The following is a 57,531-nucleotide window of genomic DNA, read 5'->3' on the forward strand; positions in this document are numbered from 1 at the left end:
TCCCCTATTCCCGCCTCTTTCGAGCCTGATCGCGCCCATCAGATCAGAAACCAAAGCCATCACATCAATACCTGTTTCAAGTTTCACAATTCCGCACTCAGTATTGGGAAAGCTGGCCTGAGACGCCCCCAACTTTGGGAGGGGTGCTGACGCCAACCAGTAACCAATTAGAGCAGTTTTGCGATTTCATCTCGCATGACAGCGGATGCGCCGCCGCCGAGTGAATGAGGGCGGGTGTCTCGCCATAAGCGCTCGATTTCGGTGCCGACCATATAGCCCTGAGCACCGTGATGCTGCACGCACACATCAACCAGACGCTTGAGCAATTCCGGTAAGGTCTCCTTCACAAGCGTCGATTCCAGCCTCGCATTCTCACCGCGGCTCTTCTTGGCAGCGGCGTGATACAAAAGAAGTTTTGCCGAATACAGTTCGCTGAAAAGCCTCGCAATGTCATGGCGGATCACCTGAAGATCCCACAATGTTCGCCCGTAGGCTTCACGGGCCTTGAGGTGCTCAAGCGTCAATTCGAGGGCACGTTCCGCCATGCCTACACATTGGGCCCCGATCGAAAGCCGCTCTCGCTCCAGACCGCCCATCAGCAGATAAAATCCCTGGCCTTCATCGCCGAGCATGTTTTCGCAAGGCACGCGAAAGTCATCGAAAAAGATGTCGCTCATATCGGATGTTTTCCAGCCTGTTTTCCGGAAATTCTGCCCTGTCGTGAAGCCGTCATTACCTTTTTCGACAAAGAAAAGAGAATATCCTCTGGCTCCCTTCGCTTCGGGGTCTGTTTTTGCGACCGTAACGAAGATCTGGCCGGAAACCGCGTTGGTAATGAAGGTCTTTTGACCGTTCAATATCCAGTCATTTCCTTCGCGACGGGCCGTGGTCGCCATGCGCGTCAGATCGGAGCCCCCGCGCGGCTCCGTGACAGCCAATCCAGCTATTTTTTCACCGGAGAGAATGCACGGTAAAAAACGTTCGCGCTGTTCAGCGTTACTTGTTCGCGCAATCAAAGGCGCAGCGATGTCGGCGTGATCGGAAATTGCTGCTCCAAAACCGCCAATTCCCGAGCGACCGAGTTCTTCGCCCAAAACAACGGTAGCTAGGGTGTCGAACCCTGCGCCTCCGGCTTCTTCCGGGATAGAAATTCCGAGAACACCAAGCCGGCCCAGGCTCTCATAAATGTCAGACGGGAGTGATCCCAAAGCTTCCAGTTCGTCTGCACGCGGGCGGATTTCCTTGTTGATGAACCGCCGCAATTGCTCCCGAAGCATCCGGTGCTGTTCATTTAAATACTGGGAATCTAGATCGATCATTCGTGCGTCTCTTTGTTATGCAGTTCAACAAAGATGTGCTTCAGTGACATTGCCCCCTCCCAAAGTATGGGAGTTCGCATCAAGTTTGGGTCTAGTTCAGGATTTCCTCGAAATCAGGAATAGGCGTTCGGATTTCAATGAATTTTCAGATCGCTCCATCAGCCTCACATTTGGAAACCATTCGATCCTTTGCCTTTGGGCCTTTGCTCGTGTTTGTGTCAGCGCCCGAGGGTTCAGGAAAAGCCGAATGGATTGAGGGTGTCAGGCAACAATTCGGACAGTCAAAAGGTGCGGCCGAACAGGACTCTTTTCAGCCGATCGAATTCATTCCTGATTTTGACAATCGCCCTGCATCCGTTCGAGATGAAATCTGTAGGTCGATCGAGTGCGCGCAGTGTCGCTATGTACTGGCGACGTCACAGCCGCAGCCTTTTGACTTTTCTCGCCTCGATAAAATGGGGCGAGTGATAGAAATTGACGTCACGCAGCTCGCATTGCGGTTCGAAGATTTGGTGCTCGGTATTGAACCCCGACCCACAACTGTCACCAAACGCCACATTTCGTCCTTGTTGGACCGCACGGCTGGCTGGAGATATGCTTGGGAGATTATTGCCAGGGAAATTGAGGGCGGCAGGTCTTTCGCGGAATTAGCTGATCGATTCCACAGAACTCACCCGAAATTATTGCGCTTCATAGAAGCTACAGCAGTTAACACGCTACAGGAGGATTTGCGAAACTTTCTGATGAAAGTCGCGCAGTTCGGGCCAATAGACGTCGATTTTGCAAACCAGATTACGCGAAGAAGCGACGCGTTCTTGTGTCTCGATCAGGCCAGCAAAGCGACTGGATTTGTTCGTCGAGATGGCGGTTCCCGAACATTCTGGATACATCCAGTATTCAGAGAAGTGCTGACGGATCTCGCCGAACGTGAAATGCCAGTGGAACTGCAAGAGGTTCGACTACAAGCGGCGCATGTCTACGAAATACGGTCAGACTGGCTGGCGGCCGCACGTGTCTGGCAACTTGCGGGAGACACAGATCGAGCGCTGCGCTTGCTTACGGAACACGCTGACGAGCTGGTTGCTGGCAAAGGGGAGATTGCTTCCTTTCGGGCGATGACCCGGAGCCTTCCTTCCTCATCGGCCGCCGCCCTCGCCTCTGAAATCGCGCTCGGTGCTGTGTTCGCGGGTGATTTTGCCGGAGCGGCAGCGATGTTGGAAGAAACAGGGCAAAGGGTGGACACCTATTCGCAACAGGAAGAGATCAGACGGGAAGCGCTCAATTTTGTAATCGATTTTGGCTTTGAGCAATTCGAAAACATCGAGCCCCTTGCGAACGATTGGTTGATGAAGCATCCGACAGCTGAGCCTCGTTTCCGTGCCATAGTAGCGGCCAGTCTTTTTTTCTCCTGTTTTGCCGACAACAAGTTAAACTCAGCGAAGCGAGCGCTTGAAGCTTTCAGATTGTGTCTGAAGCAGATGAAATCTCCATTCCTCAACGGTTGGCTGGCAATCATGAGCGCGCTTGAGCGCAAGGAGGTTGGGGACATATCAGCAGCGGAACGCGCATTGGAAGAGTCTTCCTCGATCGGTGCCATCCTCCCTGCGGTTGAGGTAGCTCGCGCACACTTGGCCTGGCTTGTTGGAGACGTAGCCCGATCGAAGCATCTTATTTCACGATACATGCAGTCGAGTCTTCAGCATGGAACCGTTGAATTGGCGCTTCTTGCCTGGGAAACGGCCATCAATCTCGAAGCCATCGAAAACGGAGCTGCTGCAGCGTTGGCTATGGCGGAGGAGGCCGAGTCCTGGATCGAAGTTGTGCATGGAGATCGTGGTCGCAAATCACTCCGCGTATTTAGTCTCTCTTTGATGCTGAGATCGGGCATGCGTCAAACCACTAGGGGTATAGGCGCGGAAATTGATTTGTTGAGTTCAAGTATCGAGCTTTTTGGTCCAAGTCGCCGCTTGCTAGAAAGTTCGAAATTATTACGTGCACGGTACGCGGCGTTGGGCCTGTACCCGCGACAGGCCATTTCGGATGTGCAACCAATCATTCGAGAGTCATTGCAGCAATCAAGATTGTTGGTCTGGTGTGAAGCGTCGCTGATATACGCCGGAGCTCTCGTGCGTATGGGGCAACAGGAAAGGGCGCTCAGAATCGCATGGAACGCGATTGCAAAGGGCGCCGCGAGCGGTTTGCAAGGAACAATATGCTCAGAAGGTATCCTGTTGGCACCGCTTCTGGACGACCTGATGGACCGCGCAGAGCTCGAGAATGGCGACGATTCAGATGAAGCAATAGTGCGCGAAACTGTGTTCGAGCTGGCGAGGCGATCGGGCCGGAAAAAATCGTTCCTGAGGGCGTCTGAGCCATCTGCCTCAGATGAGATCGAGGCTGATGTCAGACTTACAGCAGCAGAGCAACACGTGCTTGAGCTGGTTGCTGCGGGTGCATCAAATAGCGAGATCGGAGAGCGACTCCTTATCAAATTGTCCACGGTGAAGTGGCACATGCAGAACATTCTGCGAAAATTTGACGTAACCTCGCGTACGGCTGCAGTTGCGCAGGCCAGACGCATTGGTTTGCTGGCCGGATAGCCGCTAACTTTAGCGCCCTGTGAACTGGGGGGGACGTCGTGATAAAGCGGCAGAGATGCCTTCGATAACATCTTCGCTGGCGCATTGTTCGCTCAGCAGGCGAGATTCCCACTCGAGCTGTGTTTCAAATGAATTTGAGTAGGTTTCGAACAGAAGGCGCTTCGTCGCGGCAAATGCTCCTGTCGGACCGTCTGCAAACTGACGCGCCAGTTTTTCTGCTTGCTCGGTCAACTGCTCCGAAGGGACAAGCTGGGTGACGAGGCCAATTTGCAAGGCCTCGGAGGCCGAGATACGCCGGTTTGTGTAGACCAGTTCCTGAAATTTCCGAGTGCCAATAAGCCGAGGAAGCACATAGGTCGAGGCGCCATCCGGCGAAAAGCCGATCGATGTGTAAGCGAGACAAAAGCTGGAGTTCTCAGTTGCCACAACAAAATCAGCAAAGCAGGCAAGCGTCACACCGGCACCAGCACATGCGCCCTGCACAGCAGATATGATGGGGGCACGCAGGCGCATCAGCTTCGAAAGTGCGACATGGTAGTCTGCAGTTGATTCTCGGACATAAGCAGGAAGATCGGCAACGCCTGAGAATGCCCCAAGGTCGCCTCCCACGCTGAAGTTTTTTCCCTCGCCGGTGAGAAGGACGGCTCGTAACCCGTGTGTACCTTCGAGCCTTATTGCGGCTGCACGTATTTCGGCGCCAAACTCATGATCCAGTGGATTGCCTTTGTTGCCATTGACAAGCGTGAGCCGAGCAAGCCCGTTCTCAATGGATAAATCTACGCAACGAGCCATGTTTGATCCTATTCAAGACGATTGCAGGTTCAGCGGAGTAATGGGCGGAACTGTAACGAGCACGCCGTTCCCAAAGAGCGTTTGAAGCGTTGCCCATTATCAAGCTTCTTCAGACGGTTTGATTTACCGGAACGTAGCGACGATCAGAAAAGAGATGCATCTAGCCATCTGCCATGAAATTTTGGAGGCACTCGTTGAGGCAGCTTGATCCGCGCAACTGGTCCATCTTCGAGAGTTTTTGCGGGCGTTATCCAAAATTCACTTTCAAGCGAATTCTTGTCAGTGACATAACCGACTAAATATCCATCATCCTCTTCCGTCGCGCCGGACCGCGGTGCAAAGCTCTGCTCGTATCCGATGTGGTGATCAGGAAAACTAAGGTCCACACGGCGACCTGAATCGAGGTCGTACTTGTAGATACCATTCGCCTGTAAGGTCTGCTGTGAAGTATCGATGCGAGGCATGTAACTGTAGCGAGCGCCGCTGCAGATGTAATTGTCATTCACCCTCGGAAATTCCACGAATGCGTCATCCAGCTGCCGTTCGCTAACCTGTCCGGTCTTTACATTGAGGCGCCACATATATGGATGGGAATCAAATCTGTGTTCTCCGTCGACCAGGGGAAGGTCATCGCGGATTTCACCGGATTTTGTGTATCTCGTTGCGCCGTCTATACGGGCGCCGACAAGTACGAACTCGTCGCCCTCATCCCAAGCTGACGACAAATGCCACATGAAGCATGGGCTTACATTGAACCATTTAATCGGCGCAGATGTATCCTTGCGATCAACAAGCGCAATGCGTGCAGGCATGGTGTCATCAAGTACGAAACCCAGCGATTTCTGGTTTGGACGTTTGAAATCCATCATCATTGGAAAATCAAACACACAGATGAAACGATCTGAGATCGCCATATCATGCTGGACGCGCGGGCCAGGTAAAGGCACTTCGGTGAAGCGGGTCAATCGTCCGTTGTCGGCGGCAACGCCCACGTTCAGAAACGGTGGCTTTGCTCCCCAGGAAATGAAGAATAATTCGCCTGTTTTTGGGTCGATTTTCGCGTGAGACGTTAAACCACCTTCCAGCGTGCTATTATAGTCAAAAGTTCCTTTGGTCTCGAGTTCTGGCAGGCTCAATTCATGCGGCTGACCACCTTCCCACCAGAGCGCGAGAAATTTGCCGGAATGGAAGACCAGATCAGTATTGGCGACATTTTTGTGCCGCTTGCCGGCTCCTGGCATTGAGAGAGATCCGACATAGGTGGCTTCACCTGCGGCGATGTCTTCAGCCAAACCTTGCGTTTTTACAAACCTGCTTCGGAATACAGGTTTTCCGTCGCTAATTTCGACCCCATGAACCATGCCGTCGCCATCAAACCATGAGTGACCCGGGCCTGGTGAGAAACGAGGATTAGCGCCGTTCTGCACAAACATGCCGTTCAGATCGCGAGGGATCTCTCCACTGATCTGAAGATCTGCCGCTGTTACTTCTTCTGAAACGGGGGCGTACACACCCTGCAGATACGGGGCCGCTGGTTGAGCTTCATCGTAGGCCAATGGACGTCTCCTCAATTTCATCCACCGAGAGGATATGCAGTCGAATAGCTTTCGCCCCATCCCAAAGGAGGGCATGGCATTGTGAAAGACGCCTAACTTGATGCTCTCTGACAGTCCCCTTCGGGACGTTAGCTATGCGCTTCGACGCCAAGTTCTTCGGACAAACCCGCTCCAAGCCTGAGTGAAGACGCGACGGTAATCGCTGGCAGTCACGCTGCTTGAATTGACCGCAATAGGCTTGCCAACGATCGCAAGGCAGCAAGACAAATTATAAAAAAAACACTGGTAATAATATTTTTCCATGATTAGGAATGTCGATGCGGCGGTCGTGTACGGCTGCCTTTAAAATCACCGCTTCAATGGATCATTGTTGATGACAGTCTCGACTACTTCACCTGTGGGAATTCTGGCCTTTGGCGCATATGTGCCGCGCAGGCGCCTGCAGCGAAGCGCCATTCATGCCGTCAATAAGTGGTATGCGCCGGGGCTCGGCGGATCGGCCAAAGGTGAGAAAGCCATCGGGAACTGGGATGAAGACCCGATCACAATGGCTGTTGAGGCAGGGCGTGATTGCCTGACCGGTTTAGACCGCGCTTCGGTTGATGCGCTTCGACTTGCGTCGACGACCTTGCCCAATGCGGACCGGTCGAATTCTGGCGTTGTCAAAGAAGCGCTTACCCTCAGCGATCAGCTGGAAGCGACGGATGCAGGCGGGTCGCAGAAGGCGGGCACATCGGCGCTGTTGCAAGCTTTGTCGAGCGATCAGACGAGCCTGGTCATTGCCAGCGAGCAAAGACTGGCGCGAGCTGCCTCGCCCGCCGAAATGAGTTATGGGGAGGCAGCTGCAAGCCTTCTTGTGGGCACCGGCGACGTCATTGCAAACTGCATTGGCCGGTACAGCGTTACTGTCGATTTTGTCGATCACTTCCGGGAAAGCGGCGCGCGGTTCGACTATGACTGGGAATCCCGGTGGGTTCGGGACGAAGGTATCGTCAAGATTGCGGGCCAGGCGATCATCGACGCGCTCGACGCTGCTGGAGTTGAGCCAAGCAGTGTTACACATTCAGCCATTGCCATCAGCGCTCCTGGCGCCGCAGCAAAACTGATCAAATCGGCAGGCATTGATCCGAAAACGCTCGTCGACAATCAAATTGCAACGATTGGCCATACGGGTACGGCCTATCCACTGATGTTGCTGGTCGCCGCGCTGCAGAAAGCCCAGCCCGGTGATCGGATCCTGGTGACGAGCTTCGGCCAGGGCACTGATGTGCTTGTATTTGAAGTGACAGACGCGATCACAAAGTTGCCCGCCCGTCTCGGCGTTGAAGGGTGGCTTGCAGAGAAGGTCGAAGACACCAATTACCAGCGCTACCTTTTTCACCGCGGTCTTGTTGAAACAGAGACGGGCATGCGTGCGGAGGGCGACCAGAAGCAGCCGGGGACCACGTTGTATCGACAGCGCAAAACCGTGCTCGGTCTGGTTGGGGGGAAGTGCACGGAAACGGGTGCTGTACAGTTTCCCAAGTCCGATATCAGCGTGTCTCCAAATAATCGTACACAGTTTACACAGGAAGATTATCCGATGGCCGAGCTGCCTGTGCGGGTCGTCACCTATACAGCCGACAGCCTGACCTTTTCGCCGGACCCGCCAACATTCTACGGCAATATCGACTTTGAGGGCGGGGGACGTCTGACCGCCGAGTTCACCGATGTCACTGCAAATGACGTGGAAGTTGGCCAGGAGATGCGCATGGTTTTCCGCATCAAGTCCAAGGACACGTTGCGCGGTTTCACCAAGTATTTCTGGAAGGCGGCACCCCGCCCGACATCCCAACGAAAAGGAGGCTGATCATGCCGTCTGGAATCAAGGATAAAGTCGCAATTCTGGGTATGGGCTGCGCCAAATTCGGCGAAAGATGGGACAAGGATGCCGACGGCCTGATGGTCGAGGCGTTCGACGAGGCAATCGCGGACGCCGGTATCGATGTGACGCAAATTGATGCGGCTTGGCTTTCGGTCGCTTTTGATGCCCAGAATGTTGGCCCGAGCGGGATTCCCCTCGCTGTGGGGCTGCGCTTGCCTGGAATCGGGGTCACCAAGGTCGAGAATTATTGCGCGAGCGGGACAGATGGCTTCCGCGGCGCAGTTTATGCGGTTGCCTCAGGCGCTTGCGATATTGCGCTCGCGCTAGGCGTCGAAAAGCTCAAGGACACCGGTTATGGGGGGCTTCCGGTTCGCACGCGCGGGACGACATCCGACATGATCGGTGTTGTCGGGTCTGCACCTGGAAATTTTGCGCAAATCGCCTCGGCATATCGCGCAAAGTATGGAGTGGCGCCAGACGATCTGAAGCGGGCGATCGGACATGTTTCGGTTAAGAGCCATGACAATGGCGCGCTAAATCCGAAGGCGCATCTACGCAAGAAAATTGATATCGACACGGTCATCAATGCGCCCATGATCGCTGAGCCACTTGGCCTTTTCGATTGCTGCGGTGTGTCGGACGGCGCGGCATGCGCGATCGTGACCACGCCCGAAATCGCACGATCTCTCGGAAAGACAGGCCTTGTCCTGGTAAAGGCAATTCAGCTTGCCACCTCGAACGGCTGGGAGTCGCAAAGCACCGGCTGGGACGGCACGTATTTTCATACCACCCGGATCGCGGCCAAGAAGGCCTATGCTGAAGCGGGTATCGAGAACCCTGAAGATGATATCAGCCTGACCGAAGTGCATGACTGCTTCTCGATCACCGAACTAGTGACCATGGAGGATCTCTTTCTCTCCGCCGATGGCAAGGGCTGGAAAGACGTCCTGGATGGCAAGTTCGATTCAGATGGAAAGATACCCTGCCAGATTGATGGCGGGCTGAAATGTTTTGGCCACCCAATCGGGGCTTCTGGCCTGCGGATGATCTATGAAAACTACCTGCAACTTCTTGGCCGGGCAGGCGACCGCCAGCGTCAGGATTCACCCAAGCTTGCTCTGTCCCATAATCTGGGCGGTATGCCGAACCAGAATGTCAGTTCTATCGCGATCGTCGGACTTGAGGGCGCCTGAGCCCGCGGGCTGGCGATTGAATTTGCGATGTACAAATTGCTTGAAGGACTATCGATTGTTGAGTGCGCGTCCTTTGTTGCCGCGCCGTCGGCTGGACTTTACCTGTCTCAGCTTGGCGCGTCAGTCACGCGCATCGACCATGCCGAGGGTGGTCCCGATTACCGGCGGTGGCCGGTGGCTGACTCCGGAGAAAGTTTCTACTGGGAAGGTTTGAACCGGGGAAAGAAGTCTGTCGCAGTCAATGTCCGCGACAAGGCCGGACGCACCCTCATTCAGGATCTAATCACGGCCCCTGGCGAAGGCGCAGGGATACTTGTGACGAATTACCCGTGCGACGGGTTTTTAAGCCACGAGGTCTTGGCAAAGAAGCGGCCTGATCTGATCACGGTACGTATCATGGGCACGGCTGATGGGCAGTCCGCTGTGGATTATACCGTCAACAGCGCTATCGGTCTTCCATTCATGACTGGCCCGGAAGCGCTCGGCGATGAGCCGGTCAATCATGTGCTGCCGGCCTGGGATCTGCTTGCGGGCAGCTATGCCGCTTTTGTGTTGATGGCAGCTATCAATCATCGTGAGCGAACCGGCCAAGGTCAGGAAATCAGGGTGCCGCTGGCAGACATCGCAATCGCAGCGCTAGGCAATCTCGGTCAGATCGCCGAAGTGCTCCAGTCTGGACATGACCGGCCGCGGATCGGCAATGACCTGTTTGGCGCGTTCGGGCGGGATTTCGCGACGGCAGACGGCAGGCGCATGATGATTGTTGCCCTCACGCAACGACAATGGACAGCGCTCGTTGAAACGCTGGGGCTAACGGAAAAAGTCGCTGAGCTGGAGGCGCGTCTCGGCGTCGATCTCGCAACGTCCGAAAGTGTCAGATACCAGTACCGCAAAGAGATCTATCCGCTGATTGCCGGCCGCGTATGCAGGTTCACCCTGGAGGAGCTGGGTGCAACCCTCAGCCGTGCGGGAGGGTGCTGGGGCGCCTACAACAGCTTACATGAGGCTGTTACACAGACGCAGACTGTCCGGGGCAATCCCATATTTGAAGAAATCGACAATGTCAGCGGATTGCGGTACCCGGTTGCGGGCGCGCCTGCGACGTTACCAGCGTTTCAGCGCGGAAAGCCGCAAAGTGCCCGTTCCCTTGGAGCTGATACGTTTTCCGTTCTGCAAGACAGGTTGGGCCTGTCGGCCTCAGAGTGCGACGCGCTGAAAGCAAAAGGTATTGCCGGGAGAGCGCAGGTTTGAACAGGTTCGAGGACATTCGCCGCGAAGTCGCAAAACTTTGCGCTGCATTTCCAGGAGCCTATTGGCGTGAATGTGACCGCGCCAGGGCCTATCCGACAGACTTTGTTAATGCTCTCGCTAGCGGCGGATATCTCGCGGCGCTAATTCCTGAGGCCTATGGCGGGGCAGGTCTGCCCCTCATGGCAGCCACAGCCATACTTGAAGAAATCCATCTGCAGGGCTGCAACGCGGCCGCCTGCCATGCGCAGATGTACACGATGGGAACGCTACTGAGACACGGCAGCGATGCCCAGAAAGAGGCCTATCTGCCAGCGATTGCATCAGGTGATCTGCGGTTGCAGGCCTTTGGTGTGACTGAGCCAACCAGCGGCACCGATACACTTTCACTCAAGACGGTCGCGACCAGAGTGGATGGCGGATATCGAATAAATGGTCAGAAGATCTGGACGAGCCGTGCTGAACACTCGGACCTCATGATTCTTCTCGCGCGCACGACGCCGCGCGAGCATGCGACATCTCGCACACATGGCCTGTCGGTATTCCTGATCGACCTGCGCGATGCGCGCCGTCAGGGACTGTCGATACGGCCCATCGAAACACTGATGAACCACTCAACGACTGAAGTCTTCTTCGACGATGTGTTCGTGCCGGAGTCGGCACTTATTGGCGAGGAAGGAAAGGGACTGAAATACATCCTGTCGGGAATGAACGCCGAACGCATCCTGATCGCTTCGGAATGTATCGGCGATGCCAAATGGTTTATTCAGAAGGCGTCGTCCTATGCGCGAGACCGACAGGTCTTTTCACGGCCGATCGGGCAAAATCAGGGCGTGCAATTTCCCATCGCAAGGGCTTACGCCAATATGAGGGCTGCAGAGCTCATGGTCCGAGACGCGGCTGCGGCGTATGATGAGGGGCATTTCGGTGGTGCCGAAGCCAATATGGCCAAACTACTTGCCGCCGATGCCAGCTGGGAAGCGGCGAACATGTGTATCCAGACTTATGGCGGGTTTGGGTTCGCTGCCGAGTATGACATCGAAAGAAAGTTCCGCGAGACACGCCTGTATCAGGTGGCTCCCGTTTCGACGAACCTGATCCTGTCCTATCTCGCCGAACACGTGCTGGACTTGCCGAGGTCTTACTGACATGGAATTCGATGAATGGATCGGCCGCACGCATGAAGCCGAAGACGTGCTGACTGCAGGACTGCTTGCCCGCTATCGCGCCACGATCGGCTGCAATCAACAATCCGCAACTGCGCCACCAGGCATTCACTGGTGCCTGTGTTTACCAGATACGCCGATCGATGAGCTTGGCGCCGATGGCCATCCGAGAAAGGGCGGTTTCCTGCCGCCAGTCCCATTTCCGCGGCGCATGTGGGCGTCGAGCCGCGTCAAATTCCTTCGCCCGCTCAGCGTCGGTGACCGGGTGCACCGCCGCAGCACGATAAAATCCCTCACACCCAAAACGGGTGCAAGCGGCAATATGGTTTTCCTGGAGGTCGAGCATGTTACCCGGGTGAACGAGACGGTGGCCGTCGAAGAAATCCAGACACTCGTTTATCGGGACGTCGCGACGACTGCGGCCGTGCTTCCAGTGGAGAGCGAGCTTGCAAGCCGGGACGGTGTTGAGCGGGACACCATTGTTCCGACGGCGCCGTTGTTGTTCAGGTATTCAGCGCTGACCTTCAATACGCATCGGATCCACTATGACTCCGATTATGCGCAATCGGAAGAAGGTTATCCGAGACCCGTTGTTCAGGGACCATTAATGGCAAGCTTGCTGCTGCACTTTGCATCGAAACGACTGAACGGCGCCCGGATCAGAAAGTTTGCGTTTCGCGGAAAGTCGCCGGCTTATTGCGGGCAGCCACTTCTCCTCGAATTCCGGCCTGACGAGGGGCAGGGGATGGCGCTCGAAATCCTCGGTCCGGATGGCAACGTCGTGATGACAGGATCTCTGTTGACAGCTGACCTTGGAGCCGGATGACAACGGAGGTGGGATCTAGCGGTTTGCGTTTGACGAAAACACGATGGTCGGAACTGATCGCAGGCGCGTAAGCTTCTGAACACTCCGGCAGGTTGGGGCGAGTCTGCATTTTTGCGCTCGCTGCTGCGACCTCGGCTGAGGCCAGTCCGCACGCAAGCGGGTGCGCCGTGCCGGTTCGCATATGCCTTAAGGATGCAGGAAATTCCTCCATCAACGGGCTTCCTGATCTTGACATCGGGAGGACCTGAAAAGATTAACGGCGGTAATCAAAGGGCCGCCACTGCAAATTTCCGAGTGGCCAGAAGGGAATATCGCGTCATGCCAGCACAAAAAGGATCACGAGCGCTCATCGCAGGGGTCGGCATGATCCCATTTATGAAACCGGGTGCATCCGAGGATTTTGATGTAATGGGCGCGAAGGCGGCATCCGATGCGCTCAAAGATGCTGGGATCAATATCTCCGATGTCCAGCAGGCCTATGTCGGGTATGTCTATGGCGATTCTACGTGTGGTCAGAAAGCCATTTACCGGCTCGGCAAGATGGGCATGCCCATTATAAATGTGAATAATAACTGCTCGACAGGGTCGACCGCGCTCTTTCTCGCGCGACAGGCTGTCGAAAGTGGTGCTGCCGATTGTGTTCTGGCCCTCGGCTTCGAGCAAATGAAGCCCGGCGCACTTGGAACGTATTTTGACGACCGGCCAAGTCCGTTCGACGACTTTAACGAGCTTTGTAATGAGCTGATGGGGCCTTCCGATGTGCCATCAGCGTTGCGTTGTTTCGGTGGGGCAGGTCAAAGTCATATGGAAAAATATGGCACGACGCTGGAAGACTTTGCCAAGGTCCGGGCAAAGGCCAGCCGTCACGCCGCCAAAAATCCTCTGGCGCTGCTTCGGACTGAAATGACAAGTGATGACGTTCTGGCCTCAACGGAATTCTGGCCAGGTGTAATGACCAAACTCATGGCCTGCCCGCCGACATGCGGCGCGGCTGCGGCGCTGGTCGTGTCTGAATCTTATGCGCGGAAACATGGGTTGTCGGCCAATGTGGCTATTGCCGCTCAGGCAATGACAACTGACACCCCCGAAACGTTTGCTGGCCTCGATATGATGCTGGTCGCAGGGTACGGTATGACCCGCGACGCAAGCCGCCAAGTCTACAACGCGGCGGGTATCGGGCCTGAGGATGTCGATGTTGTGGAGCTGCATGACTGTTTCGCCCACAATGAGCTAATCACCTATGAAGGTCTTGGCCTTTGCGGTGAGGGGGAGGCGCAGAAGTTCATTGCTGATGGCGACAACACCTATGGCGGCCGATTTGTGACAAATCCGTCTGGTGGTCTTCTGTCGAAGGGGCATCCCCTCGGTGCGACCGGTCTCGCACAGTGCTACGAGCTGACGCATCAATTGCGTGGGACGGCTGATGCCCGCCAGGTCGAGGGCGCCGAGATCGCGCTCCAGCATAATATCGGACTCGGCGGCGCGTGTGTTGTGACGCTCTATCAGAAGACCGGATAGGACCGGTCGGCTGGAAGCGGCCCGAAACGGTGAGCTCAACGCAATTTTTGGCTTGTTTTCAGACCCAGCTTCCCAGCCAATTCAGGTTGACACCGTTTTTGCCCGCAAATAAATAAACAGCGTTAAATGAATAGTTCTTGCTGCAGTATCTGTATGGAAGCCCGCACCAAGTCCGAGGATTTGGGTGACCAATAAAGATGCCGATGCATAAGCTTGTCATGTTCCGCGCGCTAACCGTTACGCCAACAATCGTCCTTTTTTCTCCGGACGCTTCCTGTCGAATGGGTTTCCGGTCTTGCTCACGGCAAGATCGTTCACACTAACCGAAAGACTGTCTCATGATTCCACGCACACTTTTTTCGGAGGAGCACGTTTTGTTCCGCGATGCCGTCCGGAAGTTTGCCGACAAGGACGTGCGCCCCGACCTGCAGGAGTGGGAAGAGCGTGAGGATACGGGGACGGACATCTGGAAAAAGTGCGGTGAAGCCGGGTTTCTTTGCGCGACAGTAGATGACGCCTATGGCGGCGCAGGGGCAGACAAGCTCTATTCCATGATCCTACTGGAAGAATTGGGGCCTCTGGGCGGGCTTGGTCTGTCACTGGCGATGCACTCTGACATCGTGGCACGGTATATTCAGTCATACGGCTCTGAGTATCTCAAAACCAAATACCTGCCGAAAATGGTCTCTGGCGAAATGATTGGCGCCTTGGCGATGAGCGAGCCGAGTGCGGGGTCGGACGTGAAGACCGTCAAGACACGCGCTGAGCGCAAGGGAGATCACTGGGTGCTGAACGGCTCCAAGATATTCATATCGAATGGCTATCACAGTGGTCTCGTCGTCGTTGTTGCCCAGACCGACAAATCGCTCGGCGCAAAGGGGATCAGCCTCTTTGTCGTGGACCGTGACATGCCGGGCTTTGAAAAGGGCAAAAAGCTCAAAAAGGTCGGCCTGCGGGCGCAGGATACAGCGGAGCTGTTCTTCAATGATGTGATCGTGCCGGCGGAAAATCTTCTCGGAGAAGAGAATAAGGGCTTTATTCACTGCATGCAGGACTTGCCGTGGGAGCGGTTGCAGATTGCCATCATGGCAGTCGCCTGTGCGGAATACGCGCTCGAGCTGACGAAGTCCTATGTGACGGATCGCAAGCTGTTTGGCCAGCGTGTCAGCGATTTCCAGAATACACGGTTCCGACTTGCGGAACTGGCGTCCGAAATTCAGATCGGGCGTGTTTTCGTCGACCGATGCATGGAGCTGGAGCTGAAGGGAAAGCTTTCCAGCAATGAGGCGTCAATGGCCAAGTACTGGTGCACCGATCTTCAAGGCCGCGTCGTGGACGAGTGCGTCCAGTTGCATGGGGGGTACGGCTTCATGCACGAATATGAAATTTCACGCGCATGGACCGATGCCCGGGCGCAACGAATCTATGGCGGCACGAATGAAGTCATGAAGGAAATGATTGCGAACTCGATACTGGGCAAAGCGAAATAGCTTCATCGAGCCCGCTGAAACGCCTGGAGCCGAAATTGTTCAATGGCGAATTCGTCAACTCGTAATTAAGACGGTTCTGAGCGCTGCTCGGCGACCTTGTCACGCAAGGTGAAAGTCAGTCTTGTGCGACATGGAAAAGAACTGTCGCCTGGGAGATCGGCTTGATCTGTCCATCTTGTCTCGCTGTAGCGCGGATACGTATTGTTGACCGGCCGTCTGAGATCACTTCGGCTTCAAACTTGAGCGGTTTGGTCGCCAGCGCGACGCGGAGATAGTCAATCGAGGAACTTGCCATTTTGACCAGCGGGCTGCGGTGATCTTCTGCCAGTGTCAAGGCAGCTGTGGTCAGCCCGGCAGCGACGATACCGCCATGATAGGCAGGAACCGCGCGTGCGCCGATCGTGCGCTCCAAAGGAGAGATACTGAAAGGGCGGCTGAGGTGTCGTCGGGGAGGCAAACCCGCAAAGCTGGCGAAAGACTCTATTCCTCGCAGGTCAACCGGGTTTTCCAGAGGGCGAGGCAGATCCATAGCGCCGCCGCCTGGCCATGCCCCGACCATAAAGCGCGTACTTATATGTCCGATGGGACAACTGGCATCCCCTTGGTCGAGCAAGGCTGTGACGAAGGCTAGTCTGGAGGTAATCTCGGCGCGGCCCACCCTGAGGAAGACTTCCCCGGCCATTGTGGGGCGCAACTTGTCATAAGTCAGGCTGACGGTCGCCAGTGGAGAATGCTTTTCGAGAGCCGCTTGTATTGTAAGACCGGCACAATGATCTGCGATGGCGACAATCGCCCGCTCGTCGATATGTCCGGCATTGTCCTCAGCCAAAGAAGCAATCGTTGCGGGGATCCGTACCACTGCACCGTTTATGTCCAGTTTCTCGACAGTTATGCCCAGGTAGCGCATCAGATCAGAATCGGCGTGTCCCGGGGCGACCCTCCGCAAAAGATCAGATGTCATTGCATACCTGCCAGTCGTGTTTCATCCCAGGCGAGGTTAACATAAATATCCAAGGCCGAAGCAACTTCGTGTGCCTTGGCAGATGATGCGGTGCCGCGCAGGGCACGTCCCTTAATGCCATGAATGATCGCAGCGAACCTGAAAAGGTTGAATGCGATATGGAACTGGAGGTCGGGAATGGATGTCCTGCCGGTGCGTTCGCAATAGGCGAGAATATAATCCGTTTCGGACGGAAGATTGAGCGCGCTCAGATTCAATCCCTTGAGACCACCTCCCTGAATACCAGACGGAACGCGATACATCATCAGGTGAAAGGCAAAGTCAGTCACCGGGTCGCCGATGGTCGAGAGCTCCCAATCCAACACGGCGGCAACCTCCGGCCTATCATGCTTGAACATCAGATTATTGATGCGGAAGTCGCCATGAACAATGGATACGCCCGTGCTGTCAGGCGTGTTCGCGGCCAACCAGTCAGCCATCCTGTCCATGCGCTCTATACGTCCGGCCCGTTCATCGGCTCGATACTGTCTGCTCCAGCGATGGATTTGCCGAGACAAGTAATTTTCCGCCCGACCGAAATCGTTCAGGCCCACCGCTGCCGGATCGACATTGTGCAAGTCCGCGAGTGTGCGGTTCATGGCGTCAAAATATTTCGGCCTGTTTTCGGGTCTGACGTCCGGCAGGTCAGGTTGCCACAGAATGTCGCCGTCCACGAAATCCATAACGTAGAAGTTGCGACCGATAATGGCCGGGTCTTCGCAGAGTATTCGAACTTTGGGCACTGGAACGATCTGACCATCGAGAGCGTGCATTGCGCGATATTCCCGATGAACGGCGTGCGCACCGCCTACAATTTCCCCCGGGGGCTGGGATCTCAAGACATATTTTCGGCGAGGTGTCCGCAGGAGATAGGTTGGGTTGGACTGGCCGCCCTCAAATTTTTTTATCGTGAGTGGACCTTGAAACCCGTGAAGTGCACGTTCAAGCCATACCTGCAAATGGGTCGCGTCGATCGAGTCATCTTTTTCCTTGGGGTCGTCAGACATCTAAAGAATACGTGGTCAGGGAAATTGGACGGTCACCGACCATAAGGTCGAGGAATTCGGACATGCCGGTTGTCTGACGACCCTCGCACTTGAACTGCGTCATCGCCTTGATGATGCGCACGCGAGTTTCCGTGCCATCTTCTGCAATACGCCGGTGCTGTAGTGGAATTGCGGTCACGACCTCCCCTGAGACTGTTGTCGTCCCCTCCGCGGTCTCGAGGTCGAGCATTATGGACCGTTGAACGAACTCGTCATCATAGGTGACGTTGAGCCTCGCATCGGTCAAAGGGATCAGGCGCTCACCGCGCCAGATATGCCCGACGACCTCAGGCTGCTGGTCGGGGCGACCCATGAGCGCCAGAAGCACACCGAAATCCGGTCCGAATGTGATCGGCAGCCATTTGTGCCAATAGAGGTTACCCCAGTGCCGCGGTCCCCAGGACTTGTCGCGAAACCCGTGACCGTCGAACGGATATATTTCACCGTCGATACGCATCTCACCGGTTACTGAGAGATGTTGCTCCATATGTCCGCGGTATGCAGCCAGTTCAGGATCGAGCTGCCAGGGTGAGCCGTCTCGATTGACGATTTCGCCGCCATGCATCGGGGAAACGCCGCTCAGCGTGAAGCGCATGGAGGCGTCCGCACGCGGGCTTTGCTTGAAGGCTTCCCGGGCGTTTTGCAGATCCATCGGGTCGTCCAGCAGGATGACCGGGCCCTCATACGAGACTTCCAGTGTCTTGAACGGTTCAGCGACCTGAACTCGTAACCCGCCCGCATTGAGCTCACTATTGTCCTGAATTTCAGGTCTGACGAACCAGAATGCGACCCGGCCATCAGGCAGGTACATGCACACCGAGACTTCGGCATAGCCTTCGTTGGGACGATTGCCAATGCGCAGCCACGCGCCAAGAGACGTTCGGCTATCGAACATGTCGATATAGACGCTTTCATTATAGTTCGATGCTGCTTCTGGCTCGTGAAGGAAGTCATCCTTCGGATCGAGCTTCACTACCATTCCTTCTGGCACGATCATGGCAGTCTCCTGATTCTCGATATATTGAACGGGTGATTGCGTGGGTTCTGTCCCCGGGTCGGGAACAAACAGCCAATCAGATGCCCCGTTCGCGCCCATAGGCTTCGTAAGTCGGTTGCTCTATTGCAAGGCGATCAAGGGTCGTGGCGCTCAGGTGAGCCATCAGATCCTGCGAATTTTCGTTTAGTTCGCCGCGATTGATGCGGCGGCAGAGCTCGGCGTTCAGCTCGTCAATGTTGCCCTCGACGCCGAGCAATTGACGAAGCCTGGCATGTTCGCCCAACGCCGCTTCGTCTCCAGATACTGTCTCGCGCGCCAGACTATCGAGAAGATTGCTGGCGACCAGAGTAAGAAAGGCGTGCCGTCCATCCAGTTCGGGACGCAGTTCCTCTTTCAGATAGTGCGAGACGACGCCGATCAGCTCAGAGATTTTGGAACGGTTATTCATGGGGCCTCATCAGTCGAATGAGATCAATCTCGGTTTCCGTTGTTCGCCGACCGATTGCGGCCTTTTCAAGCGCCTGGGTATCGCGTCCTTCAATAGCCAGATCGACAGTCGTCACGCCCCAGTCCAGAATGCCATAGGCTTCCCAGAACCGCGTACGGGCCGCATCAAATTTGCCGCCAGCGTCTTCATACGCTGTGATGAAATCCGCAAGTGAACCAAAGCCGCCCACAGGCAAATCAATTTCGCCAAAGCGCCACGATCCAACACAAAGCCAGCCAACATCGAACATTGGATCACCGATGAAGGCGCGCTCCCAGTCGAGAACGGCCGCGATTCCGTTTTCATCGACAATCAGATTGCCATTGCGGAAATCGCCGTGAACAAGATAGGGATCCGGCTCGCTCGCCGGGAGGTGGCGTTGAAGCCATGAAAATGCGAGATCAAAGACCGGGCGTGGTCGCTGCTGACGTCGATACTGGTCATGCAAATTCTCGAGCTTTTCTCTCGCGCTGATGCGCGGAAGCACTGGCAAGCTTGATATCGGCACGTCGTGCAGTGTGGCGAGATGACGCCCACACTGGCCAACCAGTTTCGCCCTTGCTCTTTCGAGGCTAGGCTTTTTCAGCACGCGCCGGGGCACTGTCTCACCATCCACACAAGACATCAGGAAGCCGTCGCCTAGATTGTCGCTGTCATTGAGGACGGCGATGACTTCGGGTCCGGGCACGCCATGGCTGCGGGCAGTCTCACTGATACTTGCCTGCGCTGCCAGGCTGATCGTCCCCAGTCGCGGCTCGCTATTTAGCGGCGCCCGGCGCAAGATCAGCCGGTCTAATGGCGGCGGGGCAGTTGTCTCTATTCGCCAGGTCTCCTGCATCGCTCCGCCGGTGAGCCGCTGCATGCCGCAAACGTTCTCTATGTCCAATCCGCGCCGGCGAAGTGCGGAAAGCACCTGATTACCAATTTCCGCGTTCACGATGACTGGGTTTCCGGCTGCATGCTCGTTTCCCGCAGAACACGTTTGAGGACCTTGCCCGTCGCATTGCGAGGCAATGCATCTGTAAAGGCAACGCTGCGCGGGCACTTGTAGCGCGCCAGCCGCGCCTGCAGGAATTCGATCAATGTGTCGGCATTCTGCGGTGCATCCGGTGTCGAGACAACGACGGCCCTGACCGCTTCGCCCCATTTCGGGTCTGGAATGCCGATCACGGCGCAGTCGGCCACTTCAGGATGTGTCATGAGCACGTTTTCGATTTCGGCAGGATAAATGTTTTCGCCGCCTGAAATGACCATGTCGCGCAGACGGTCGCGAATTGTCAGATAGCCATTGGAGTCAATCGATCCGACGTCTCCTGTATGGTACCAACCCTGTTGAAGCACTTCCGCCGTCTGCTCCGGGCGGCCCCAATAGCCCTTCATTATCGTTGCGGACTTGATCAGGACTTCGCCGGGCTCATCGGTGTCCGCTTCGCTGCCATCGGGCCGCACGACGCGCAGCTCTATGCCATGCATTGGTCGGCCACATGTGTTGACGCGTGCCGGGTCGCGATGGTCAGGCCCTGTCAGAACAGTGCCTGCCGTAAAGGTCTCGGACATGCCGAAGAGCTGGACGAAATCAGCTCTAAATGCCTTCAGGGCCTGCTGCAGGACGTCCGGTGAAATGGCGGACCCGCCATAAATAATTGTGTCCAGTGCCGGAAAACGATCCGCACTGAAATCGGGATGTTCAATAACCATCCTCAGCAGAGCTGGCACAAAACCTATCTTGGTTGCTCTGTGTTCTGACGCAGCCTGCATCAGAACATCAATGTTGGTGTCCTTCAAAATGAAGCTGGCGGCTCCCGCAAACAGGGCATAGCTGGCTGTGAGCAACGCTCCGGCATGAAAGAGGGGTAGTGCGACAAGCAAGCGGTCTTCATCGCTCCAATCCCCTACGAGGCCATGGCGCACCTGCTCGGCGGCCGCCAGAACACTGGCATGAGTTAACTGGACGCCTTTTGGTGTACCGGTCGTGCCGGACGAATAGATCTGCAAGAGTACATCAGACGATGCGGGTGTGCCTGCAAGGCTGTCCGAGGATCGATTGTCGCGCCAGGTTGGATAGTGCGTACAATCGCTGCGCTCAGCTCCGTCGAGTACGAAGAGCCGGATTTCATAGTCGAGGTCGCTAAGTAGCTGCCGTGCGAGGTCGCAATACTCGCTGGATACGAACAGGACCCTGATTTCAGCGTCTTTCAGGATGAATGCGATCTCGTCTGCCGATAACCGCCAATTTATTGGGGTCAGTACACATTGCGCTTGGCTGCATCCTGCGAGAAGTTCGAAATAGGCGTCAGAGTTCTTGGCCAGCAAGCCGACATGCTCACCAGGCTTGATGCCCTCTCGGTTGAGCTGAGCGCCGATGCACCGTCCAATCAGGTCCAGTTCGCTCCAGGAGAGGCTGCGGCCTGCAAATTCGACGGCGCGCGCTGTCGGGCGGTTGCTGGCATGCGAATGAATGAGATCGCTCAGGCTTTGATAGCGGGGGTGGAAGTTAGCTTCGGTCATCTGGAAATCTCCGCACATGAGCGAGACCACCGCATGCCAGCGCCAAACACCTGCAATAAGTCGGGGTGTCGCGCATTCTTCAGCAAGTTTTGCTGAACGGTTTCGCTAAAGGGCATCGTGCAACTCCTGAACTTTCCTGGTACCTGATTAGGCATTGAGAGCCTGCTGTGATGTCCCGGCAAATGGGACACGGATGCTCTGATGAGCAATTGCGTGTCCATGGCGCGACGTGGATTCAGCTAGTCTGCAAGGCCGCCTGATGGAGGAGCCCTTCGAATTCCTCGACCGGCAGATTTAGGCCACATGCAGCCATCTGAAGTGACAGAGCATGCATATCCTTCAGGTCTTCATCCTTGTAATGCAACGTCCAGTTCAGGGACGCGATCAGCATTCGCCGGGTAGGTTCAGGGTCTGCCCGCAGCAGCTTTTCGACCTTCAGAGCAGAAAGGACGCCCAGCCATCTTTCGCGATACCAATTATTTATCTGCTTCAGCTCGGCACGCGCCTCTGTGGGGAGCCGGCGCCATTCCTGCACGGCAACCTTATGGGTGTGGCGTTGGTCATGAAGTGCTTTCAGATGACCAAGGATCAAGGCATGATACTTCTCAACTGGCTGTGTCTTGCCGACCAATTCCACGTCAGCCGTCTGGTGCCCCAGTTGTAATCCTTCGCGGATAATCCGGGTCAGCAATTCTTCCTTGGTTGCGAAATGGTAGAAAATACTCCCCGAAGTCATTCCGGAATTTGCCGCAATGTCGCGAACCGTCGTTGCGTCGAAACCATTCTCGTAGAAACTCAGCGCCGCTTGGAGGACGATCGTGTCACGGCGACTTTTTCGCCCCTGACGCGTTGCGGTGCTCTTAGCGGAGGTAGAGCGTTTTGCTTTGATAGGCATCTGACTACTGAACGCTCATCAGCGTCTTCGTCTTTCGCTGGGCCCAAAGGTCCAGATACCAGAGCAGTAATTCTCGCTGGCTCCCGATTTTGAGCCGGTTGTATGCGCGCTTGCGATAGGTCATGGCACTTTCTTCACCGATACCAAGATCAAGAGCGATGCCAAGCGACGTCATCCCGTAGAGAATACGGGCACACACCTCCGCTTCGCGGCGCGCCAGCTGTGGTGCGCCAAGCGCCAGGCAGTTCTGGATTGCAGGTAGTGATGTCAGCGCAGACCGTTCCTCCTCTGCAGATTGTCTCAGTTCAGTATGCTTAATGGTCATGGCGACAATGTTGTCGGCCATGCGCTCAAGCGCGGCGAGGTCATCGGTCTTGAAGGCGCCACGGTTGAAGGTGTTTATAAGGCTGATCACGACAGTTTGCGCTGAATTGCGGGCAGACAGCACGACGCGCTCTCGCACGCCATGCGGTCGATAGACCTGTTCACGCATCTGTTCATCGTCGATCTCGTCAATTTCCATGTGCGCCATGAAAGGGCGGCAATCAGGTGCACTCGTCCAGACGGGTGACAACCCGGGATCGAAACGCCAGAAATTCTTCGACGAATACAGGCATGACTGGTTCTTGGCTCGATGACCAGAATTGGGACCGCCGCTCCCAATGACGGTGCATTGGTCATCGGAAATTGCGTAAATGGCAAAATGTTCCGCAGAGCATAGCGACGTCATGTAGCGCATGAAGGCCGGATCGAACGTCTCGTTGCCTATGCGATCAACAACCTTGCCTAATCCTTCATAAGCGCGCGAGCGACCGAAAATAGGTCCATCGACATGTGTTATTTGCATTTTTTCCTCCCGTTCGCGTTCTTTAGACCTCCCCGCGACCAAGGTCGGCGGGCGGCCACCGGGCACTTTGCCCAGCGAGCGATTAGTTTTAATAACACCAAGCGCTTGCTCAGTAAATCAATTCACTATTGCTGACGGGGCTTTGGAGGCTTGGGCGGTGCGGAAAAGTGCAGGAAGGACCATGATGTGAGCGGCTGACCCGCAGGGGGCGCCCGCTACGAGCGGTCTGCAGCAATGTACCGCTTGCGGGGACAGCACACCATGGCGCGGCCGCCTAAGGCTGGGAGTCAAACTAGCAACGCTGTAACCCGGGACCGCTTATGCCTCACGCCGCCTATATTTTTGACGCCGTCCGAACGCCTCGTGGCAAAGGTAAACCAGATGGATCACTGCATGAGGTAAAGCCTGTACGCCTGGTCGCTGATCTGCTCACCGCGTTGCAAACACGCTATGACCTCGACACTGCCATGGTGAGTGATGTCGTGCTTGGGTGCGGACAGGCGCTTGGCGAACAAGGCGGTGCGATCGGTAAGGCGGCTGCCTTGATGGCGGGCTGGGACGACAGTGTGGCGGGTTGTCAGGTCGACCGCTTCTGCGGCTCCGGCCTTGAAACCGTGAACTCGGCCGCGACGCGGATCATGAGTGGCATGGAAGATCTGATCGTTGCGGGCGGCGTTGAGTCCATGTCCAGGATTCCGATGGGCTCGGGCGGCGGTGCATTGTTTTTCGACAGCGAACTGATGACCAAGGCCGGTTCTGTATCTCAAGGCGTGTCTGCGGACCTCATTGCAACGATCGGCGGCTACACCCGCGAGGATGTTGATGCATTTGCGCTTGGCTCTCAGCTTAAGGCGGCAGAGGCGCAGGCCAACGGCTACTTCGACAAGAGTCTCGTGCCCGTGCGTGATGCGGTTGGGCAAACAATTCTCAGCCATGACGAATTCGTCAAGCCAAAGACGACAATGGAGGGGCTGGGCGCGCTCAAGCCGTCCTTTGCGAAAATGGGCGCCATGGGAATGGACGCTGTCTGTCTGGCGAAATATCCGGAAGTGGCGAGCATCGACCATGTTCATACCGCGGGCAACTCGTCAGGTGTCGTCGATGGCGCAAGCGCTGTCCTGATCGGTTCGGAAGCTGCCGCAAAGAACCTGAATCTGACGCCGCGCGGCCGTATTGTCTCGATGGCGCTCGTCAGCACTGAGCCAACCATTATGCTGACCGGGCCGGCACCTGCTGTCACCAAGCTGCTTGGTCGCACCGGGCTTTCCGTCGATGACATCGACCTGTTCGAAGTCAACGAAGCCTTTGCTTCGGTTGTGCTGCGCTTTCGGGACGAGCTGAACGTCCCTGAGGAAAAGATCAACGTGAACGGCGGTGCCATTGCGCTGGGCCATCCGATTGGCGCGACTGGCGGAATGCTGGTGGGGACGGTGCTCGACGAATTGGAGCGGCGCAAACTCAAGCGCGGCGTGTGCGTGCTTTGCATCGGCGGCGGCATGGGGATCGCCACGCTCATCGAACGTATTTGAGGAATTTTCTATCATGAAAAACGCAAGCTACGAAATCCGCCCCAGCGGCGCCGCGCTCGTCACCATCGACATGGAAGGCGGGGCCGTCAATGTGATGAACGATGCTTTTCTGACCATGTTCGACGAGGTCCTTGACCGATTGGAGGCCGAGCGCGCGACCTTATCCGGCGTAATCGTGACATCCGGCAAGAGCACGTTTGTTGCCGGCGGGGATATCGCGAAAATTCTCCAATTGCGCGAGCAGGGGCCCGATGCAGGGTTTGCGTTTGTCCAAAGCCTCAAGGCGCAATTGCGTAGACTTGAGACTCTCGGTGTGCCCGTCGTAGCAGCGCTCAATGGCAGTGCCCTCGGCGGCGGGCTTGAACTCGCGCTGGCAGCTCATCGGCGTATTTCTGTGGAGGATCCGAAGACACAATTCGGGTTTCCCGAAGTTGGCCTCGGACTGTTGCCTGGCGGCGGGGGTATCGTGCGCAGTGTACGCATGCTGGGCCTGATGAAGGCATTGCCGCTGTTGACCGAGGGGCGCAAGCTTGGACCGGCCCAGGCGTTGGAGGCGGGACTGATTGATGAGATCGTTACCGATAAGCATGCGCTGATCGAGCGCGCAGAAGCGTGGATTGCCGACAAACCTGAGAGCGTAAAACCCTGGGACAAGAAAGGGTTTGTCATACCCGGCGGCGACATGTTCGCGCCAGCAAATGCTGGCGCCGTCGCAATGTTCCCAAGCATGATCTTCAAGAAGACAAAGGGATTGTTGCCTGCGGCGGAGCGCATTCTCACAGTTGCGGCCGAAAGCACCCAGGTGGGATTCGATTCTGCATGCGATCTGGAAAGCCGCGCCTTTGCCGAACTTCTGATGACGCCTGCGGCTGAAAACCTGATCCGCACCATGTTCCTGCAGATGAACGAGATCAATGCCGGTGCAAGCCGTCCTTCTGACTTCGAAAGGTGCAAGGTTCGGACCATCGGTGTTCTTGGCGCAGGGATGATGGGGCGTGGAATCGCTTATTCTGCGGCAATTTCGGGCCTTAAGGTCTTCCTCAAGGATATTAGCCTGGAGGCGGCGGAGAAAGGTAAAGATTATTCTCGCGGTTTGCTTGATAAGGCAGTGGAGCGCGGCAAGCGCACGACCGAAGACCGGGACGCTACCCTCGCACTGATTACGCCAACTGCAGAGATGGCTGATCTTGCCGATTGCGATCTCGTGGTCGAGGCTGTGTTTGAGGATGTTGCTCTCAAACACTCGATTACGCGAGAGGTCGAAAGCGTATTGGGGCCGGATGCCGTGGTCGCCACCAACACGTCTACGCTACCAATCTCCATGTTGGCTGAAGCGTCCGGTCAGCCGGACAAGTTCATCGGCCTGCACTTTTTTTCGCCTGTCGACAAAATGCATATCGTGGAGATCATTTGCGGAAATAAAACCAGTCCGGACACGCTGGCCTTGGCATTCGATTTTGTTCAAAGCATTCGCAAGACACCGATCATCGTGAATGACAGCCGCGGGTTTTTTACGTCGCGTGTGTTCAGCGTCTTCGCCGATGAGGGCGACCGCCTGCTCAGGGATGGCGTCAACCCTGTCATTATCGAAAATCTCGCGCGACAAATCGGGATGCCCGTGGGGCCACTGGCCATCCAGGACGAAGTCATGATGGACATGCTGTTGCGATCCTTCGAGACAAACCGCGCGCTGGATGAGCAGTTGGGCGACAACTATGCTTCCACGTACGAAGTCTGCGGCGAGTTTTGCGACATGATGTCGTCGATCGGGCGACCGGGAAGGAGCGCTGGCGCTGGCTTCTACGACTATGATGAGAACGGCTCCAAAACATTGTGGCCCGGCCTCAAGGAGCGCTTTGGCGGCGACACGAAGCTTCCACTCGATGATATCCGCGACCGTTTGCTGTTCCGGATGGTTGTTGAAGCCGCTAGATGCCTTGACGAAGGAGTTGTGGCGAACGTGCGGGACGGAAATGTTGGCTCAATTCTGGCATTTGGCTTCCCCGTGCACACGGGCGGGGTTTTCCAGTTCATCGACTCCCGCGGCGTAGACGCCTTCATTATGCGGGCGAGTGAACTGGCTGAGGCTTATGGGCCACGATTCCAGATGCCCAAGGACTTTCAATCAACCCTCGATCGAGCCTCCGCCTCCAAGCTCAAGGAACCGGCTTGAACATGTCCGATGGAGACGCCCGCCCAATAACCGGTTCAATCGAATCCACACTGCACGACGGCGTGCTGCGTCTGACATTATCAGATCCCGACCGGCTGAATGCCATGACACCGGCACTTGCCGATGAGTTATCCGCGAATCTCCAGTCGATCGGTAGCGATGTCCGCGTCGTGGTTCTTTCCGGGAAGGGCAAGCACTTCTGTTCCGGTGCAAATCTTGCCGACTTGCTGAAAGATCCCGAAGCACTGGCCGATGGCGGGGCAATCCTTGAGCAACATTACAATCCATTGATTATGGCGATCCAGGCGCTTCCGGTTCCGCTGATAACGTCGATAAGAGGAGCCGCGGCCGGTGTCGGGGCATCACTGGCCTTGATTGGCGATCTCATTATTGCGAGCGGCACAGCCTATTTCCTGCAGGCTTTCCGGCGAATAGGGCTTACACCCGATGGCGGCGCGCCCTTCATACTCACACAGGCAGTTGGAAGAGTGCGTGCCCTGGAGATGATGCTACTTGCGGAAAAGCTTCCGGCCCAGAAAGCTCTTGAATGGGGACTCGTCACACGAGTCGTTCCAGACGACGAACTTGATGCCACGGTCGACGCGATAGCCGGGGAGCTGGCTGAGGGCGCAAGTTTCGCGCTCGGCAAGATTCGACAAATGGCTTGGGCCGCAACCCGTTCAGGACTGGAAGAGGCACTGGCGCTCGAAGTGAAAACCCAGAGAGCGGCAGCAGCTACGCATGATTTTCAGGAAGGCCTTTCGGCGTTCATGGAAAAGCGTCGCCCCAGATTCACAGGCAATTGACGTGAGTGTCGATCCAATCGGTGGTGTCCCGACACCCACGAGCAAAAAGCCGGGTATCGCACCGCGTCGCTTGCCAAACATCAATATCGCTCTGCTACTTTGCTTCGTCGCGGCCATCCTTGAAGGCGTCGACATTATTGCATTCGGTTTGGCGGCTGCCGAAATGAGAGCGGCCCTCGACCTGACGCCCGGGCAAATCGCTATCACGGCTAGCGCCAATATGGCCGCATTTGTCGTGGGTTCTCTCGCGGCTGGCTATGGTTCGGATCGTTTCGGTCGCAAGTGGATGTTTGTGGCGGCCATGGCCCTGATAGGCGTTTTCTCTTTGGCTACGGCTGCGGCCAGCAGCTTCGAGACCATGTTCGTGTATCGTACGCTGACAGGTGTGGGATTGGGCGGAGCGATGCCGATGTTCATCGCGCTGGCGGCTGAATCCGGTGCGCCCGAAGGCCGTGTGGCACGGGTCAGTATTATGCTGAGCGGCTCTCCGCTCGGAGGCGTCCTTGCAAGCCTTTTCGTAGCGACGCAACTTGGGGAACACTGGCAGGCAATTTTCATCCTGGGCGGCGTCGGTCCGCTTCTGCTGATCCCTTTTCTATGGCTATGGATCAAACCTCCAGCCGACCCGGAGAGTGGAGCCGATGATGAAGGCGTTGATGATGTGCGCCAGTCATCCCGCCCCTCCGTGTTCTGGGCTCTTTTCGGGCAGGGGCGTGCAGTTCTTTCCTGCCTGTTATGGCTTGGCCTGCTATCGATCCAGGTCCTGACCTATGCGCTGTTTAACTGGCTTCCCATCCTGTTGCGCGATCTCGCTTTGGAACGGTCGGAGGCGTCGCTCGCGATGAGCATTTTCATGATGGCCGCAGTGATCGGTAATGTCGTTATTGCGCGATTTGTGAAGGGGCAGGGGCGCTGGATCGCGGTTGGTGTTGTTGCCGTTGGCGTGGTGGCCAGTCTTCTGGCATTCGGCATTCCAGGCCAGACTTTCCAGAGCCTGCTGGTCATTTGCGGTTTTACGGGCATGTTTGTCCTAAGCGCGACCGTCCTGCTTTATGGACTGGCCACCGATGTCTATCCGCTGCGGGTCAGAGGAATTGGCGTTGGTGCGGCGACTGCGATGGGGCGGATCGGCGCCATCGGAGGCCCATTGATTGCCGGCACCATGCTGGGTCTGGGCATTACCACTGGAGTCCTCTTGCCGGCGTTAGCACCGTTTGGAGTCATTGGCGGCGCGGCAGCTATTCTTCTTGCCCGCAGGGTGAGCTGACAGCCTTAGCTCGCAACTGAATTTTGAAATAGAAGAAGAGCGAAGAGCAACAGGCGCCCGACTGCGAACTGGCAGGCGGGTCGGCCTCTTTGCCCGCTCCTGAATTATCTGGTCTGCTTGATCATTCGCGCAATTCCCGCCGCAGGATCTTGCCGGCGGGATTTTTTGGCAACTCGTCAATAATTTCTACAAGACGGGGGACCTTGTACGCCGCCAGCTTCTCGCGACAGAGATCTATGATTTCGCTTTTATCGACTTTCGCGCCCGGCTTTAGGCTGATGACCGCTTTTACCGTTTCTCCCCGATAGGAATCGGCCACGCCGATAACCGCAACTTCAAGAGCGGCCGGATGGCCGTAGATCACGTCTTCGACTTCACGTGGCCAGATCTTGTATCCTCCGGCGATAATGACGTCCTTTTTTCGATCGATCAGATAAAGCCAGCCATCAGCGTCGAAGAAGCCAACGTCTCCGGTGTAAAAGCCGTCCGGGCGCATTGCGCGGGCACTGTCTTCAGGATTGCGCCAGTAGCCCGGTGAAACGCAAGGACCCCGCAGCACGACTTCGCCGACACCGCCCGTATCAAGCGAAATGCCATTCTCGTCGACAATCATGGCTTCAAATGATGGAAGAAGTTTGCCGACTGACAGTGTTCCGCTGTTGGGATCAATGCGCCGTCGTTCTGAGTGTGGTTCCATGAACGCGGCGCCACTGGTCTCCGTGAGGCCGTATCCAGTTCGCAACGCGACACCAAAACGCTCCTCATAAGAATCGGCTACTGCAGCGGGGACCGGGGCGCCTCCGCTCATGGGAATCTTGAGTTTCGAGATCGCTTCGCGCGTTGCGCCCTTTGCATTCATGATCGCAATGAAAGCGGTGATTGGACCGGCAGCAGCTTCAGGGGCATGTTTTTCGATCATCTCCACCACGACATCAGGATGGAAGCGATAATTGACGATTACAGCTGCGGCTGCATGGATTGCCGTAGCCACGCTCATCACCACTCCCGACACGTGAAAGAGCGGGGCCAAAGCCAGCACATTGCCCTTCTCCGGGAGCGCATGCGCGTCGCGCGAGAGCGCTCCGCCCAAGGCAATCCCGCCCTGTGTAATAATGGCGCCTTTTGGCAAACCCGTGGTACCCGAGGTATATATGAGCGCCGCGATGTCGTCAGGCGACACATCTCGTGGTTTCCAGGTTTCTTGCTGGTGCCGTTGGATGTACGCGTTGAAATATTCGTAGTTGGAGGAGGAAAGAGGCGTCGGCAGCGGTATCCGACTGTCAATCTGTCCGTAAGCGACAGCATCTGCGGAAAGAACGATTTCTGGCCGATGCGTACCATCTGGCAGCCGATCAAAGACGTCATTCAGCAATTGCGGTTCAGCCATGAAGACGACGGGTTGGGCATCATTTAAAAGCAGGGCGACTTCTCGTGGACGGTACATGGGATTCATGGCGACAAATACACCACCAAGCTTCCAGGTTGCGAGCATGGCAATGATCGCCTGTGGCAGGCTTTGTGCCTGGATCCCCAACCGGTCGCCACGAGAAAAGCCATGTCTCGCCAGCGCAGCCGCGAAAACGCTGCTCTGCCGATCAACTTCGCGATAGGTCAGCGTGGCGTCGAAGTACCGGATGAAGGCGCCATTGGGATTACGTTCGGTGGCTGCTTCAAACATGGCAACTGCAGTAGGATACGTGGAAAGCATTTGTGACATCTGAGTTGACTCCAAGCTGAATAGAAAATGGTCCCGCCGCTCCAGGAACGGCGGGGCCAAGGGTGGGCGGGGAGGAAACGCCCTAGAAAGTCTTACTCACACGAATGCCGTAGGTGCGCGGCATGCCCGCGAAGCGACGGGTCGTGTCATTGAGACGCGCCACATTGTTCCAGTAATACTCATCGGTGAGGTTGCGGACGTAACCGACAATTTTCCAGTCTCCGTCGGAAACGTTCACTCCGCCCTGAAGGTCGACAAGCGTATAGGCATCAATATCCAGCACCGGAAGCCGTCCGAACCCAGCCGTCGTTTCGCTGCGGTAGTTGATGGTGGTGGCGACAAAGGCGCTCAAATTATCGTTGATGTTCCAGCTGTATCGAGCATCCGCCATAAGCTGGTTTTCGGGCGTGTATGGGAACGACTCGCCCTGAAAATTCGCTAGCGCAGCCGTAATCGTGTAGCCCTCGAAATCGCTCGTGACTTCCGAATTGATATGGGTCGCCGTTAAGGACAGGTCGAGGCCTGGCATTGGCCGGGCATTCAACTGGAATTCGACACCAAGAATTTCGGACTCTGGCACGTTCACAATGCCTTCGAGCGCGCCAAGAACTGCAGGCTCCACCTGTGTGCGGCTTTTCAATTGCTTGTCTTCATAATTGTAGAAGAAGACAGCGCCACTGGCATCGAGCCAGTCGCCAATCAGCGGCGAGCGTGCCCCCACTTCATACGCGAGGACGGATTCCTGCACGACTGGCGACAACTGGTTCGCCGCGAGTGCGGGCAGAACCGGTCCGCTGCCACTCTTGTAGCCTTGGCTAACATTGCCATAAACCATGACCCGGTCGGCAGGCGACCATGACAGGTTTACGCGCCACGCAAGACTGTCCTCATTCAGTTCGCCCGTGACCTGGCCTGGCGTGACCGTTCCATCAACGGTTAGGCAATCGCCGACGGCCAGCGGCGCTGGAAGTGGACGGCTTGGCCCGCGCAGAATGTTGAAGAAGGCCGTCAGCGTGTTGGCCGTCTCCTGATTGCCGACGCGGCTACATGCAGCGTAATCAAGGTCAGCCTGCGTGTAGCGCAGTCCGACTGACCCAGTGAGCGTATCTGTAAGGTCGCGCTCGTAGTTGCCGAAGACCGCGGTTGTCTTGAAGTCCTGCTCTGTGTCGAGGAAGAAGCGTGTAAACGGACCGGTCGGAATCGCCGAGGCACCTGTGGTATAGGGTATCTGATAATCGTCGATCTGGGTCGTGTCGTCATCAGCATAGCTCAAACCGACGACCCAATTCGACCGGTCATAGTCTCCGACAAGGCGAACTTCCTGCGCAAAAGAAGTCGCAGTGCCCATGTTTTCCGTGAAAACGGCGGGCAGGCTCGTTGCGTCCAAATCCGCACGCTGGTGAAGATCCAGATCGGCATAGGACGTTAGCGAGATGATGCTCAAATTGTCTGTCAGCTCCCAGTTCGCCCGAAGGGCGGCCTGATAGAATTCATTATCCCGGCGCAGCGGGAAGCCAGCGTCATTCCAGTCAGCCGCGCGTGCGTCTTCCGGTGCAAGCGGATAGTTAATCAGCAGCGGGACGGCACCCGCGGCAACGGGGCGCTGTAGCAGTACTGAGCTGAGCTGTGACGCCTGAACGTCTGACTCATCCTTGAATCCACTCAGGGTAAAAGACAGATCGAAATTGTCAGTTACATCCAGATCGGCTGTAAAGCGGCCCTGCCAGAAGCGGCGCTCGCCGTGCTCATCATCACGTGTATAGCTTTCCTGCCAGGCGCCGCCATTATCGCCGCGAACGGCCAGACGCATGCGAAGGGCATCATTCACGGGGCCGGAAATGAAGCCCTCTGACTGGATGCGGTCAAAGCTTGAATAGTCGAGCGTAACGCCCGCTTCAAAGGAATCTGTAGGCCTGTTGGCGATGTAGTTGATGGCGCCGCCGGTGGAATTTTGTCCGAACAACGTGCCCTGCGGCCCTTTCAGGACTTCAACACGCTGCAGGTCAAAGGACGTCCCGGAAGTCATCACGGAAAACGGAAGCGGCACTTCATCGAGATAGACGCTGACAGTCGGCCGGGCACCAATTGAAGTATCGAAGAAGCCCACGCCGCGCAGCGAATAGACCGGAACACCCGCGCCGCTTTCGACAGCGCTCAGCCCCGGCGTCACTTTGACGAGGTCGCTCACGTCCGAAACGCCAACCTCTTCCAGCCTTTCACCGCTCACTGCAGTGATCGACATCGGCACTTCAGCAAGGCTTTGAGACCTGCGCTGCGCTGTTACAACAACGACGTTTTGAACGAAGTCGCTTGCCGGTTCCGGCGCGGCACTCTCGGGCTCGTTATCGTCTGCGGTTTGTGCATAAGCGGCACTAAAGCAGGTGACGGCTGTAGACATACACAAAAGTGTGGCCAGTGAAATTTTTCTCATCGTTTATCCTCCCTATGGCGCAAGCGCCTTTGCGTCTCTTAGGTGTACGCTCAGCGAAAAATGACTTTGTGGTCGAGCCTTGTCTGTCCCTGTCTTGGGCGACGAGCGGGCATGAAGGACTTTGATACGCGGCTGCCGGCCAAACTCAGGCGATCGCATGGCGCATGCCGTGCTATCATGTGGTCGATTTGGTAGACGAAGTTCCAGCCTGCGAAACGCTTGCTGATCGATCTTTCCCGCAGGGATGGCAATCGGCAGGACCGAGAGCCTTCTTGCCTGTCGGACAGATTCTAGGGTGTGCCGTGTATGGCTTCTGGATAGGTGTTGTGGGCTGAAACAGGCTTGCCGCAGTGTACGCAGACCAATTCTGCTTCAAGCTTCTTGCTGCAGCTAGCATGTACCAGTGCGAGTTCGCCCGCAGACCCAGTGTTCAGCCAGCGCTCGCCCCACTGCTTTAGCAAAACAAAGCTCCCATACATCGCTCGACCACTTTCGGTGAGTTTGTACTCATACCTCTTGGGGCGGTCCTGGTACGCCACTTTGCGTATGACCTCATACTTAACCAGATGGTTTAGCCGAGTTGTAAGCACGCTTCGTGAGATATCGAGGTTTCTCTGGAAATCGTCGAACCGCCGCACGCCGAAGAACAGTTCCTGCAAAACAGCATACGTCCATTTCTCAGAAAATATCTTTAGCGTTTCGTCCAAGGCGGAAGGTCGGTTTGGCTTTACGGCGTTTGAGTCAGTTGCCATGCTGTCAATCCTTGGCCTTGGTCGGGTGGGGCGACTTTTATCGCATTTTTGTGCGCCAAAATTCACGTCACTTCAAACCTGCATATTCAGACAAACCATGCAATCGGGGCTTTAGCTACCGGCGTGCTCGCCGAAGCCGTGATGGCGTGCCACCTTACGTCGAAGTGGGCCCGCCTCTGCTTCATTTCGAGGCCGAAAATGTCCGAAGTTGTGCCGGTTTGTTCGAAACCAACCTTATGCATCTGATCTTTCCAGCCACCCGGCAAGAGGCACCAGGCACTGCGTTCGGGCCGCGCTCTATTCGCAGCTCAAGGGGCGCGCTTACGAGTTGGCGCTTGCAAAGCGTGTCTTGGCTTGGTAATAAGTTCGAAATTCGAACTAACACCATGGAGATGCTCATGTCCGCCAACAGTCACCTAGATATCGGTGATCGCATTCAGTCGAACCGCGTTCACGGCTCCCTATATCACGACGAACAAATCTTTCAGGAAGAGCTCGAGCGTATATGGTTCAAGACATGGGTTTATGTCGGACACGAGAGCGAATTGCCGAACAATAATGATTTCATCATGAAATCAATCGGACCCCAGCCCATTATCATGGTGCGAGACAAGTCCGGCGAGATCCAGCTACTTCAGAACCGTTGTCCGCATCGGGGCAATCAGGTCTGCGTCAAGCAAAAGGGCAACGCCAAGCTATTTACCTGCCCATATCACAGCTGGACCTTCGCAAACTCCGGCGAGCTTATGGGATTTGCATTTCCCGAAGGGTATGAAGGCCATGAGACGGCTGACAAGTCGAAGCTCGGTCTTGCCAAAGTTCCCCGTGTGGCAAGCTATCGCGGCTTCGTGTTCGGTTCGATGGCGGAAGAGGGTCCTTCGCTGGAGGACCATCTCGGCGGCGCGGCCGAGATGCTGGACCGTGTTTGCCTGACTTCTCCGGAAGGTGAAATCGAGGTCACAGCGGGCTTCCTGCAGCATAAGACCCGCAGCAACTGGAAGTTTCTGGTTGAAAATGAAACCGATGGCTATCACCCGGCTTTTGTCCACAGTTCGATATTTGGAGTAGCTGATAGCGGAATTGGCGCGCTCTACAGCAACAAGTCGACAGCGCTCGCGCGCGACTACGGCAATGGGCATACGGAAATCGACCTGCGTCCGGAATTCCGAAAGGCTGATGTGCCTCTGCAATGGTTCGGAACGACAGCCGAAAGACTGCCTGACTACGTTGCGTCTATGAACGCAGCTTACGGCGAGAAGCGGGCACGGGAAATCATGATCGATGGCACGCCGCATGCGATGATCTATCCGAATCTGTTCATCGCCGAAATCCAGCTATTCGTGATCCAGCCGGTCGCGGTGAATGAAACGGTGCAGCATGTAACTGCGCTTCAGTTCAAGGGGGCGCCGGACCTCAACCGGCGCATGCGTCAGCAAACAATGGGATCCGTCGGCCCTGCCGGCTTCCTCCTCGCGGACGACAGCGAGATGTACGAGCGCACCCAGCGAGGTGTGCAGTCAAAGAACCCTGAATGGTTGTTCCTCGGGCGAGGTGAGCAGCGCGAGTATCGTGATGATGACGGCTTTCGGGTGAGCCATGCGACTGACGAAACTCCGTCGCGCGGGATCTGGCGTCACTACCGCGCGCTGATGGAGGCGTAAGATGCTTGTGACCGAAGATTCCGTTGAAAACCTCGTCCTGTACCACTCCGTTAGTCAGTTCATCTACACGGAAGCGCGCCTTCAGGATGAGCATCATTATGATGAGTGGGAAGCGCTATGGGCAGACGATGGTGTCTACTGGGTGCCGGCCAATGGGGCAGACATTGATCCTGAGAAGGAAATGTCGATCATTTATGACAATCGTTCGCGCATCGCCTTGCGCGTACGGCAGCTTCATACCGGACGTCGCTATGCACAGGAGCCCGCATCGAGCCTGAGGCGCACTATCTCGAACGTTGAAATAAGTGTTCTCGACAATGGCGAGATCGAAGCGTCTGCAAACGCGCTGATATTCGAATCGAATCTTCGCGGTGAGTTCGTCTGGGCGGCCAGAAACATTTATCGACTGCGCCGCGAAGGAGCGAGTTTCAAAATAGCGAAGAAGACAGTCATACTCGCGAACAATGACAAGGCGCTCTACACGCTGGCCTTCTTGGTCTAATGCGATGAATGGGAGAGAAATTATGGACGACGCCGACGAAGTACTGATCGGAGACGGCCCCGTTCTTGTCAGTTTGCGGAATGGAATCGCCGAACTGGTGCTTAACCGCCCAGATGCCGCTAACGGAATGACGGTGGAGTTTCTGTCGGCCCTTTACAAGGCCATCATGAAGATCCACGGCGACTCCAGAGTCCGCGTCGTTATCCTGCGCGGCAACGGAAAGCATTTTTGTGCGGGGGGAGATGTGAAGGTCTTCGCCTCGAAAGGCGAGAAGCTTCCCGATTATTTGCGTGAGGCGACGTCTCTTCTGCAAATTGTCGCGGGCGCACTCATACGCCTGAATGCCCCAGTCATCGCTTCCGTTCACGGCTTCGCGGCCGGCGGCGGGGGATTCGGTCTCGTCTGTGCATCCGATTTTGTGGTCGCGGGCAAAAGCGCGAAATTTCTTACCGGCGCAACACGTGCAGGCATGGCCCCTGATGCTGGCGCTTCTGTCACGCTGCAGCGCCTCGTCGGATTTCGCAAGGCGATGGAGCTGCTGCTGCGCAACACCGTATTGTCGGCGTCTGAAGCCCAGGACCTGGGCATCATAAATACCGTCGTGGATGACGAGAATCTTGACGCGGAAACACGTGCCTTGGCCGAGGAACTGGCAAGGGGCGCACCGCTCGCGCTTGCCGCAACAAAGCGCTTGCTCTGGAACGGGGTCGGCACCGGTGTGGAAGCCTGTCTGCCCGAGGAATCGCGCACCGTCGCTGAACTTTCGGGCACATATGATGCGCGCGAAGCGCTGGACGCGGTCATGTTGCGTCGCGATCCTGAGTTTGAAGGGCGGTAAGCTGTGTCTTCCGCTCTTTTCAGGGCCGACGCCCTTTCGGGCCAGGTCGCATTTGTGACAGGCGGCGCTGCTGGAATCGGCGCCGCGATTGTTCACCAATTGAGTGAGGCCGGAGCAAAGGTCATCTTTGCCGACAGGGACGAGGCCTCTGGAGCTGCGATCGCCGACCAGACCAGGAGCGACTTCGTAAAACTTGACCTGAGTGACTTGGCAGCCGTCTCGAAGATCGTTTCGGACTGCAAGCGTATCGATATCGTGATCAACAATGCCGGCGTTGATCAGCACGCTTTCTTTACCGATACTTCGCCGTCTGACTGGCAGATGCTCCTGCGGATCAATCTAGAAGCCGTTTTCGCAGTCACACATGCCGCATTGCCGACCATGCAGGCGAGCGGCTACGGCCGGATCGTCAACATATCCTCCGAAGCCGGTCGGCAGGGCTCCAAAGGCGGCGCGGTCTATGCGGCTGCCAAAGGCGGCGTGCTGGCATTCACAAAGTCACTTGCTCGGGAAAATGCGCGCTTCGGCATCACTGCAAATGCTGTGTGCCCCGGTCCGGTGCAAACGCCGCTACTGGATGCTGCGATTGCGGGCGAGAATGGCGACAAACTTGAGCAGGCCATGCGCAACGCAACCTTGCTCAGACGGCTGGGCACGCCGCAAGAGGTCGCAACTGCCGTGACATATCTGGCTTCACCTGCTGCAGGATTTATTACTGGTGAGGTGCTCGGCGTCTCGGGTGGCATGGGGTGCTAGAGATGACGGAACCAATCGACGAGATCATCCAACGCGTGCTGTCTGTCTATAAGGGATGGGGGCGCGATACCACGGTCGCCCAGATGCGTGCTGACTGGGACCTGTTGTTCGGCGTCGAACCCATGAAACCCGCTCCGATCATGGAACGCTTCGATGGCGTTGAAGCCGCATGGGTTGGTCGACATGATCTGCCCAAGGACAAACTGTTTGTGTATCTGCACGGCGGCGGATACCAGGTCGGGTCCCTCCGCTCCCATTTCGATCTTATTTGTCGCCTCAGCGAAGCAAGTGAGAGCATTGGTCTCTACGTCGACTACAGGTGCGCGCCCGAGTATCCATTTCCAGCTCCTATCGAAGATTGCCTCAAGGTCTATCGGGCGTTGCTGGAGGTTGGCTCATCGCCCGATAATATCGCGTTTGTCGGCGACTCGGCTGGCGGAAATCTGGCGCTTGCGACGACATTGAAGCTGAAAGCCGAGAATTTGCCCCTGCCAGCAGCGATCGGGTTGATGTCGCCTTGGACCGATCTTGAAGCGAATGGTGAGAGTTATGTCACTCGCGCCGGGAGCGACCCGATCCACAATCAGAAAATGATAAGGCGGATGGCGAGTAACTATCTTGGCGGCGCTGATGCGGCGCAGCCTCTTGCGTCCCCGCTGCACGGCGACCTTAGCGAAATGCCTCCGGTTTTTATCCAGGTTGGAGACCGGGAAACCGTGCTCAGCGATGCTTGCGATATGGCAGCCGCAATCAAGGCAGCTGGCGGCGAAGCGACCTGTCAGGTCTGGGACCGCATGATACATGTGTTTCAGCAGTTTCCAGATGAATTGCCTGAGGCGCGGGCCGCGATCGACGGCATGGCCGCATTTTTACGCAAGCACATCATTCAAAAAGGAACAGGCAGTTGAGTGACACTTCGCCAATCCTCATAGACCAACCTGCAGATCATGTTTGCCGGATCCAGATTAATCGACCTGAAAAGCTGAATGCCGTAAATTTCGACGTCCGTGAAGCGTTGCTTCAAGCGCTCCCGGCGATTGTTGAAGATCCAGACATACGAGCCATTGTCCTTGGCGGTGTCGGAGGAAACCTCTCCGCTGGCGGGGATGTGCCGTCCATGCAAGGACTTTCGGAAGAAGGTGCGCGGGAACGGCTGCAGCATATCCATCGCCTGTGCCGCATCATCTGGAACGCAGATGTTCCGATTGTGACGGCAGCTGAAGGCATTGCGGCCGGCGGCGCGGTTGGGCTGGCGCTGCTGGGAGACTATATCCTCGTCGGCAGATCGACGAAGATCATGGTCCCATTTCTGAAACTGGGCCTGGTCCCCGATTGGGGAATGATGCGCAGTCTCCCGCTGAGGGTCGGTCTACCCCAGGCTCGTCGCCTCATTCTTGAAACAGCAACGATTGAGGGTGAACGTGCCGTCGAAATAGGGCTGGCTGATAGGGTGCTCGACGACAGCGCGGTGATGTCGGCGGCTATCAAACAAGCCGAACGGCTTTCAAGGCTGCCTCGCGGCGCAGTTGCGATGGTTAAGGCCCGGCTTCGTCAGCAGCCAAGTTTTGAACAGGACCTGGCTGATGAAGAGCGCGACCAGGTTCGCGGTCTGACGAGTGAAGAATTCGAAGAAGGATTTCGCGCCTATACTGAAAAGCGCAGCGCGGATTTCATCAGCCTAGGCTGATCGCGGCCAGCAGCAGCGCTCCAATTGTTAGATCGCCAGATCCCTATCGTTTCAGGGGTCCTTTTTTTCCTAACGTAAATACCATGACGCTCCAAGCCTTATGCGCGTTGGTAGGATCCTATCTGCTGCCGGATGAGCCGCATGCCTCGTCTTTCGCCGGACCAAATAGCAAGCTCATGGCGCTTTCAAACAGGTCTTCAAATGACCGCCCTTCTACAAATTGTCCTCTGAAGTGCAGCAGAAACAATCCGTGCATGGTTGCCCAAGCGAGATTGGCGAGCGTGCGCCCGTCCAGATCTGTCTGTCCTTTGACTTGAGCTTGCTTTGCTATTTCCACAATAAAATTGAACAAGGCCTGTCGCTGCTTGAGATAGGCCTTCGAATTCCTGGTGTTTTCGATCTCGTCGGAAAACAGGAAAAAATATTCCTTCTCGTTCGACACCGCGAATTTGCAAAAAGCATAGCTGGCTGCTCTCAGGCGAGCTGTTGCAGATGCGTCGGTTGGATCTTGCGCATACATCTCCACCTGCAACTCTTCGAGAATCTTCTGCCGGATCGCAATCAGGAGCTCTTCTTTGCTGCCGAAGTAGCGATACAGTTTGGTGTGGCTGATATCCAAATGCTTGGCGAGCCGCCGTAGCGACAACTCTTCGGCACCGACCTGTCGGAACAGCTTTATTGCTCCGTCCAGAAAATCTTCCCGGATCGTTGTGTTTTCCTCGGCTGAATATGCGGGTCTGGGCATCAGGGGACTTTCGAATTCGTACAGCAATCTTTTGCGGTTCAATAAGCGGCCCAGCTCGAACACGCAAAGGGAACGCAGCCTTTGGTGGTTTGAGCAATAAGTCTGCCCATTACCAACCCATGCCGATCTTCAAACAGCCTTTGGTTTGCGCCGGTTGGGAAGGGTAGGGCTGATCAAGCGGCTCACCCGAAAGACGGGCTTTTCAAGGCCGAAAAATCCTTGACGCCGGTTGCAGCCTGAAAATCACAATGGCGGCCTAGGGCCGCGCGCGATCAATCAGTCTCTGGGCCGCGAGAATTACAGGGCGATCGATCATTTTTCCGTTAAACAGCACCACACCCCCATCCGCGGCTTCGAGGGCGCTGAGGATGCCTTTTGCATTTGCCAGCTCTTCTGCAGTCGGTACGTAGACCTCATTGACTGGTTCGACCTGGTCTGGATGGATGCATGCGCGTCCGCTATAGCCGAGCCGGCGCGACTGACTGCTTGTTTCAATCAGTTGGGCATTGTTCGATACGTCCAGCATAGGCGCATCGTATGCCGGAATGGCAGCCGTTCCACACGCTGCGGAAATCACGCTTCTTGCATGGAGCAGCGCGTCCCAGTCGTCCAGATCGGCGCCAAGACTTGCAGAAAAATCGACGCCGCCAAACAATATTCCGCAAGGGCTTCTGGAAGCGATCTCATGGGCATGGTGCAGTCCTCTGCCGCATTCGATTATCGCCAGGATGCGCTCGCAGCCCGTTGCCTCCGAAACGATTTCAAGATCAATATCAGTTTGCGATTTGGGCACCATGATGAAAGCCGGGCGCAAGCCTGATGCGGCGAGCGCTGCGAGATCCGCATTACCTTCGGGCGTGCGAGGTGAATTGATGCGCAATCCGACGTCCACGCCTTTGGAGTTATTTGCCAGCCAGACCAAAGCAGTTTCGCGTGCTGCTGCCTTCCGAGAGGGCTGCACGGCGTCTTCGAGATCAATAATTATAGCGTCAGCACCAGCGCGCGCAGCCTTGTCGAACCTGTCCTCACGCGTGCCCGGCACGAAAAGAAGGCTGCGATAGGTTGGAAGCCGCGTCATGATAGATGATCCTGGAATTCGCCGCGTTCGAATGCCTCTTTAAGTTTGAATCGCTGTATCTTGCCTGAGCCCGTCAGCGGCCAATCCTCGACCCATACCCAAAAAGCAGGTGTTTTTTGCGGGGACAGGCGTTCGCGCACGAAGGCTTTGAGAGCCGCCCCGTCCGGTCGGTCGTCGCCATGACTTCGCATGAAACACGCGACTTGTTCGCCCCATTTTTCGTCAGCGACACCCACAATGGCGATTTCGTCGATCGCTTCATGTTCAAGGAGCGCATTTTCAATTTCGGCTGGAAACAGGTTCTCGCCGCCCCGGATGATCATCTCTTTGACCCGGCCGGTGATGCGAAGGTAGCCGCGTTTATCCATCCGGCCGAGGTCTCCGGTGTGAAGCCAGCCCTCCTCATCGATGGCGGCTGCGGTTGCTTCAGGGTTTTCGTTGTATCCCAACATGACCTGATAGCCACGACAGCAAATTTCGCCCTGTTCACCGATGGGCAACACGGTATTGTCCGACGGCGAGCGAACCGAAACTTCGGTATAGGGCACCGGCTGGCCTATCGTCTGAGTGAGGTCTTCGATCGTGTCGTCATACCAAGCCTGTGTGATAACCGGTGATGACTCGGTCTGCCCATAAACGATCTGGATCGGCGCGCCGAAGACATCGTGGGCTTTCCGACAGAGATCTGGCGAGACCATCGACCCTCCCGCCATAATCCGGGACGTCGACGAGACATCGCGGCCGCTTCGTTTAATCTCGTCTATCAGTGCAACGAGCATGGTCGGCACACCAAGCACAAAATCCGTTCTTTCACGTTCCATCACCTTGGCGATCATGGGAGGGTCAAACTGTTTGGCCAGCAGGATCGTCGAGCCGACGCCAAGACCGCCAAGCACAAGGATGGCGCATCCCGTGGTATGGAAAAGGGGCAGGTGATGCACAAATGAGTCGCCTGGCTTCATGCCACCGCGCGTCATCGCGTCAATCCCGTTTCGAACCAGCCCGTTGTGATGCAACAAGGCGCCTTTCGGAAACCCGGTCGTGCCTGATGTGTACTGAATCTGCGCTGGATCTTCAGGTTTTGTCTGACGTTTATGAGGCTTGGTGTCGTCGGCGTAGAGCGCTGCATGGTCGGTCAGAAGAATACGGTGCTTGATCGCGGGGATCTGGTCACAAACTGAGTCTGCAATCTCCTTCATCGGATTGCCGCGAAATTCATCAACATAGTAAATCGCTTCAGCCCGTGACTGCTGGAGAACATATTCCAATTCCCGCTTCTGGTACGCGGGATTGACCGTCACCAAGGTTGCGCCGGCCAGACCGCAGGCCAGCTCAAGCAGAATCCATTCGGGAATATTGTTGGCGTAGATCGCGACACGTGCACCTTGCGCGTGCCGCGCCGCGATGGCGTTGGCGAGGCGCTCGCAATCGGCAATCAGCTCTGCATAGGTCCATACGCGTTCGATTTCCCCGCCGGAGCCAAGCTCTTTGAGGGCAGGCCGGTCCGGAGCAGCCGCGCAGGAGGCGCGCAACATCTCACCAATGGTCTGAGGGTCCGGTAGAGGCAAACCTTGAGCGGGGAAAAAAGATTCCTTCAAATCGACCTGATACATTGGACCCTCAATTTTTTAACACTGTTTTTATTAATCCTACACCGACTCAAATTTGGCGCAATGAGGGAGTTGTTTTGATAGAGGTATTGTCAGCGGAACAGGTGGATTTTGCTGGCAGGACGACCCGGAGTGAGCGCCGAAAGCCAACATATCGATCTGCTTCACATGCACCGCATTATGCAACCGGTATTCGATCACTTACCCCCGACGATCCTCAGTACCGGTCGGAGCTGTCGCAGACTTCCAGTTTTGAAAGGACACTTTCAAGACCTTGAGCAAGCGGATCCATCTGCATCAGCTTTTCCTCTGCCCACCGGATCCAGGTCTCCAGATCCTGCTCGCCCGCGGATAGAGTGTGCTGTTTTGGTGCCTGCTGAAGCGCGCCTATGAAGCCTCGCAGCCGCGTGCTGTCCTCCCAGTTTCGCGCCATCTCCCTGAACGCTTCCCAGCGCCTGGCATCAAGACGAGCCAGCCGCTCCTTCTCGGCACGTTCAGCTTGCTCCTTCTCGAATTGTCTTTGCCATTCTTCTCTGGCCTTGCGTTGCTCAACCAGGAGCGGCCCTGTCGCCATCACATGAGCGATGAACTTAGGCAGGAGATCTTCAGCGCGCCGGCTCTCAGTCTCTATGAAATCACGCCCACTGAAGCTCCAGGAATTGATTGTAAAGCGGAGAAAGCCGGAAGGAGCGAGATTCGAATTGAAGAACTCCGGCCAAGCCGTCCAGCCCTGGTCATGGGACTGGACATGCTTCTGCAACATTTTCTCAATGATCGTGCACTCGACGGTTTCTCCACATATTACGAGCGCGGGTTTTCCCCGAAGTTCGCCGGATTTAGCGGATGCGCCAAGCTTTTCCATGGCTTTCAGAAACGCGCTTGTGACGAGAAAGCGATACCGATCCCTTTCTGTAAGGTCTTCGCGTAGCCGAGGTGCGAACCAGTCATTCCTGCGATTTCGACTTTCGCGTAGCTGTCTGGCTTGGTCCTGCTTGTGCGCGGCGACCCATTCAGCGACGATGGGGTGCAGGCTATGGAACGTCCTGGGGATTTCGACAGGGCTCAGCTCTCGTTCGATATCTTCCGCCTGGGCTTTCGCTCCCATTGCTGGGTCTGAGGGCTGTTCAGTCGCTCTGATATAGATGTATCTCGGCGCAGGACTGTCTGTTTGCGGCAGTGGGGTTTTCCTCACGCGCTTGTTCGCTTCGAGCTTAGCCCAATAGCCTCGTCCCGGTGTTGGAATCTCGTGACGATCACAGATCTTGGTCAGGCCACGATCCGATATACCAAGCTTTGGCGCGAGGAGGCTGACGGGTTTTGTCCAGACCAAGTCATAAAGTTCTTCGCGGGTGTATCGCTTTTCCGCTGTCATTCAGCTGGCCTCCCTTGGAAACTGCAAAGGCTAGGCATGGACCCCATCTAGAGGACCCGTGCCAGACATGCTGACAAGATTGGAACAAAGTTAGAACAACCTCAAGCGCACCAGAGCGGAATTTCAAGCCGCTGAGCTTAGTCATGCCCGCAAGCGTCGAGCACCTTACCCACTTCAGCCGTCGAGCCTCGGACGCTGAACACCTGCGTGTCGCTTCCGGATTTCACAACGACCCTGGTCTTGGCCTGTCTGACCTGGCGGGCGAATGCGAGGCCCGGTTCGTCATAGACGGCTGCTCCGCCGTGCTCCAAGTTTTCCCAGGCTTCACTGACAGGAGCGTTGTCGTCCACGCGCCATGTGACCGTTCGATAGTCTCCAAACTCGACATCGAAATAGGTCGTGGTCGCGCCAGCATAGATGGTGCCGTTCGTGCAGCCGATAAATAGCGCGATGTAGTCATTGGCCTGGGTAACGGCGATCACTGATTTTTCGTCTGTTATAGGATCGGTCTGGACAACCGACTGCCATGGACCGGACTGGGCCATGGCAGCACCGGAGGCGACAAGAGCGGCAATAGAAACAGCAAGAATACGCATAAGAAAATCTCCCTGAGGTTGCGATGGCTCAGGGATAGCTCGAAGCTGTTTATCTTATGTTACTTATAGTCTGTAGATTTATATTGGTCGGGGCGGCTTCGCTGCCGTCATGGATATACGGCGGCTCATCGGCAACAATCTCAAGGAAGTCCGCCAGGCGCGCGGGCTGTCGCAGGAGGCGCTGGCGCTCGAGTGCGGCCTGCACCGGACCTATATCAGCGGCATTGAAAGAGGGGCGCGCAATCCAACCGCGCTGACGCTGGAATTGCTCGCGATCACGCTCGATGTGAAGCCGTCCGCCTTTCTTGCCCATTGGAAAAAGCCACCTTCGGCGGATCGCTGAATATTAATTGACGAAGAAACTAGTGCATAAAAAACAATGTATTAGTGTATTGACGTGGCAATTATTGGCATCTAGATAGACAAGTGCGATGGACGCATTCTGATCGAGCATGAGCGGATAAGGGCGGACGTTTCAAGGGATACAAATAGGGCAATTTCAACCGCTTCGAAGGAAGCGGCGAGAGCCTTGTGTGCCCTGGTTGCATTCGCTGTCGCCTGCCTTCTTTGAAGCCCCAACTTCAAGGAGGCTCTCATGCCTTATGAAAACACCTCGCCACAGGTCCGCAACCTGACCGGCTCCAACTCCCTCGCCCTGGTCGAGGTTAACCTCGCCGATATCAAATCCCCCGAGCGCACACTTCGTCGGCATTCCGACAAGCAACTCGCCAAGCTTGCCCGCAGCATAGAGACGTTCGGATGGGTGAGCCCTATCCTGATCGACCGGAAGAACCGGCTGATTGCCGGCGAGGCCCGGGTCGAGGCAGCAAAGCGTCTTGGGCTCACCCAGGCACCGGCCATACGCGTCGAGCATCTGAGCGAGGCCGAGATCCGCGCCTATCGCATTGCTGACAACAAGCTCGCCGAAGCGGGTGAATGGGACGAAGAGCTGCTCCGCCTTGAACTCCAGGAAATCGAGATCCTCGGCTTTGATCTCGAGCTTACCGGGTTCGAGACTCCGGAAATCGACATCCTGTTTGCCGGAGAGGAGGGCGGCGCTGATCCGGCCGATACGGTAGACGCGGACGCCCTGTCCGGCCCGGCTGTCTCGCAGCCCGGGGATGTCTGGCAGATCGGGCCGCACCGCCTCATCTGCGGCGATGCCCTGCTGCCCGAGACATATCAGGCTCTGCTGCAAGGTGAGGTCGCAGACATGGTCTTCACCGACCCGCCCTATAATGTCCCAGTCAAGGGCCATATGGGCGGCCTCGGCGCGGTCCAGCACCGGGAGTTCGTGATGGCGTCCGGCGAAATGACGCCCGAACAGTTTCGGGGGTTCCTGCGATCGAGCATGGAAAGGGCGCGTGAGGCAACCCGTCCGGGCGGCGTCATCTTCGCCTGCATGGACTGGCGCTCCATCGCTCCGCTCGTGGATGTGAGCGAGGAGGCCGGTCTCGAGCTTCTCAATCTCTGTGTCTGGAACAAGACCAATGGCGGCATGGGGTCGCTCTACCGCTCCAAGCATGAGCTTATCCTCGTCGCGCGTGTTTCCGGCGCCGCCCATACCAACAATGTTGACCTCGGCCGGTATGGCCGCAACCGGACCAATGTGTGGGATTATCCGGGGGCCAATACGCCGGGCGGGCAGATGGCCGATCTCAAGCTGCACCCGACCGTCAAACCCGTCGCACTCGTCGCCGATGCGATCCAGGACGTTTCGAAACGCGGCGATAGTGTCCTCGATCTCTTTGGTGGGGCCGGGACGACGCTCATCGCGGCGGAACGGACCGGTCGCAAGGCCAGGCTGATCGAACTTGATCCGCTCTATGTCGATACGACGATCCGCCGTGTCGAAGCGGTCTGCGGGCTCACAGCGACGCTTGAGGAAACCGGTGAAGCGTTCGAGGTGGTCGAAGCGCGACGGACAAATGCCGTCGCCACCCTTGAAGCACCACCCGTAATCCGCACGCGGACGCGCACGCCACCAACAGTGTTTTCCGAAACGGGGAGGGCAGGCTAATGGCGATCAGACCGATCAACGACCCGAGAGTGCGCATGCGCAAAGCGCCTGAGCCGAAAGAAGAGGTTGGCTATGGAAAGCCGCCCAAACACAGCCGGTTCAAACCCGGCCAGAGCGGCAATCCGAAAGGGCGGCCCAAAGGGGCGAAGAGCCAGAAGACAATCGTTTTCGAAACGCTGCTGACCCCCATCGACTATGTTGAGAACGGTGTGCGCCGGAAAGCCAGTCGGCTGGAACTCATATTCAAACGAATGGTGGAAAAAGCGCTCAAAGGGGATCTGCGGGCCGCCGAGCGACTCATATCGATGTATGCGACCCTTGAGGAAGGCGATCGCCAAACTGATGCAGCCAGCCCAGCATCAGAAATCGACATTGAAGCCGAAGACGAGGCCATTCTGAAGGAAGCGTGGGAACTCTTTTCAAAGAAGGGAGACCGTCATGAATGACGCACGAACACTTGCCGCTCTGCAGCGCCAGTCGCTCTACTTCTTCGTCCAGAAGGCATTTTCAAAACTACACCCCGGCGTGGAGTTTGTCCGCAACTGGCATATCATGGCGATCTGCAAGGCGCTTGAGGATGTCTATGAGGGAAGGATGACCCGTCTTCTCATCACGGTGCCACCCCGCCATCTGAAATCGATCTGCACTGCGGTTGGCTTCTGTGCCTGGGCCCTCGGGCGCAATCCTGCGCTGAAGATTATCACGGCGAGCTATGGTGGCCAGCTTGCCAATGAGCTGTCGCATCAGTTCCGCACAGTGGTTGAAACGGATTGGTACCAGCAGCTCTTTCCGTCGATGCGTATCAATCCACGCGCCAATCGAGCCGCGGAAATCAAAACCACTCGACAGGGCGGCCGACTGGCTGTCGCCCGTGGCGGGTCTGTGACCGGCTTCGGGGCCGACATCCTGATCGTCGATGATCTTCTCAAGGCCGATGAAGGTCGATCAGACACTGAGCGAGAAAATGCCCGGGAATTCTTCCAGGGTTCACTGCTCTCGCGCCTTAATGTCCGGCGCACGGGTCGTGTCATCGTCATTCAGCAGCGCCTTCATGAGGATGATCTGGCCGGCAACCTCATTCTGGGCGGCGAGTACACGCACCTCAACCTGCCGTCGATTGCTGCAGAGCCGGGAGTTTTCAATCTTGGCTTTGATCAGGTGCATCGCCGCGAGGTCGGAGATGTGCTTTTTCAGGCGCGCGAGCCTCGTGAGGAGCTTGAGCGCATGCGGCGCGAGATGGGGGAGTTCGCCTTCAATGCCCAGTACCTGCAGAATCCGACCCGGCCAGGCGGCGGACACATCCGGTGGGAGTGGTTTCCGCGTTTTGATGATAACCCGCCACGAACGGCATACCAGCAAGTCGTGCAGAGCTGGGATACCGGCATGTCGGCAGCGCCCGACAGTGACCCAAGCGTCTGTCTGAGTTTTGGATATCGCAATCACGCTTGGGATCTGCTGGACGTGTTTCGCCAGCGTCTGGACTTCCCGGACCTCAAACAGGCCATACTGAGGCAGCAGCAGCACTGGCATGCCGATAGAGTGGTGATCGAGCGCGCATCGTCGGGAATCTCCCTTCTGCAGGACCTCAGGCGAGGGCCCGGTATGCGATCACGGTACTTTGGATTCCAGCCCAGGCTCGACAAGGAGGACCGCATGATCGGAGAAACAATCAAGCTCGCTGAAGGGTTTGTCAGGCTTCCGGAAGACGCTTCCTGGCTTGCGGAGCTTCGCCATGAACTCCTGGGGTTTCCCAACGCCCGGCACGATGATCAGGTCGATGCGCTCAGCCAGTTTCTCGCGCACATATCACTGCGGGCGACGTGGCTTGAGCCTGATAGAGTGCGGGAACGGCGTTCGATGCAGCGGCGCGCAAGATGATGCAGCCGAGCATAGCGGTTGGCGTAATGGTGGCCTTGAAATGAAAGAAACATGGGGCGGCTACCGAGAAGCGTGTCACTTATCGAGGCCGCTTCGCATAGTGGCCCCTTATGCAATCTAGACCGCTTACCGGCTGCTACGGGCGCAAAAGCGGTCGTTAGATAGTCATAAGCCTCCACGTAGTGTCGTTATCCTTGAAGGTCAACGTAAACACCGATTTGCTCAGTGTAGTGAGCATTTAGAATAAGTTACGCGATGTTTTTGGGAGCCATTTTGAACGGGCCTCAAAATATCATATGAAACTTGACATGTCGGAATATCCGACACATATGGGAGAAAGGTCGGAAAAATAGACGGGTATGATATGTCGTTTCCAAAAGCAGAATTAGAGCGCGCGATCCGCGACGAAATAAAGTCGATAAAGGATGAAGCAATCAAACGCGGCAACAGCGGCTCAAAGGGCTCTTGGGAACCCGAAATTGATTCGCTTAACGCACTCAGAATTTCACTGCGAATTGAAGACGAAATCAGCGTGACAATCGCCGAAGACAAAATCCCGGCTGGGGGATTTTCCGACGCAGAAAGCTGCGTAACGGCCTTCCTTAAAGAGGCTGAGCAAGCGTGGGCGACAGCAAAAGCGCAGGAGGAGGTGTAAAATGAGTGACGTAAAAATGGGTTTCGCCGGCCCGGAAAACGAAAAAGAACGATTGCAACGTAAACTGAAGGAGGCCCGAGAATACTTGGGCATGAGTCAGGCAAAAGTTGCTGAATTTTTACAAATTCAGCGTTCCGCAGTATCTGAAATTGAAAGTGGTAAAAGAGCGATCAGCGCATTGGAGCTTCGGCAACTAGCGCGTCTATACCAAAAACCAACTTCATGGTTCACTGATGAAGTCGTTGAAGGTGTTCCAGCAGATGTTGAGTTTTTAGCGCGAACCGCGACCGAGCTATCTCAAACGGATCGCGGTGAACTCCAGAAATTTGCTGAATTTCTAAAAGCAAAATCGAAGGTCGGCGATGGCAATCCGTAATGACCGTATAGCCATTATGAGAGGTATGCGGGCGGCCATGCGCCTGCATCGCGACCTCGCAACGCCAGACAGGCTTCGAGAGTCTATGCGTGTGGACGTATTCGACGCTATCTCGCGCTCCGGAGCGATGTTGATGTTTCAACCGCTAGACAAACTGCTGGGCGCCTACATGAACGAGGACGGTGAGCGTGGCATCATAATCACAACGCAGCGTCCAATAGGCGTGCAACGCTTCACCGCAGGGCATGAACTTGGTCACATGATTATGAACCACACGCCTCATGCAGACGATGATAACATATTGAGGCGAACGCCTGTTGCAGGCGGGAGCTATAGCAAAGTGCCCGTTCAGGAGCGCGAGGCGGATGCATTTGCATCGCATTTTGTGTTGCCTCGATTTTTGATCGAGAAGCATCACCACGCCAATGAGTTAACGGGCCGCGACTATGAGAACCCTCAAACGGTTTATCAAGCGTCACTGCGATTTGGAGCAAGTTACTCTGCAACACTTTTGGCTTTTGAGAGGGAGAATTTGATTTCCGCTACGCTGCGGCGAGATCTGAAGAAGGTCCAGCCGAAGTCGCTGAAAGAAGAACTCGTTGACGATTTTCAAGTCGATGGCTGGGCTCATCGGGATGTTTGGCGCCTGACCGAAAGAGATGAAGGCGGGACCATCGAAGCAAACCGCAATGACCTGTTTTTGTTGAAACTGGAGGAACATAAGAGCTCCGGTTACCTTTGGACATTTGATGAGTTGCAGGATGCCGGTTTTGTGGTGCTGAAAGATGAGTGCAATGCGCTTCATCCGCAAAACTTGGGCGGCAACAGTCGTCGATTTATTCTCGGTGATCCAAGCCGGCTTTCTGAGGGGCAATACACATTGCGCGAAACCAAGTCGTGGGACCCGGATGATGAACCAAAGTCATTCAGCTTCACATACACCAACACGGTTTCGCGTGACCCCGGGCTATACGAGCCGCAACGCGATCGGTTGTTGCGTCTTAGATGAGCAAGATCAAAGTGCATACGGATCTACGGGCAAGTTTTGCTGGTGTAGGCAATCAGGGGCGCAGACCAACCTGCTTGGCTTTCGCGACGACATCAGCGCACGAGGCATTGCACAGGTGTGCCGACCCGCTTTGCATCGAATGGCTTTACTATCACGCTGTAAAGTACGCGGGTGATCCGCCAAATGCGGGCTCCACCCTGCAGTCCACGCGTCATGTACTGATCAAAAATGGCCAGCCTGATGAATCATTCTGGCCCTATGTGCCATCAAATGTTGATTCCGATCACTGGAAACCGCCAACACCTGCTCCTGAGCAACTTTTTCATGCCAAAACTTTGGATGTCAGCTCAGCTTTTTCGGAGATTTCCACGAACTTGGGCCAAGGCGAAGCGTCGATCATTGGACTGAATATCGGGACCGCTTTTCTCAATGTTGACCGCTCAACCGGCGACGCCGTTGTTCCGGATGAAACAGAGCACCCGTCCCAAGGTGCAGGTCATGCCTTGCTGGCCGTTGGAAGCGGCGAACTAGGCAACACCAGTTACCTCCTCATCCGAAACTCTTGGGGAGCGCGTTGGGGAGACAATGGACATGCGTGGATCAGCGAAAGCCACATTCGCGATAGATGGATGGGCGGCTTTCGCCTTCAGGAGATTTAGATGCAAAGTTATTACAACCCGATGCAGCCAAGCAATTCTTGTGCAAGTGCATGGCTCGACGCGGCGCGACGTTTGCGAGATGATGGACCACAATACGGTTTGATCTTGCATATCGCAGACCCTGTTGCTCATTCAGAAAGCGATCATGAACTCATTGCGGCCGTCGATGAGTTTTTGCGAGCGCACAAGTCATTTCCCATTTCGACTGTGGCAAATACGATTTTTCCGGAAGAGCTATACGTCCCCGGAGACCGTCAGCTTCTCTATGACCGCTATGAACGCCAGTTTCCGCGGATAAAGAAAGCTGTCCCGGACTGGGGACGGTATTTCCATCGAATGATTTCCTGGAAGAAAGGCCGGGACGGTTCAACAGAAAATCAGTTGGAGACAATGATTGAGAACCTTTCAAAGTTCGGACCTGCTCGGGACGACGTAATCAATCGTTATCACATGTACGAACTCAGCCTGTTCCATCCTGTTCGTGACGCCAACAAATTCCGTGGTCGACAGTGTCTAAGCTTCATTGAAATCAAACCGGAACTGGACGGAGAGAAGGTGCGGCTCCACATGACGGCGCTCTATCGAAGCCACTTTTATGTTGCGAAAACGCTTGGCAACTTGATCGGCCTTGGAAGACTGCTGAACTTCATAGCCCGGGAAGCGGGCCACGAACCCGGCACGCTCACCATTCATTCCACATTCGCCGAATTGGATACCGGAATCACGGATTCCAAACGCGGAAGCAAGGCTTGGAACAAGAGCGGCACCAAGGAACTAATCGCAGATTGTGAGAAAATAATGAGTGGCGCAAGAGCCGATACAGCAGCTTAGAGAATACACACGACCATGCAAATTGTTCAATATACAGCCTTCATAAACCGGTCAGATCAATTTGCCGATCTTCCTAATGATGTTCGTAAAAAAATCAATATTCAGGGATTGATGAGCGAGATTGGTTCCGTCGTTTCTGCGATAAAGAAAGAGACGCTACGAGAGGGCGGCGCTCTTAACTCTGCCGTTGCTCGGGCGGAACTGGAAGAAGAACTTGGTGATGTCATGTGGTATGCTTTTTCTCTTGCTCGCCAAGAATTTTCTGGAACGGACACTGACCTGCTTAAAAATGACATTGAGAAATTGGTCCGGGAGGTTGGTAACAATAACGAGCGTGGGTCGCGCATTAGGGAGGTTTTGTCACCAGAACGCGCAGCAGAATTTCTGGATGCTGCCGCAAACCTGCCACCCTTGGAGACGCGAACTTTTGGCGATTACCAGAAAGTCGCCTTCAATACGGCAAGAACCGATGACGATACGTTGCTAACTGTCTGTTCGGCAGTGCTTTCCCAGCTTGGCGCTCAGTTAATGCGTCACACGTTGCCAGACGTCGAGCTGGAGCTGAACACACAACTTCAGGACAGAGATATTAGCGCAATTCTCGGAGCAATAGCATGGCATGTCGCAGCAGTTGCATCACTCTACTCCATTTCGCTGGACGCGGTTGCTCAAAAGAACGTGGAGAAGAATAGATTCCGACGACCGAGTGGTCCCCCGACTCCGCTCCATGACGAGGCGGACCCGGAAGAAGAACAATTACCGAGATATATGGAGATTGATATTGTCTCGGTCAGTGACACCGTTTCGGAAATGCGTTGGCAAGGGGACCCGTTTGGTGATCAGCTAAAAGACAATGCATATGAACCGGATGGATATCGATTTCATGATGTGATGCATCTTGCCAACGCCGCTCATCTTGGATGGTCGCCTGTTCTTAGAAAATTGATCCGCACGAAGCGCGAAAGTGACAAGACTGTTGATGAAGTCGAAGACGGAGGACGTGCCGCGGTCGTTGAGGAGGCAATTGTTAAGGTAATTCACTGTGAAGCCGCGCGAGTTGCAGGTCTCCGACAGCCTGACGTGCTTGCGGAAAATCGAACGTTATTTCCGGAAGACGAAACGATCCCGTTTTCACTATTGAAGCTGGTGCATCAGTTATCGATCGGGCACGAGCCGTTTACGAACAAATATTGGGAATGGGAAAACGCCATTAGGGATGGCTACAAACTGTTCCAGTTGTTCCGCGAACATAAAGAGGGGCGTGTCGTCGTCGATTTGAAAGCGAGATCCGTCGAATTTAAGCCGATTGTCTAAACTGTTCTCCGGAAATTTTATCATTCACATTCCAATCCGGTGGATACCATGGAAGTTGAGGTCGGCTCGCTGGTGTGAACTTTTGCTTTATTCTTGTTCTGCCAGAAACGCCCGGCACGTCTGGATGTGACACGCGAGAATATTTGGAAATTTCACAAAAGAGGTTTTGGCAATCGATAAGTTGGAGAGGTCGTCCCCACAAATCATCAAAATGCAGTGTCAATTCCTCGAAATATCGATGCTGGTTCTCCGCCATATGTCTAATTATAGATGAATGGGACAATGATTTCGTATCTTTGAAACACTTCGATATCCCATCAATTGCGCCAGGACCGGCAACCACGAACTCCATCTCTGAGAAGTTAATCAGAGGGCTGTAGTTCAAATCTGTTGTAAACTGGAATGCCAAAAAGGGCCCGATTGACGGGGCCGATAACAATAGTTCGTAAGAGCTCTCCATGGACGAAGAATTGGATAGTTTGTTATGAAATTTCTCGTCTATCATCCATCGCAAAAGCTGCAGATGATTTGAATGCTTACGTCTATACCCAAAGACTCGTCCTGCTGACGGCATGATATACGCCGCTGAATAATTCCTAATCCCCTCATCCTGTCTTCCAGACAGAAACTTGTCTGCGGCTTCGAATGAAAAATCTTCGAATGTCAGGGGGCCGAACTCGCCTTCCAATGCAACCCAAGTTTCAATCTTGTTGAATAGCTTGAAGAGCATTATGCGGAAAAAAATGTTCGTATCGTCACTAGGCAGATCATCACGATAAATGACTTGTGAAATCAGATACTGACTGACCCTATCAGAGGCTCGGTAAGCATTGGTGAAGCGATAAGTAGAGAGAATTGGATCTTCGGTGAAGACAGAACTGTTTGCCCCCGCGATGCGTTTCTTGAAAATTTTCTGTCGCTCGGTCGCAAAGTACCAGTATGCAGAGAACACCGGAGTTACAGCAAGATCATATCCCTCAACTTCGATCGATTCGATGATAGGTAATTTGCTCCAGGGCAATGACTCCTGTCGGTCAATATTTATTTGGAACAGTTCCGGTTGCCCAATAATCATTTGGATACCTTATCCATATGCCAAAAAAGAGGTGTACCTCAGGCAATCCATAACGTGTTAATTCGTTGCTACTCGCAAGCAAAGATTCTTGGCGTATAATCCGTGTGCTCACGGAGACTGATGTTCCAGCTCACTCGATGCGATCAGATCGCTCGGAGAATCCTGAGTTTGACAACAACACCTAATGACTGGTTTCGGGAACAAGCAGTCTCACTGTGTCTGGACTAACACGCCATTTGGAGCATTCGTCGGGTCATGGCTCGAAACGACCTCCCGAAGAAGCTCATGGCGGATGTCACCATGGCGCTGGAAGACGCGCATGAGGCGGCTGTCCAGGCCCAGTCGCCGAAACTTTGTGGGTTGATGTTTGAACGGCTGGCCGCGCTTGCGATCGCGAATGCACGAAAGGCGATAGAACTCGCAGAGAGTGCTCTGGAAGCCCATCGGAAAAATCGGCCGGACAGCTGACTTTCGACTGGACTTCAGCGCGCAACAGAGCGTCAGTGTGCAAGCGCCACAATAGAAAGACCGCGCTGCCCGCACCTTCGGCCAGGTCGGGCCTTCAGTCAGTGGGAGCGGATGATCGCTTCTGCAATCTGACTGAAGGAGGGCCACATGGCCAAAGCAACCAAGACCCAAACGAAAAAGAAGCCTCTCACCAAGCGCGAGCAGTTGATCCAGCTGCTCGGCAAAGCGGAGGGCGTCACCGTCAACGAACTGTCGAAAGCCCTAGACTGGCTGCCGCATACAGTTCGCGCCGCGCTGACACGCCTGCGGGCCGGCGACGGCAAGCTTGAAAAGGTGCCACCTGCAGAGGGTGAACGATGTACGCGATACCGCCTGGAGAAAGCCTGAGCATGCCGGTCGATGTACCGACCGAGCTGGATGCCCTGCGGGATATGTCCCGTGGGGACCTGCTGGAGCTGTGGTCGCTGGAGGAGTTCGGCGCGCTGCCCAGGAAAATCAGCACACCCTTTCTGGCGCGGCTTCTCGCCTATGAGCTCCAGGCTCGACAGCATGGCGGGCTCCGCAAGCGGACCCGGTCCGCTCTTCAGGCTATCGTAGCGAATGGGGTGCCGGAGTCGCCGGCAAAGGTAGCAACGACGGGCACCCGGCTGGTCCGCGAGTGGAATGGCGTTCGGCATGTTGTCGACGTCACCAAGGAAGGTGCGGTGTATCGCGGTAAGACATACCGGTCCCTCAGTGCCGTCGCTCGCGAGATCACGGGCGCTCGCTGGTCGGGGCCGCGTTTCTTCGGCCTGCAGCGAAAGACTGGCTGATGGCGAAGAAGATTATCCGGTGCGCAATCTACACCAGGAAGTCGAGCGAGGAGGGGCTGGAGCAGGACTTCAACTCGCTCGATGCGCAGTGGGAGGCTTGCAAGGCTTATATTGAAAGCCAGAAGCATGAGGGCTGGAAGCTGGTCGAGACCCGCTATGACGATGGCGGGATATCGGGCGGTCATCTTGAACGCCCGGCAGTTCAGTCACTGCTCGACGATATTGATGCCGGTCGCATCGACATGGTGGTGGTCTACAAGATCGACCGGCTGACGCGGTCACTGGCAGACTTCGCTCGGCTGGTTGAGCGGTTCGACAAGGCGGATTGCTCGTTTGTGTCGGTTACGCAGGCCTTCAACACATCGACCAGTATGGGGCGGCTGACGCTCAACGTTTTGCTGTCATTCGCCCAGTTTGAGCGGGAGGTCACGGCCGAGCGCATCCGGGACAAGCTCGCAGCATCAGCAAAGCGGGGCCTCTGGATGGGTGGGCTGGCGCCGCTTGGCTACGATCCGCATCCCGATCCGAACACGCGGGAGCTTGTCCGCAACGAGGATGAGGCCAAGCAGGTTCAGCGAATATTCGATCTGTATGACGAGCATCGCTGTCTTGGCCGCATCGCCCGGCAGGCAGAGCTGGAAGGCATCCGATCGAAGAGGCGAACCTTCAAAAGCGGCAAGTCGCTGGGCGGATGCGTGATGTCCCGCGGGGCCTTCCATTCCATCCTCACCAATCCCGTCTATCGCGGGATGATCCGGCACAAGGAAAATGCCTATCCGGGGAACCATCCCGCGATCATCGAGGAAGCGATCTGGAGCCGTATCCAGGAAGCGTTAATTGCCAAAGGTGGGCGCCAGCGCGGGCAGGGTGGTGCAATCAAGACGGAGGGATCACCTCTGACCGGGCGATTGTTCGATCAAGCCGGTAATCGGCTCACGCCCACCTATGCCACGACGAGAGGACGACGTTGGCGCTACTATGTTTCCAGAAGCGTGATGAAAGGTGACGAGGCATACGCCGCCGGATGGCGACTGCCAGCTGCAAAATTGGAGTCGGCGGTCGCCAAAGCGATTGGCAACTGGCTGGAGAAGGCGCCGGAGCAATTGCTTGTCGCTCCCGGCGCTGAAACGTTTGCCAGAGTTAGAGCTGCTCTATCGAGGCTTGGTGAGCAGCTGACCGCAAACCAGACACCTGCTCTCGTTCGACTTGTCGAGCGGATCGATCTTAAGCCGGGCGAGATGCGGCTGGCTGTCAATCCGGATGCGATTGCTGAGGCGTGCGGGCTCTGCCGTGAAGACATTGCCCGGGATGCGCTGGTGCATGTTGAAGCTTTCACCGAACGCAAGCGCGGGGTCGAGACGATCCTCATTCTTGGCGCTGAAACACCGAACCGGGATGAGACGCTGATCAAGGCTGTCGCGCGTGCGCATGCCTGGGCGGAAGAATGGAAGGCCGGCGCATCGCTGCCGGATATTGCCAGGCGCATCGGCTGGACGACATCGCCGCTGCGTCAGAGATTGAAGCTCGCTTTCCTATCGCCGGCCATCGTTCAGGCCATTCTG

General features: G+C 55.9%; 53 protein-coding genes (2 of these 53 only partly in view). 32 read left to right on the plus strand and 21 right to left on the minus strand.

Annotation, left to right across the window (positions count from 1 at the left end):
- Together D1224_RS10470 and D1224_RS10475 are read right to left on the minus strand one after the other, a co-directional pair.
- Window positions 1-87, minus strand: partial view of a hypothetical protein gene (locus tag D1224_RS10470; protein WP_147372368.1) — the 5' end (the start) only. The gene continues 174 nt to the left of window position 1, outside the view; 87 of the gene's 261 nt are visible here — the first part of the coding sequence; its start codon is at window positions 85-87; the stop codon falls past the left edge of the window.
- 80 nt (window positions 88-167) lie between these two features.
- Complete coding sequence (locus D1224_RS10475; protein ID WP_119379812.1) at window positions 168-1,319, minus strand: acyl-CoA dehydrogenase family protein; 1,152 nt, start codon at window positions 1,317-1,319, stop codon at window positions 168-170.
- 137 nt (window positions 1,320-1,456) lie between these two features.
- On the opposite strand from D1224_RS10475, the gene D1224_RS10480 reads away from it, so the two are divergent.
- Window positions 1,457-3,919 carry a helix-turn-helix transcriptional regulator gene (locus D1224_RS10480; RefSeq protein ID WP_119379813.1) on the plus strand — a complete coding sequence of 821 codons (2,463 nt, stop codon included), beginning with the start codon at window positions 1,457-1,459 and terminating at the stop codon, window positions 3,917-3,919.
- 9 nt (window positions 3,920-3,928) lie between these two features.
- Here D1224_RS10480 and D1224_RS10485 read toward each other — a convergent pair whose 3' ends face one another.
- Both D1224_RS10485 and D1224_RS10490 read right to left on the minus strand, forming a co-directional pair.
- A complete protein-coding gene (locus D1224_RS10485; protein WP_119379814.1) occupies window positions 3,929-4,711 on the minus strand; it encodes an enoyl-CoA hydratase/isomerase family protein in 783 nt (260 codons plus the stop codon).
- Between the two features lie 143 nt (window positions 4,712-4,854).
- On the minus strand, window positions 4,855-6,267 hold the full coding sequence (locus D1224_RS10490) for a carotenoid oxygenase family protein (protein WP_182482234.1): 1,413 nt from the start codon (window positions 6,265-6,267) through the stop codon (window positions 4,855-4,857).
- A 373-nt stretch (window positions 6,268-6,640) separates the two neighbouring features.
- Between D1224_RS10490 and D1224_RS10495 the strand changes: the two genes are divergently transcribed.
- From D1224_RS10495 to D1224_RS10525, 7 genes are all read left to right on the plus strand, one after another.
- On the plus strand, window positions 6,641-8,116 hold the full coding sequence (locus D1224_RS10495) for an OB-fold domain-containing protein (protein WP_119379816.1): 1,476 nt from the start codon (window positions 6,641-6,643) through the stop codon (window positions 8,114-8,116).
- A gap of 2 nt (window positions 8,117-8,118) precedes the next feature.
- Window positions 8,119-9,324, plus strand: coding sequence for an acetyl-CoA acetyltransferase (locus D1224_RS10500; protein ID WP_119379817.1), 1,206 nt, complete (start codon window positions 8,119-8,121; stop codon window positions 9,322-9,324).
- A 27-nt stretch (window positions 9,325-9,351) separates the two neighbouring features.
- Window positions 9,352-10,575, plus strand: a complete 1,224-nt coding sequence (locus D1224_RS10505; protein WP_119379818.1) for a CoA transferase — start codon at window positions 9,352-9,354, stop codon at window positions 10,573-10,575.
- Window positions 10,572-11,720, plus strand: coding sequence for an acyl-CoA dehydrogenase family protein (locus D1224_RS10510; RefSeq protein WP_119379819.1), 1,149 nt, complete (start codon window positions 10,572-10,574; stop codon window positions 11,718-11,720). The genes D1224_RS10505 and D1224_RS10510 overlap by 4 nt, the downstream gene beginning before the upstream one ends.
- Before the next feature lies 1 nt (window position 11,721).
- The gene (locus tag D1224_RS10515) at window positions 11,722-12,564 is read left to right on the plus strand and encodes an FAS1-like dehydratase domain-containing protein (RefSeq protein WP_119379820.1); all 843 of its coding nucleotides are present in this window, start codon (window positions 11,722-11,724) and stop codon (window positions 12,562-12,564) included.
- Window positions 12,565-12,882: 318 nt separating this feature from the next.
- Window positions 12,883-14,082, plus strand: coding sequence for a lipid-transfer protein (locus D1224_RS10520; RefSeq protein ID WP_119379821.1), 1,200 nt, complete (start codon window positions 12,883-12,885; stop codon window positions 14,080-14,082).
- Window positions 14,083-14,420: 338 nt separating this feature from the next.
- Window positions 14,421-15,572, plus strand: coding sequence for an acyl-CoA dehydrogenase family protein (locus tag D1224_RS10525; RefSeq protein ID WP_119379822.1), 1,152 nt, complete (start codon window positions 14,421-14,423; stop codon window positions 15,570-15,572).
- A gap of 115 nt (window positions 15,573-15,687) precedes the next feature.
- On the opposite strand, the gene D1224_RS10530 is transcribed toward D1224_RS10525, so the two are convergent.
- The 8 genes from D1224_RS10530 to D1224_RS10565 form a co-directional block, all read right to left on the minus strand.
- Window positions 15,688-16,533 carry an acyl-CoA thioesterase domain-containing protein gene (locus D1224_RS10530; protein WP_119379823.1) on the minus strand — a complete coding sequence of 282 codons (846 nt, stop codon included), beginning with the start codon at window positions 16,531-16,533 and terminating at the stop codon, window positions 15,688-15,690.
- The gene (locus D1224_RS10535; RefSeq protein ID WP_119379824.1) at window positions 16,530-17,579 is read right to left on the minus strand and encodes a phosphotransferase family protein; all 1,050 of its coding nucleotides are present in this window, start codon (window positions 17,577-17,579) and stop codon (window positions 16,530-16,532) included. The genes D1224_RS10530 and D1224_RS10535 overlap by 4 nt, the downstream gene beginning before the upstream one ends.
- Window positions 17,572-18,615 carry a DUF7064 domain-containing protein gene (locus D1224_RS10540; RefSeq protein ID WP_119379825.1) on the minus strand — a complete coding sequence of 348 codons (1,044 nt, stop codon included), beginning with the start codon at window positions 18,613-18,615 and terminating at the stop codon, window positions 17,572-17,574. The genes D1224_RS10535 and D1224_RS10540 overlap by 8 nt, the downstream gene beginning before the upstream one ends.
- 76 nt (window positions 18,616-18,691) lie before the next feature.
- Window positions 18,692-19,063: a DUF6285 domain-containing protein gene (locus D1224_RS10545; protein ID WP_119379826.1), complete on the minus strand. Its 372-nt coding sequence runs from the start codon at window positions 19,061-19,063 to the stop codon at window positions 18,692-18,694.
- Complete coding sequence (locus tag D1224_RS10550) at window positions 19,056-19,964, minus strand: phosphotransferase family protein (RefSeq protein ID WP_147372369.1); 909 nt, start codon at window positions 19,962-19,964, stop codon at window positions 19,056-19,058. Before D1224_RS10550 ends, D1224_RS10545 begins: the two co-directional genes overlap by 8 nt.
- A 71-nt stretch (window positions 19,965-20,035) precedes the next feature.
- Window positions 20,036-21,610 (minus strand): long-chain-fatty-acid--CoA ligase, encoded by a 1,575-nt coding sequence (locus tag D1224_RS10555; protein ID WP_182482236.1) that lies wholly within the window; start codon window positions 21,608-21,610, stop codon window positions 20,036-20,038.
- Between the two features lie 235 nt (window positions 21,611-21,845).
- A complete protein-coding gene (locus D1224_RS10560) occupies window positions 21,846-22,505 on the minus strand; it encodes a TetR/AcrR family transcriptional regulator (RefSeq protein ID WP_119379829.1) in 660 nt (219 codons plus the stop codon).
- Between the two features lie 4 nt (window positions 22,506-22,509).
- Window positions 22,510-23,352 (minus strand): helix-turn-helix transcriptional regulator, encoded by an 843-nt coding sequence (locus D1224_RS10565; protein WP_119379830.1) that lies wholly within the window; start codon window positions 23,350-23,352, stop codon window positions 22,510-22,512.
- Between the two features lie 320 nt (window positions 23,353-23,672).
- Here D1224_RS10565 and D1224_RS10570 point away from each other — a divergent pair, with 320 nt between their 5' ends.
- From D1224_RS10570 to D1224_RS10585, 4 genes are read left to right on the plus strand one after another with little or no spacing between them, the layout of a single operon-like run.
- Window positions 23,673-24,881: an acetyl-CoA C-acetyltransferase gene (locus D1224_RS10570; protein ID WP_119379831.1), complete on the plus strand. Its 1,209-nt coding sequence runs from the start codon at window positions 23,673-23,675 to the stop codon at window positions 24,879-24,881.
- Window positions 24,882-24,894: 13 nt separating this feature from the next.
- Window positions 24,895-27,054 (plus strand): 3-hydroxyacyl-CoA dehydrogenase NAD-binding domain-containing protein, encoded by a 2,160-nt coding sequence (locus tag D1224_RS10575; RefSeq protein ID WP_119379832.1) that lies wholly within the window; start codon window positions 24,895-24,897, stop codon window positions 27,052-27,054.
- Window positions 27,055-27,056: 2 nt separating this feature from the next.
- Entirely contained in the window at window positions 27,057-27,860 is an 804-nt protein-coding gene (locus D1224_RS10580) for an enoyl-CoA hydratase-related protein (RefSeq protein WP_119379833.1), read from the plus strand.
- A gap of 1 nt (window position 27,861) precedes the next feature.
- A complete protein-coding gene (locus D1224_RS10585; protein WP_182482237.1) occupies window positions 27,862-29,127 on the plus strand; it encodes an MFS transporter in 1,266 nt (421 codons plus the stop codon).
- A gap of 121 nt (window positions 29,128-29,248) precedes the next feature.
- On the opposite strand, the gene D1224_RS10590 is transcribed toward D1224_RS10585, so the two are convergent.
- The 3 genes from D1224_RS10590 to D1224_RS10600 form a co-directional block, all read right to left on the minus strand.
- Window positions 29,249-30,805, minus strand: a complete 1,557-nt coding sequence (locus D1224_RS10590) for a class I adenylate-forming enzyme family protein (protein WP_182482238.1) — start codon at window positions 30,803-30,805, stop codon at window positions 29,249-29,251.
- A 121-nt stretch (window positions 30,806-30,926) separates the two neighbouring features.
- Window positions 30,927-33,242 carry a TonB-dependent receptor gene (locus tag D1224_RS10595; RefSeq protein WP_233350488.1) on the minus strand — a complete coding sequence of 772 codons (2,316 nt, stop codon included), beginning with the start codon at window positions 33,240-33,242 and terminating at the stop codon, window positions 30,927-30,929.
- Between the two features lie 323 nt (window positions 33,243-33,565).
- Window positions 33,566-34,027 carry a winged helix-turn-helix transcriptional regulator gene (locus D1224_RS10600; protein ID WP_119379837.1) on the minus strand — a complete coding sequence of 154 codons (462 nt, stop codon included), beginning with the start codon at window positions 34,025-34,027 and terminating at the stop codon, window positions 33,566-33,568.
- A 386-nt stretch (window positions 34,028-34,413) separates the two neighbouring features.
- On the opposite strand from D1224_RS10600, the gene D1224_RS10605 reads away from it, so the two are divergent.
- From D1224_RS10605 to D1224_RS10630, 6 genes are read left to right on the plus strand one after another with little or no spacing between them, the layout of a single operon-like run.
- Window positions 34,414-35,688, plus strand: a complete 1,275-nt coding sequence (locus D1224_RS10605) for an aromatic ring-hydroxylating oxygenase subunit alpha (protein ID WP_407647451.1) — start codon at window positions 34,414-34,416, stop codon at window positions 35,686-35,688.
- A 1-nt stretch (window position 35,689) separates the two neighbouring features.
- The gene (locus D1224_RS10610) at window positions 35,690-36,190 is read left to right on the plus strand and encodes an aromatic-ring-hydroxylating dioxygenase subunit beta (RefSeq protein ID WP_119379839.1); all 501 of its coding nucleotides are present in this window, start codon (window positions 35,690-35,692) and stop codon (window positions 36,188-36,190) included.
- Window positions 36,191-36,212: 22 nt separating this feature from the next.
- Complete coding sequence (locus tag D1224_RS10615) at window positions 36,213-37,028, plus strand: enoyl-CoA hydratase/isomerase family protein (RefSeq protein ID WP_119379840.1); 816 nt, start codon at window positions 36,213-36,215, stop codon at window positions 37,026-37,028.
- A 3-nt stretch (window positions 37,029-37,031) separates the two neighbouring features.
- The gene (locus D1224_RS10620; RefSeq protein ID WP_119379841.1) at window positions 37,032-37,784 is read left to right on the plus strand and encodes an SDR family NAD(P)-dependent oxidoreductase; all 753 of its coding nucleotides are present in this window, start codon (window positions 37,032-37,034) and stop codon (window positions 37,782-37,784) included.
- Window positions 37,785-37,786: 2 nt separating this feature from the next.
- Window positions 37,787-38,692 carry an alpha/beta hydrolase gene (locus D1224_RS10625; protein WP_119379842.1) on the plus strand — a complete coding sequence of 302 codons (906 nt, stop codon included), beginning with the start codon at window positions 37,787-37,789 and terminating at the stop codon, window positions 38,690-38,692.
- The gene (locus tag D1224_RS10630) at window positions 38,689-39,471 is read left to right on the plus strand and encodes an enoyl-CoA hydratase/isomerase family protein (protein ID WP_182482239.1); all 783 of its coding nucleotides are present in this window, start codon (window positions 38,689-38,691) and stop codon (window positions 39,469-39,471) included. Before D1224_RS10625 ends, D1224_RS10630 begins: the two co-directional genes overlap by 4 nt.
- A gap of 118 nt (window positions 39,472-39,589) precedes the next feature.
- On the opposite strand, the gene D1224_RS10635 is transcribed toward D1224_RS10630, so the two are convergent.
- From D1224_RS10635 to D1224_RS10655, 5 genes are all read right to left on the minus strand, one after another.
- The gene (locus D1224_RS10635; RefSeq protein ID WP_182482240.1) at window positions 39,590-40,279 is read right to left on the minus strand and encodes a TetR/AcrR family transcriptional regulator; all 690 of its coding nucleotides are present in this window, start codon (window positions 40,277-40,279) and stop codon (window positions 39,590-39,592) included.
- Window positions 40,280-40,472: 193 nt separating this feature from the next.
- Window positions 40,473-41,294: an HpcH/HpaI aldolase/citrate lyase family protein gene (locus tag D1224_RS10640; protein WP_119379845.1), complete on the minus strand. Its 822-nt coding sequence runs from the start codon at window positions 41,292-41,294 to the stop codon at window positions 40,473-40,475.
- On the minus strand, window positions 41,291-42,907 hold the full coding sequence (locus tag D1224_RS10645; RefSeq protein WP_119379846.1) for a class I adenylate-forming enzyme family protein: 1,617 nt from the start codon (window positions 42,905-42,907) through the stop codon (window positions 41,291-41,293). Before D1224_RS10645 ends, D1224_RS10640 begins: the two co-directional genes overlap by 4 nt.
- Window positions 42,908-43,121: 214 nt before the next feature.
- On the minus strand, window positions 43,122-44,276 hold the full coding sequence (locus D1224_RS10650) for a hypothetical protein (RefSeq protein ID WP_119379847.1): 1,155 nt from the start codon (window positions 44,274-44,276) through the stop codon (window positions 43,122-43,124).
- Window positions 44,277-44,413: 137 nt separating this feature from the next.
- Complete coding sequence (locus D1224_RS10655) at window positions 44,414-44,872, minus strand: hypothetical protein (protein WP_119379848.1); 459 nt, start codon at window positions 44,870-44,872, stop codon at window positions 44,414-44,416.
- Between the two features lie 109 nt (window positions 44,873-44,981).
- Here D1224_RS10655 and D1224_RS10660 point away from each other — a divergent pair, with 109 nt between their 5' ends.
- From D1224_RS10660 to D1224_RS10705, 10 genes are all read left to right on the plus strand, one after another.
- Window positions 44,982-45,215 (plus strand): helix-turn-helix domain-containing protein, encoded by a 234-nt coding sequence (locus tag D1224_RS10660; protein ID WP_119379849.1) that lies wholly within the window; start codon window positions 44,982-44,984, stop codon window positions 45,213-45,215.
- Window positions 45,216-45,467: 252 nt separating this feature from the next.
- Window positions 45,468-46,892 carry a site-specific DNA-methyltransferase gene (locus D1224_RS10665; RefSeq protein ID WP_119379850.1) on the plus strand — a complete coding sequence of 475 codons (1,425 nt, stop codon included), beginning with the start codon at window positions 45,468-45,470 and terminating at the stop codon, window positions 46,890-46,892.
- Entirely contained in the window at window positions 46,892-47,338 is a 447-nt protein-coding gene (locus D1224_RS10670) for a DUF5681 domain-containing protein (protein WP_119379851.1), read from the plus strand. Before D1224_RS10665 ends, D1224_RS10670 begins: the two co-directional genes overlap by 1 nt.
- Window positions 47,331-48,770, plus strand: a complete 1,440-nt coding sequence (gene terL, locus D1224_RS10675; protein ID WP_119379852.1) for a phage terminase large subunit — start codon at window positions 47,331-47,333, stop codon at window positions 48,768-48,770. Before D1224_RS10670 ends, terL begins: the two co-directional genes overlap by 8 nt.
- Before the next feature lie 364 nt (window positions 48,771-49,134).
- The gene (locus D1224_RS10680) at window positions 49,135-49,425 is read left to right on the plus strand and encodes a hypothetical protein (protein WP_119379853.1); all 291 of its coding nucleotides are present in this window, start codon (window positions 49,135-49,137) and stop codon (window positions 49,423-49,425) included.
- 1 nt (window position 49,426) lies between these two features.
- Entirely contained in the window at window positions 49,427-49,801 is a 375-nt protein-coding gene (locus D1224_RS10685) for a helix-turn-helix transcriptional regulator (RefSeq protein WP_119379854.1), read from the plus strand.
- Window positions 49,788-50,810: an ImmA/IrrE family metallo-endopeptidase gene (locus tag D1224_RS10690; RefSeq protein WP_119379855.1), complete on the plus strand. Its 1,023-nt coding sequence runs from the start codon at window positions 49,788-49,790 to the stop codon at window positions 50,808-50,810. Before D1224_RS10685 ends, D1224_RS10690 begins: the two co-directional genes overlap by 14 nt.
- A complete protein-coding gene (locus tag D1224_RS10695; RefSeq protein ID WP_119379856.1) occupies window positions 50,807-51,469 on the plus strand; it encodes a C1 family peptidase in 663 nt (220 codons plus the stop codon). The genes D1224_RS10690 and D1224_RS10695 overlap by 4 nt, the downstream gene beginning before the upstream one ends.
- Entirely contained in the window at window positions 51,470-52,300 is an 831-nt protein-coding gene (locus D1224_RS10700) for a hypothetical protein (protein ID WP_147372371.1), read from the plus strand.
- A 15-nt stretch (window positions 52,301-52,315) separates the two neighbouring features.
- Window positions 52,316-53,614, plus strand: coding sequence for a MazG nucleotide pyrophosphohydrolase domain-containing protein (locus D1224_RS10705; protein WP_119379858.1), 1,299 nt, complete (start codon window positions 52,316-52,318; stop codon window positions 53,612-53,614).
- On the opposite strand, the gene D1224_RS10710 is transcribed toward D1224_RS10705, so the two are convergent.
- Window positions 53,598-54,689 (minus strand): nucleotide kinase domain-containing protein, encoded by a 1,092-nt coding sequence (locus D1224_RS10710; RefSeq protein WP_182482241.1) that lies wholly within the window; start codon window positions 54,687-54,689, stop codon window positions 53,598-53,600. The genes D1224_RS10705 and D1224_RS10710 overlap by 17 nt on opposite strands.
- 255 nt (window positions 54,690-54,944) lie before the next feature.
- Between D1224_RS10710 and D1224_RS10715 the strand changes: the two genes are divergently transcribed.
- The 4 genes from D1224_RS10715 to D1224_RS10730 form a co-directional block, all read left to right on the plus strand.
- Complete coding sequence (locus D1224_RS10715) at window positions 54,945-55,157, plus strand: hypothetical protein (RefSeq protein WP_119379859.1); 213 nt, start codon at window positions 54,945-54,947, stop codon at window positions 55,155-55,157.
- Between the two features lie 147 nt (window positions 55,158-55,304).
- On the plus strand, window positions 55,305-55,544 hold the full coding sequence (locus D1224_RS10720) for a DUF3489 domain-containing protein (RefSeq protein ID WP_119379860.1): 240 nt from the start codon (window positions 55,305-55,307) through the stop codon (window positions 55,542-55,544).
- 2 nt (window positions 55,545-55,546) lie between these two features.
- Window positions 55,547-55,969: a DUF2924 domain-containing protein gene (locus tag D1224_RS10725; protein WP_119379861.1), complete on the plus strand. Its 423-nt coding sequence runs from the start codon at window positions 55,547-55,549 to the stop codon at window positions 55,967-55,969.
- A protein-coding gene (locus D1224_RS10730; protein WP_119379862.1) for a recombinase family protein crosses the window boundary here: on the plus strand, window positions 55,969-57,531 show its 5' portion. The gene runs 105 nt beyond the window's last position; the window shows 1,563 of its 1,668 coding nt (coding positions 1-1,563); it begins with the start codon at window positions 55,969-55,971; the stop codon falls past the right edge of the window. The genes D1224_RS10725 and D1224_RS10730 overlap by 1 nt, the downstream gene beginning before the upstream one ends.

The organism is Henriciella barbarensis, from assembly GCF_003576345.1.
Taxonomy (GTDB): domain Bacteria; phylum Pseudomonadota; class Alphaproteobacteria; order Caulobacterales; family Hyphomonadaceae; genus Henriciella; species Henriciella barbarensis.

Excerpts from the sequence above, each read along its gene's own strand:
- D1224_RS10475 (WP_119379812.1), bottom strand. The coding sequence starts at position 1,319 with ATGATCGATCTAGATTCCCAGTATTTAAATGAACAGCACCGGATGCTT.
- D1224_RS10480 (WP_119379813.1), top strand. The coding sequence starts at position 1,457 with ATGAATTTTCAGATCGCTCCATCAGCCTCACATTTGGAAACCATTCGA.
- D1224_RS10485 (WP_119379814.1), bottom strand. The coding sequence starts at position 4,711 with ATGGCTCGTTGCGTAGATTTATCCATTGAGAACGGGCTTGCTCGGCTC.
- D1224_RS10495 (WP_119379816.1), top strand. The coding sequence starts at position 6,641 with ATGACAGTCTCGACTACTTCACCTGTGGGAATTCTGGCCTTTGGCGCA.
- D1224_RS10500 (WP_119379817.1), top strand. The coding sequence starts at position 8,119 with ATGCCGTCTGGAATCAAGGATAAAGTCGCAATTCTGGGTATGGGCTGC.
- D1224_RS10505 (WP_119379818.1), top strand. The coding sequence starts at position 9,352 with ATGTACAAATTGCTTGAAGGACTATCGATTGTTGAGTGCGCGTCCTTT.
- D1224_RS10515 (WP_119379820.1), top strand. The coding sequence starts at position 11,722 with ATGGAATTCGATGAATGGATCGGCCGCACGCATGAAGCCGAAGACGTG.
- D1224_RS10520 (WP_119379821.1), top strand. The coding sequence starts at position 12,883 with ATGCCAGCACAAAAAGGATCACGAGCGCTCATCGCAGGGGTCGGCATG.
- D1224_RS10525 (WP_119379822.1), top strand. The coding sequence starts at position 14,421 with ATGATTCCACGCACACTTTTTTCGGAGGAGCACGTTTTGTTCCGCGAT.
- D1224_RS10530 (WP_119379823.1), bottom strand. The coding sequence starts at position 16,533 with ATGACATCTGATCTTTTGCGGAGGGTCGCCCCGGGACACGCCGATTCT.
- D1224_RS10535 (WP_119379824.1), bottom strand. The coding sequence starts at position 17,579 with ATGTCTGACGACCCCAAGGAAAAAGATGACTCGATCGACGCGACCCAT.
- D1224_RS10540 (WP_119379825.1), bottom strand. The coding sequence starts at position 18,615 with ATGATCGTGCCAGAAGGAATGGTAGTGAAGCTCGATCCGAAGGATGAC.
- D1224_RS10545 (WP_119379826.1), bottom strand. The coding sequence starts at position 19,063 with ATGAATAACCGTTCCAAAATCTCTGAGCTGATCGGCGTCGTCTCGCAC.
- D1224_RS10550 (WP_147372369.1), bottom strand. The coding sequence starts at position 19,964 with ATGCAGCGGCTCACCGGCGGAGCGATGCAGGAGACCTGGCGAATAGAG.
- D1224_RS10555 (WP_182482236.1), bottom strand. The coding sequence starts at position 21,610 with ATGACCGAAGCTAACTTCCACCCCCGCTATCAAAGCCTGAGCGATCTC.
- D1224_RS10560 (WP_119379829.1), bottom strand. The coding sequence starts at position 22,505 with ATGCCTATCAAAGCAAAACGCTCTACCTCCGCTAAGAGCACCGCAACG.
- D1224_RS10565 (WP_119379830.1), bottom strand. The coding sequence starts at position 23,352 with ATGCAAATAACACATGTCGATGGACCTATTTTCGGTCGCTCGCGCGCT.
- D1224_RS10570 (WP_119379831.1), top strand. The coding sequence starts at position 23,673 with ATGCCTCACGCCGCCTATATTTTTGACGCCGTCCGAACGCCTCGTGGC.
- D1224_RS10575 (WP_119379832.1), top strand. The coding sequence starts at position 24,895 with ATGAAAAACGCAAGCTACGAAATCCGCCCCAGCGGCGCCGCGCTCGTC.
- D1224_RS10580 (WP_119379833.1), top strand. The coding sequence starts at position 27,057 with ATGTCCGATGGAGACGCCCGCCCAATAACCGGTTCAATCGAATCCACA.
- D1224_RS10590 (WP_182482238.1), bottom strand. The coding sequence starts at position 30,805 with ATGTTTGAAGCAGCCACCGAACGTAATCCCAATGGCGCCTTCATCCGG.
- D1224_RS10595 (WP_233350488.1), bottom strand. The coding sequence starts at position 33,242 with ATGTCTACAGCCGTCACCTGCTTTAGTGCCGCTTATGCACAAACCGCA.
- D1224_RS10600 (WP_119379837.1), bottom strand. The coding sequence starts at position 34,027 with ATGGCAACTGACTCAAACGCCGTAAAGCCAAACCGACCTTCCGCCTTG.
- D1224_RS10605 (WP_407647451.1), top strand. The coding sequence starts at position 34,414 with ATGGAGATGCTCATGTCCGCCAACAGTCACCTAGATATCGGTGATCGC.
- D1224_RS10610 (WP_119379839.1), top strand. The coding sequence starts at position 35,690 with ATGCTTGTGACCGAAGATTCCGTTGAAAACCTCGTCCTGTACCACTCC.
- D1224_RS10615 (WP_119379840.1), top strand. The coding sequence starts at position 36,213 with ATGGACGACGCCGACGAAGTACTGATCGGAGACGGCCCCGTTCTTGTC.
- D1224_RS10625 (WP_119379842.1), top strand. The coding sequence starts at position 37,787 with ATGACGGAACCAATCGACGAGATCATCCAACGCGTGCTGTCTGTCTAT.
- D1224_RS10640 (WP_119379845.1), bottom strand. The coding sequence starts at position 41,294 with ATGACGCGGCTTCCAACCTATCGCAGCCTTCTTTTCGTGCCGGGCACG.
- D1224_RS10645 (WP_119379846.1), bottom strand. The coding sequence starts at position 42,907 with ATGTATCAGGTCGATTTGAAGGAATCTTTTTTCCCCGCTCAAGGTTTG.
- D1224_RS10650 (WP_119379847.1), bottom strand. The coding sequence starts at position 44,276 with ATGACAGCGGAAAAGCGATACACCCGCGAAGAACTTTATGACTTGGTC.
- D1224_RS10655 (WP_119379848.1), bottom strand. The coding sequence starts at position 44,872 with ATGCGTATTCTTGCTGTTTCTATTGCCGCTCTTGTCGCCTCCGGTGCT.
- D1224_RS10660 (WP_119379849.1), top strand. The coding sequence starts at position 44,982 with ATGGATATACGGCGGCTCATCGGCAACAATCTCAAGGAAGTCCGCCAG.
- D1224_RS10665 (WP_119379850.1), top strand. The coding sequence starts at position 45,468 with ATGCCTTATGAAAACACCTCGCCACAGGTCCGCAACCTGACCGGCTCC.
- D1224_RS10670 (WP_119379851.1), top strand. The coding sequence starts at position 46,892 with ATGGCGATCAGACCGATCAACGACCCGAGAGTGCGCATGCGCAAAGCG.
- terL (WP_119379852.1), top strand. The coding sequence starts at position 47,331 with ATGAATGACGCACGAACACTTGCCGCTCTGCAGCGCCAGTCGCTCTAC.
- D1224_RS10680 (WP_119379853.1), top strand. The coding sequence starts at position 49,135 with ATGTCGTTTCCAAAAGCAGAATTAGAGCGCGCGATCCGCGACGAAATA.
- D1224_RS10685 (WP_119379854.1), top strand. The coding sequence starts at position 49,427 with ATGAGTGACGTAAAAATGGGTTTCGCCGGCCCGGAAAACGAAAAAGAA.
- D1224_RS10690 (WP_119379855.1), top strand. The coding sequence starts at position 49,788 with ATGGCAATCCGTAATGACCGTATAGCCATTATGAGAGGTATGCGGGCG.
- D1224_RS10695 (WP_119379856.1), top strand. The coding sequence starts at position 50,807 with ATGAGCAAGATCAAAGTGCATACGGATCTACGGGCAAGTTTTGCTGGT.
- D1224_RS10700 (WP_147372371.1), top strand. The coding sequence starts at position 51,470 with ATGCAAAGTTATTACAACCCGATGCAGCCAAGCAATTCTTGTGCAAGT.
- D1224_RS10705 (WP_119379858.1), top strand. The coding sequence starts at position 52,316 with ATGCAAATTGTTCAATATACAGCCTTCATAAACCGGTCAGATCAATTT.
- D1224_RS10710 (WP_182482241.1), bottom strand. The coding sequence starts at position 54,689 with ATGATTATTGGGCAACCGGAACTGTTCCAAATAAATATTGACCGACAG.
- D1224_RS10715 (WP_119379859.1), top strand. The coding sequence starts at position 54,945 with ATGGCTCGAAACGACCTCCCGAAGAAGCTCATGGCGGATGTCACCATG.
- D1224_RS10720 (WP_119379860.1), top strand. The coding sequence starts at position 55,305 with ATGGCCAAAGCAACCAAGACCCAAACGAAAAAGAAGCCTCTCACCAAG.
- D1224_RS10725 (WP_119379861.1), top strand. The coding sequence starts at position 55,547 with ATGCCGGTCGATGTACCGACCGAGCTGGATGCCCTGCGGGATATGTCC.